The following is a 41,268-nucleotide window of genomic DNA, read 5'->3' as shown; positions in this document are numbered from 1 at the left end:
CCGTCGCGCGCCCCCGAGCCCGCGGACATGGGCAGGCGTCGAACAAACCTCAAGACGAACAGCAGTTGAAGCGATGTGGGTAGATGACCCATATCGACCCGATTGCAGTCCGTCGCCAATCGCGTCCGGGTGTCTCAAACGGGTCGCCTGCTGCCGGTCGAGGCCTCGCGAGGTTGAAGATGTGCGACCGGGGAACTGGCTCCAGCGAATAAACGTTCGCATCCGAAAGTCATATACTGGCTTGGTCTGCCTGCTGTCTATCGCGTAGCTGTGGTATGCGTTCGCATAACTATTCGAACGGTTTTGGTGCGCTCGGTGCGGGAGACTAACGGCGTTGTGCCCGCCTCGGATCGAACGCCAGGGCTGAGCCGTCTGCTTGCGCATGTTCTTTTGGCCAGGCAGGCGACGTAAAACCAAGTGGACCGAGCTTCACCTCAATTGCCTGTTTGGACGAAGCCATGCTGACAATCGACGACATCCGGGCGATTCCACTGTTCTCAACACTCCCCGACAACGAACTGGAGCATCTCGCGCACACGTGCGCAGACCTGCATCTGTGCGCGGGTGAGTTCGCGGTCCATGAAGGTGGAGAGCGCGCACTGTACGCCGTTGTGTCCGGCAAGATGGAAGTCATCAAGACGTTCGACGGTATCGAGCGCACGCTGGGCTGGCGTCTGCCCGGAACCATCTTTGGCGAAGTGCCGCTCGCGCTGAGTTCGCCGTTTCCTGGTGCCTATCGGGCCGCGGAGCCGTCGCGTGTCATGCGCGTGGACGCCCAGCGTTACTACACACTCGCTGCCGCGTCGCCGGAAATTGCGGTCAAGATGGGCGCCCTTGCGCGCGAGCGCATTGGCGGACTGCAAGGCCTCTCCGCCGAGCCGCCCAAGATCCGCGTGACCATGATTGGAAGTCGCTGGGACACCGCTTGTACCGCGTTGCGCCAGTTCCTCGCCCGCAACCAGATCAGCTACGACTGGATGACACCGGATGCGCCCGAAGTGACGGCGCGCTGGCCTGGAACCTGTCCGCCAGAGCAGGATTGCCCGGCATTGCGACTGGTCGACGGGACGGTGCTGAGCCGACCTACGACACGAGAGCTTGCGGAGTTGCTGGGTCTGCAGACACAGCCTCGCCTCGCCGAATACGACACGATGATCATTGGTGGCGGGCCGGCCGGTCTCGCTGCGGCAGTGTACGGTGCGTCGGAAGGCTTGCGTACTGTGGTGCTGGAGCGCGAAGCGCCAGGTGGGCAGGCCGGGACCTCCTCGCGTATTGAGAATTACCTCGGCTTCCCCAACGGCGTGTCGGGCGACGAACTGGCGAGCCGTGCACTGCAGCAGGCAAGGCGGCTCGGTGCAGAGATTCTGGTGACACGGTCGGTCGCTCGAATCGATGTCGCCGGCCGTAGCGTTCACCTCGACGGAGGCGACGTCATCCGGGCGCGAACGATCATTCTCGCGACTGGCGTCACGTGGCGCCGCCTCGTGATCGACGGCTTCGACCGGTTTATCGGTAAAGGCATTTACTACGGCGCGTCACGCAGCGAAGCGAACGCTACTCACGGCCTCGACGTCTATCTGATCGGTGGTGGAAACTCGGCCGGCCAGGCAGCGTTGTACTTTGCCAATCATGCGCGCATGGTTACGCTTGTCCTGCGAGGCGATTCGCTGGAGAAGAGCATGTCTCGCTACCTCGTCGAGCAGCTTCGAGGGAAATCAAACGTAGGGGTGCAACTGCGATCGGAAGTAGTCGGTGCACACGGCGATACCCATCTGACAGCGATTGACGTACGCGATGGGTTGAGCGCAGAGGTGCGTCGACACGACTGTGGCGCATTGTTCGTTTTCATTGGCGCCGATGCTGAGACGGAGTGGTTGCCGGAAGAAATCGCACGCGATGTGCGCGGATACGTTCTCACTGGCGACGACGTCGTCAAGGCGGGACGCTGGTCCCATAGCCGGGATCCCTACCTCCTCGAATCGAGTGTTCCTGGCGTGTTTGCCTGTGGGGATGTGAGATTGAGCCCGGTCAAGCGCGTCGCTTCAGCGGTCGGCGAAGGCAGCATGGCGATCGCGTTCGCCCACAAATATTTGCAGCACGACGCGAGTTAGCATTGGGTGCGACGGTGAAGCGTATGTGGTATTGACTTGGACACACGCGGAGTTTCACGCCGCCCAGCAACGAGGTTGATCCGTTGCGCCAGGGAGCCGGCCGTCACCGGTTTCGGCTGCCAAGCACGCGATTGCGGGCTGTCACGGCTCAACGATCACGCCCTCTGACGTAAGGCATTAGCGAGCAGATTGAGGGGCAGGACCCATTAGAGGCAATTCCAAAAATCGAAATTCATCCTTGCGAATAATGCGCTTAATTATCAGCGACCGCTTTCCTAAACTTCGTATCACCTGCTATGGCCCTGAGCGGCGATCTGTGGTTCGCGTCACGTGCGCCACTGCGAACGGTCGCGCGAGTTTGTTTGATCGCCACGAGCCAAGCGTACAACGACCGCGATGGAAAAATACGAATGCATCGTTTGCGTCGAAATTCCAGTCCAAACAAGGAGGAACCGGTCATGAAGAAGACAACCAGCACATTAATCGCGGCCGTCGCCGCACTCACGCTGTCGGGTGGCGCTTATGCACAGGCCAACAACACGCTGGCAACCCCGAGTGTAGTGTCGCCGGCCGCCGCGTCGCCAGCCAATACATCGAGCGGCTACGGCGCGCCTGGCGCCACCAATTCGGACAGCGGCATGAGCGCCGCGTCGCCGAACTCGGGCATGCCGAATAGCACGAGCAATAGCTCGACGTCCCTCACTAACCTTCCTGGGAGTCACAACACGCTGGCGACTCCGAGCGTAGTGTCGCCGGCCGGCCAATAGTTCGAGTCCCTCGTTCGCCACCCATCGTAAGAAAGACCGCTGCCCTCACGGACAGCGGTCTTTTGTTTTTCTCCCTGCCCTCTTCCAGGCAGCGGCTTGCGGCACACCGACGGGTTGCATGCCCCCAGCTGGCCTCGATGCGTCAGATAAGAGCGTTGCTGGCTGCAGCCGCGCGGCCGCGCAGCCAGTTAATGCTCGCGAAGAGCAGCACGGCGAACACGATCAGCATCGTCGCCACGGCAAGGATCGACGGGTCGATCGAGTCGCGAATACCGCTCCACATCTGCCGAGGCACGGTTGTTTGATCCGGGCCGCCGATGAACAGAATGACGATGACTTCGTCGAACGAGGTCGCGAAAGCGAAGACGCTGCCGGTCGCGACCGCCGGTGTGATGAGCGGCAAGGTCACGCGTCTGAATGTGATCCAAGGCGTCGCGCCGAGCCCGGAAGCGGCGCGCAACAGACTCTGATCGAACGAAAGCAGTGACGCCGTCACGGTGATCACGACGAATGGCGTGCCGAGCGCCGCATGCGCCAGCACCACGCCGGGATACGAGTTCACCAGGCCGAGCGGCGCGAAGATCAGATAGAAGCCAGCCGCGACGACGACAATCGGCACGATCATCGGCGAGATGATGATCGGCATGATCAGCGAGCGCAGCGGAAACTGCGCGCGCGAAATGCCCAGCGCGGCGAGCGTGCCGAGACACGTGGCGATCAGCGTCGACGCCGCGCCGATGCCGATGCTGTTCAGGAGCGATCGTTGCCAGGCCGCGCTCGTGAGCGCCTGCTCATACCAGCGCAGCGAAAAGCCCTGCAACGGGTAGGAGAAGTACGAGCCCGAGTTGAACGAAAGCGGGATGATCGCGAGAATCGGCGCAATCAAAAAGAACAGTACAAGCGCGGTATGCAGCCGTACCCAGCGCGCTGCGACGCGTTCCGTCAGCACCGTGTTGCGTTTATCTGGCATATCGTTCCCTCGTCGTGTCCGCGTGTGTCAACCGAGTCTCAACCGAAGCGCAAGCGGTCGATGCCGACAATGCGGTTGAACAGGAAATAGAAGATCGCCGTAAAGATCACGAGATAGGCCGAGAGCGCACCGGCAAGGCCCCAGTTGAGTTGCGTGTTGGTCTGGATCGCGATGAGCTGACTGATCATCTCGTCGCCTGCGCCGCCGAGCAGCGCGGGCGTGATGTAGTAGCCGAGCGCGAGCACGAACACGAGGAAGCAGCCCGCCCCCACGCCCGGCAGCGTCTGCGGCATGTAGATCCGCACGAACGCGACGAACGGGTGCGCGCCAAGCGATTGGGCGGCCCGCACATACACGGGCGACACGCTCTTCATCACAGAGTAGATCGCGAGAATCATGTAGGGTAAAAGCACATGCGTCATGCCGATGAGCACACCCGCGCGGTTGAAGATGAGCGGCAGTGGATGTGTAGTGAGACCGAGCCCCATCAGCAGGCTGTTGATGACACCACCCGGTTGCAGCAAAACGTACCACGCGGTTGTGCGAACGAGCACCGAGGTCCAGAACGGTACGATCACAAAGAGCATCAGGCGGTTGCTGCTTTTCGCAGGCAAATTCGCGAGCAGCCATGCGACCGGATAGCCGAGCACGAGGCACAGCAGCGTGACCGTGGCGCTGATCGAGATCGTGCGCACGAACGCTTGTCGATAAATCGAAGCGTTGTCCGGCACGAACGCGACTGAACCTTGCGGCGTCACTTGCGCATCGACGGCCGCGAGCAGATAGTCCGGGGTCGGCGACGTGGCGGCGCGCTTCAGCAAGCGCCAGATCTCCGGCGAATTCCAGCGTGGGTCAAGTTCGACGAGCGCCGGTTTCCACGCCGGCGGCGCATCAGGGGGCAACTGGCGCGCGGTGCGCATCAACAGGCTACGGAACTCGGCCTGATCGAAGTTCAGCCGCCGCGCGACAGTGCCGAGCTGTCCGCTTTGCTGCGCCTCCCTGAGCCCCGCAGCGAGCAGCGCGAACGTGCGCTCGTCCGGCACGCCCCGCCCGTCCCATGCATCGAGCGCGCGCGTGAGCGCGGGCATGCTGTCGGGCACTTCGTGGTTCTCCACGCTGCGCGCGAGCAGGAGCGCGATCGGCGCGATGAACGTCGAAAGCAGAAACACGATCAGCGGGAGCGCGAGCAAAAGCGCCTGCACCGACGCACGGCGGCGCGCCTTTTGAAACGACGCGCGGCCATCGGCTCTCGTCGGAGAGCCCGGGGCCGTGGCTCGGGCCGAAGCGGGCATGTGGGTAGTCACGTTGGGCTCTCGTCGGACGATCGTGTTACTGCGTCAGCCACACCTGGAAGCGCTTATTGATCTGGTCCGCGTTGTCGGCCCAGAAGTTCGCGTTGATCTGCAAGGCGCGCTTGAAGTTCTCGGGTGCGGTCGGCAGATCGGCGAGGCGCTGCTTGTCGACCAGCGCGATTGCATCCTTGCGCGGCGGCGCATACGCGATGTACTTCGACAAATCCGCATACGCCTTCGGCTGCGACGCGGAGACGATGAATTTCGCGGCGGCGTCGGCGTGCTTCGCACCCGTCGGAACGGCCCACCAGTCGAAGTCGTAAACTTGTGCGTCCCAGACAGTCTTGAATGGCTTGTTGTCCTTCTTCGCGGCGTCGGAAATTCGCCCGTTGTAGGCCTGCGTCATCACAACCGCACCGTCTGCGAGCAACTGTGGCGCCTGGGCACCCGACTCCCACCACACGATGTTCTGCTTGATCGTGTCGAGCTTTTTGAAGGCGCGATCCACGCCGGCGGGCGTAGCGAGCACCTTGTAGACATCCTTCGGATCGACGCCGTCCGCAATCAGCGCCCATTCCATCGTTACCTTCGGCGACTTGCGCAGGCCGCGCTTACCGGGGAATTTCTGCAGATCGAAAAAGTCGTTGACGGTGGTCGGAGCGGTCTTCAGCTTGCTCGTGTCGTACGCGTAGACCGTGGACCACACCATGCTCGCAACCGCGCAATCGCTGATCGTGCCGGGGATGAAGTCGCTCGTCTTGCCGAGCGTCTTCTTGTCGAACTTCTGCAGCAGGCCTTCGTCGCAGGCAGTGATCGCATCGTTCGTTTCGAGGTCGATCAGGTCCCACGTGGTGTTCTTTGCCTGCTCCATCGCGGAGAGCTTCGCGAGGCCCCCGTCATACGATTCGGTCGAGAAGCCGATGCCGGTGGCTTGCGTGAACGGTTCGAAATAGGCTTTCTTGGCCGCCGCTTCGTACGCGCCGCCGAAGGTCACGACGGAAAGCGTCTCCGCCGCCTGGACGGTCACGGTAGCGAATGCGAGTACGGCGAGTGCGGCGCTTTGTGCTTTGATGAGAGTGCGCATGTCAGTTGGCTCCTGCTGGTGCGGTCGTGATGATGGAAGGTGAGAGCGGTGTGGATGCGGGGATCACGGGCGCGCTGCGTGGCACGCTCATCGCGAGAATCTTGCAGTCGTCGTGGCGCCATGCGATCTCGATCGCGCTGCCGGGCGAAGGCAGCGCATGGCGCTGCGTATTGGGCACTTTCACGACGAAGGAATCGCGTGAACCGAGCGCAAGGTGCACGCGATGATGATCGCCGCAATACACCAGTTCCTCGACGCGTGCGCGCACCACGTTGCTGTGTTCGTCGACGGGCGCACCTTCGGCGCTCGGGATATGTGCGCGTTCGGGGCGCAGCGCGAGCATCGCTTCGTCGCCGGCGCGCAGGCCGGGTTCGCAGCGGCCACGAATGACGCTGCCGTCCGAGAGCGCGAGCGTGGCCCACTCCTCGCTCGTGGTGACGACGCGCCCGGTCAGCCCGTTGTTTTCGCCGACGAAGTTGGCGACGAAGGCGTTCTGCGCGTTCTCATAGAGTTCGCTGGGCGTGGCGGCTTGCTGAATACGGCCATCGGAGAACACGGCAACGCGGTCCGACATCGTCAGCGCTTCGGCCTGGTCGTGCGTCACGTAGACGATCGTGAGCGACAGCTCGCGATGCAGGCGCATGATTTCGTATTGCATGGTTTCGCGCAGGCGCTTGTCGAGCGCGCCGAGCGGCTCGTCCATCAGCACGACGCTCGGCTCGAACACGAGCGCGCGAGCGAGTGCCACGCGCTGCTGCTGTCCGCCGGAGAGCTGCGCGGGACGCCGGTTCGCCAGATGCGGCAGTTCGACCATCTCGAGCGCGCGCTTCACGCGCGTCTTCTGCTCGGCGCGGCTTACGCGCCGCACGGAAAGCGGAAACGCGACATTCTCCGCAATCGTCAGATGGGGAAAGAGCGCGTAGTTCTGAAACACCATGCCGATGTCGCGCTGATGCGGAGGCTTGTCGTCGAGCCGCCGTCCGTCGAGGCGTATCTCGCCGCGCGTGGGCGATTCGAATCCCGCAAGCATCATGAGCGTCGTCGTCTTGCCCGAACCGGACGGCCCCAGCAGCGACAGGAATTCTCCCTTGCTCACGTCGAGGTTCAAGTCATCGACGACGTATTGCCCGCCGTCATACGACTTGCTTACGCCCGAGAACGAAATGAAGGAAGGGTTTGACATCGTGATCGCGTCCTGTCGATGGTGCGTCGTAATCAATGCGTTTCGAGCTGCATCGCGACGATTTTGCTAGCGACGTAGCGTGCGAAGTCGTAGTTGGGACGTTCGAGATAGCTCAAGTGGCCGGGTTTCGCGAGCGGCGCGTGCACGCCGCGAAAGACGGCTTCCACGCCGCGTTTATCTTCCGCGTTCACGTCGTCGAGCAGCTTCTTCAACGTCGTCATGTGCGCGTTGGCCTCGGTATCCGCGACGAACTCCGGCGCAAGCCCGCCGCCGAAGCGGATATGCACGCGGTCCACCCCTTGAGGCTGCAGCACGAGATACCAGAAGTAACCCGGCGTGAGCGTGACGAGATGCGTCGGGTAGATCGCGAGCAGCGCTGTGGTCTTGCGCCAATGTCCCGTGAGGCGCGTATTGTCCGGATGCGCGTTACCGATGGGCAAGGACGCTTCCTTCGTGATCCAATGATAGTTGAAGGCTGGATAGCCCGGCGGGCATTCCATTTCATCGAGCCGCGAATGCGGTCCTACCGTTGCGCGATGCAGCATGGGCAGGTGATAGCTTTCCATGAAGTTTTCCGCGAGGATCTTCCAGTTCGTGTCCCACACGTGCTCTTCATAGAAAGTTTCGATGTAGTCCGACATGCCGTACGCACCGATGAGCTCATTCAGTTTGGCGAGCTGCGCGTGAACGGGCGGCGCGTTTTCGTCGAGTGTCACGTAGATCCAGCCTTGCCATTCTTCGCAGCGCACGGCGGGCAGTTTGTAGCTTTCCTTGCAGAAGCCCTCTTGCCGATCCATGAGCGGCGCGCCTTGCAGCGCGCCGTCCAGTGAATAGTTCCAGGCGTGATAGGGGCAAACGATGCGGCGCAAGTTGCCGCGTCCTTCGAGCAGCACCGACATGCGATGCAGGCACACGTTCGACATCGCCTTGAGCTGCATCTGCTCGTCGCGCAATACGACGATCGGTTGGGCTCCAAGTCGAGTCGTCATGTAATCGCCGGGCACTTTGAGCGCACTGGCGCGGCCGACGCATTGCCATTCGCGCTCGAAGATAGCGCGCTCTTCCAGCGTGAGGAATTCGGGCGACGTATAGACACCGGGCGGCATCGCATGCGCATCGCTGAATGGCCGTTCGCAACCCGTCTGAAGTTCGTCGACCAGCGCTTGCACTGCGATCGTCCTTGCCGGGTTGGCCATGGTGTCCCCCTTGATTCGTCACGGTGAGAGCGCGGTAACGCGAGGCTTTGCGGCGTAGCGCTCAACATGGACACCAATCTATCAAGCCAAATTGCAAGGCAAAATATTGTTTTTAGATACAAAGCAAAGCTTTTGCCTATGCAGCGCGCGCAGGCTTAAAGCCGACGATCGCGCTTTCCTGATCATGCGTCGATATGCAGGCGCCGTATATAGGTCTCGCAGAATGACGTGAAGCGATGGACGACCTGGCGCGGCTTCATTGTGCGCGATTGCGCGATGCCGAGCATCGTTGCGTTGACGTTGTCTTTGAAACGCTTAATGACGAACTCTTCGCCATCCACGGTGCGATTCGATTTGAGCGGAAAGTTCAGGAGGCTATAGCCGAGACCGTTGGCCACCATGCCGCGCACGACTTCCGGCTGCGACGAGCGGAACGCAGGCACGGGGCGGCTGCCCACCGCATCGAAGAGCGCGGCGAAATACTCGCGGCTGTGCGGCAAGTCGAGCATCACGTAGGGCTCGGGCAAGAGGTCCGCGAGCGATACCTTGCGCGCGCGTGCCAGACGATGCGTCCTCGGCAGGATTGCATAGGGCGGCAGCGAGAGCAGCGGCGTAAAAGCGATCTCCTCTGTCAAATCGAGGCTGTAGGTGAGCGCAATGTCGAGCGAGCCGTCGTGCAGGCCGCGCAAGAGGCCATCCTGATGTGCCTCGACAGTGCGAAACGAGATACCCGCGTGCTCGTCGACGAATCGGCTGATCAGCCGCGGCATGAGCGGCGGCGCAAGCGAGACGAGGCAACCGAGCGTGATGACGCCCGTCATGCCGCCGTCCATTTCCTTCGCGGTCGTCTGCAATTCTTCCGCAATCTTCAGCAGATTGCGCGCTTGTCCGAGCAGATCGCGACCGGCTTGCGTGAGCGAGAGGCCGCTCGCGTGATGCCGTATGAAGAGTTGTACACCGAACGACACTTCGAGGTCCGCGAGCGCCGTCGAGATCGACGGCTGCGAGATGTGCAGACGCTTCGCGGCGGCAGTGAAAGACAGTGCTTCCGCGGTGACCACGAAATAGCGCAACTGGCGCAACGAGTAGCGCAACGGTTGACTCTCCATCGACAACGCTCCGTTTTCAAAGTCCTCAATTGGCGGCATTGTGAAGCGGTCAAAAAGGCTTGCATAGGCAAATTCGATGCTATGCATTTTTTAAATATATTTTTCAGATTCTGAACGGACGCGTAGATTTTCAGGAAAGACGAACGGACTGGGCGGTAACGCGCTGTCGGGAAACACTACCGGGTCCGCCACGATCGCGAGCGCTCGAAGGCCGCGATGCCGTGACGCCGCGATCGAATCGAAACATTCCGCCTTTTCGGAAGGACACAGCTATGACAGTGGAAACAACGTCAATCGACACGCTCGTAGTCGGCGCCGGTCAGGCCGGCGTCGCCATGAGCGAACATTTGAGCAAGCTTGGCGTGCCGCATCTCGTGCTGGAACGCGCTCGTATCGCCGAGCGCTGGCGCACGGGACGCTGGGATTCGCTGGTTGCCAATGGCCCCGCATGGCACGATCGTTTCCCCAATCTCGAGTTCGCCGACTTTGACCCCAACGCCTTCGCGTCGAAGGAACAGGTCGCGGACTATTTCGTCGCTTATGCGGAGAAGTTTGAAGCGCCGATCCGCACCGGCGTGGAAGTGAAGAAGGTCGTACGCAATGCTGGGCGCCAGGGTTTCACCATCGAAACATCGGAGGGCACGATCGAAGCCAATCGCGTGGTGGTCGCGACGGGGCCCTTCCAGCGCCCCGTCATCCCGGCAATCGCGCCGCAAGATTCGAGTCTTACGCAGATTCATTCCGCCGACTATCGCAATCCCGCCCAATTGCCCGAAGGGGGCGTATTGGTGGTGGGGGCCGGATCGTCAGGCGTGCAAATCGCGGACGAGTTGCAACGTGCGGGCAAGCGCGTCTATCTGTCGGTCGGAGCGCATGATCGCCCACCGCGCGCCTATCGCGGCCGCGACTTCTGCTGGTGGCTCGGCGTGCTCGGCGAATGGGATGCAGAGGTCATGAAGCCCGGCAGGGAGCACGTCACCATTGCGGTGAGCGGTTCGCGTGGCGGCCACACGGTGGACTTCCGGCGTCTCGCGAATCAGGGCATTACGCTCGTGGGCCTCACGAAATCGTTCAATGACGGCGCGGTGACCTTCGAAGCAGATCTTGCGGAGAACATCGCGCGCGGCGACGAAAACTATCTGTCGCTGCTGGACGCGGCCGACGCGTACGCCAAGCGCAACGGCCTCGATCTTCCCGAAGAGCCTGAAGCCCGCGTCATTCCCGCGGATCCGGAATGCGTGACGCACCCGTTGCACGATCTCGATCTGGCGAAAGCCGGCGTGACGTCGATTGTCTGGGCGACCGGATATGCAGTCGATTTCAGTTGGTTGAACGTCAACGCCTTCGATGAAAAGGGCAAGCCGAAACATCAGCGCGGCGTATCGAAGGAGCCTGGCATCTATTTCCTCGGTCTGCCCTGGCTATCGCGCCGAGGGTCCGCATTCATCTGGGGCGTGTGGCACGACGCTAAGCACATTGCCGATCACATCGTCACGCAGCGTAAATACCTGGCCTACTACGATGACTCGCAAGGCCAGGCACCGAGCCGCCGCGAGGAAAGCGTTGAAGGCGTTGAAAACACCTCAGCCAATTCGCGCATCCACAAAGTCAGCGAGATGGGCGTGAATTGATGCGTACGCCTCTTTAATCCGCAATCCATTTCTTCCTACATTAAGGTGCATTGATGAGCCAACCTACGCATACCCGTATCCGCATGTTCAACACGAAGGATACGTATCCGAACCAGACGCTCGACAACGATCTCTGTCAGGCCGTGCGCGCCGGCAACACGGTCTATGTACGCGGCCAGGTGGGCACGGACTTCGAAGGCCGCCTGATCGGCATCGGCGATCCGCGCGCCCAGGCCGAGCAAGCGATGAAGAACGTCAAGCAGTTGCTCGAAGAAGCGGGCAGCGACCTGTCTCACATCGTCAAGACCACGACGTTCTTGACCGACATCCGCTACCGCGAACCGGTCTATCAGGAAGTCGGCAAGTGGTTGAAGGGCGTGTTTCCTATTTCGACCGGCCTGGTGGTGGTTGCGTTGGGTCAGCCGCAGTGGTTGATGGAAATCGACGTTATCGCGGTCATTCCGGATGGATGGACGCCGCCGAAAGCCTAAGGAGCGGGACATGACATTCTCTATCGTCGGACGCTGTCCGGCATCCGGGCAGCTTGGCATCGCGATCAGTTCGTCCAGCATCGCGGTGGGCGCTCGATGCCCATGGTTGCGCGCAGGCGTGGGCGCGGTGGCGACGCAGAACGTCACCCTGCCCGCGCTCGGCCCGCAGATTCTCGATCTTCTGGAGAACGGGCAATTCGATCCCGCCGCCGCATTGGACCGCGTACTCGGAGCGAGCGAGTGGAGCGAGTATCGCCAGGTGACGGTGATCGATGGCCAGGGGCGCACGGCGTTCTTCAGCGGCAAGGAAGCGCTCGGCACGTATCACGCTGTCGCCGGCAAGCAGTGCGTAGCCGCAGGCAACATGCTCACCGGCATCGAAGTGATCGAGGCAATGCTTCCGGCGTTCGAGCAGGCATCCGGCACGCTTGCCGATCGTCTCCTCGCGGCCATGCATGCCGCAATGGCCGCCGGCGGCGAAGCGGGCCCGGTGCATTCGGCGGCGCTCAAGATCGTGGGCGACGTGAGCTGGCCGATCGTCGATTTGCGCGTCGATTGGATTGATGACGATCCCATCGGTCAACTCGACACTCTATGGCAAGCATATCGGCCGCAGATGCAGGACTACTTGACCCGCGCGTTGAATCCGACTGCCGCGCCCAGCTACGGAGTGCCCGGCAATGAATGACCGATCCAGCCGTGCGCTGCTCGAACGGCTGATCGGCTTCGCCACGGTCAGCCGGGACTCCAATCTGGACATGATCGAGTTCATTCGTTTCTACCTGGAGGAACTCGGTGTCGAAAGCGAGCTGTTCTACAACGCCGAGCGCACCAAGGCGAATCTGTTCGCGAGCATCGGTCCGCGTGAGCACGGCGGCATCATGCTGTCCGGCCACACCGACGTGGTGCCTGTCGATGGTCAGGCGTGGACCGTCGATCCATTCCGTCTCACCGAACGCAACGGGCGGTTGTATGGCCGCGGCACGGCCGACATGAAGGGTTTCATCGCCTCGGTGCTGGCGGCGGTGCCCGGGTTTCTCCAGCGCGAGCTGAAGCAGCCAGTTCACCTGGCTTTTTCGTACGACGAGGAAGTCGGCTGCCTCGGCGTGCGGCCGATGCTGGCGGAACTGGAGCGGCGTGCGCACAAGCCGGCCCTGTGCCTGATCGGCGAGCCGACCGAACTTAAGCCGGTGCTGGGCCACAAGGGCAAGCTGGCGATGCGCTGTCAGGTGAAAGGCGCGCCTTGCCATTCGGCCTATGCGCCGTATGGCGTCAACGCCATTCAATACGCGGCTCGGATGATCGGCCGTCTTGAAGAGATCGGCGAGCAGTTGGCGCAGCCCGAGCATCACGACGAGCGATTCGATCCGCCCTTCTCTACCGTGCAGACGGGCGTGATCAAAGGCGGCCGTGCGCTCAACATCGTGCCGGCCGAATGCGAATTCGACTTCGAAGTGCGCGCGCTGCCAGGCTTCGACGCAAACCAGGTAGCCGACGAGTTGCTGACCTACGCCGAGGCTGAGTTGCTGCCGAAGATGCGCGCAGTGCAGTCCGACACCGACATCCGCCTTCAACCGCTCTCCGCCTATCCGGGATTGGCTACCCCGCCCGACAGCGAAGCGGCGCGTCTTTTGGCGCTGCTTAGCGGTTCCGTTGAGTTCGGCACGGTCGCATTCGGCACCGAGGGCGGGCTCTTCGATCAGGCGGGCATTCCAACGGTGGTCTGCGGACCCGGCAGCATGGACCAGGGGCATAAGCCGGACGAATTCGTCACCGTCGAACAATTGCACAAGTGCGATGCGATGCTGGCTCGTTTGGGAGATTACATTTCGGCCGCGTCGTGAGACGTTTATAGCGAGGCCACTGTCTCGCAAGGAAGCAGTGGCTGCCTGAGGCCGCCTGATCGGGCGTCGCCACGGATGGCTAGATGTCGGCGTGGCCAGTTGTCTTCGGCCTCGCCGTACTCCGTGCTTGACTACGGCAGTTTACATGCCGCCAAACGGTTTCTTCACCGTCAGCTTGTTGGTCACGGACGTCACTCCGGGAACGCCCCTGGCGATCGCCTCGGCCTTGCCGATCTGGGCAGCTTCCGTGACCGTGCCATTTAGTGTCACCGCGCCGTCTTTCGCGATGACACTGATGTCTCCGGCGCTGATTTCCTTGTCCTTCCCGATGGCGGCATAAATCTTACGGCGCAGGGCACGGTCCGCTTTCCTGCCCGCGTGAGCCACAGCGCCCGATGCCGCCATCACGGACGCACCTTGCGCACTGGCCGGTGCACTGGCTGCGTCACCGGTCTGGGACCACGCCGTCGTGGACGCTGCAACGAACCATGCGGCGACCAACAACTCGAGTGCCTTGATTGTTTTCATGGATTACTCCGGTTCATGAAGGTGACGAAATCAGAAACTATGGCGAATGCCGACCATGGCCGCAGTAGTGGAGACACCCGGCGCAACCGGAGCCCCATAGATGATCGTCTGGTTCATCGTCCCCTTGTTGTCGACATAGCCGACTTGCGCGTACGCCTTGGTCCTTGGGGACAGGTTGTATTCGGCACCCACTGCGATTTCGCTCGAGTGATTCGCTGAATGGTTCCGGTCCTTCAGGTAGTAGTAGCCGGACGTGATCTTGAAGCGCGGATTGAATTGGTAGCCGAGGCCACCCGACACCATTTCGAAGTCAACGGTGCTGCTCTTCGCCGGGTTCTTGCCGATGCCGTACGAGGCGGACATAGAAAACCCGCTGATCGTATACATCGCGCCGAAATAGTAGAAGCGGTTATTGCTCTGGCCTGTCGCAGGCGCAGCCGGCGCCGCCGGATAGGTCAGCGGGAACGGATTGGTGTCATGTCCGTTGTAGTACACAGCGGACAGGTTCAGACCGTAATTCGAATACTTGAGCACAGCCGACTCACGCGTGCCGCCCTGGAACTGCCCTGCGACGCCACCCGGTGCATACTCTAGCGCAAGCGACGCGCCATAGAATTTTGGCGAACTGTAGACCAACGCATTGCTGTCATAAAGGGCGCCGATTGGAGCATTCGTGCTGGTGCCGGGCCAGCCGGCCGCCTGATTGATGCCGAGCCACGCAGTCAGGATACTGCCGAAATACTGCGCGCCGCGTACGTCGGTTTCCGCCATCGCGTAGATCATCGGGATGATCTGCCGGCCGGCGTCGAACGTGCCAAACGGCCCGGATGCCCCGATCGTTGCATACTGGTTGAAGATTGCGGTCGTGCCCGGCGTATCGGACAGCCCGAACTTGCCGTTCGTGGTGTTGAACGTGCCTTGCAGCTTGAAGTTGATCTTGTAGCCGCCGCCAATATCTTCGCTTCCCTTCAGGCCCCAGTAGCTGGCATAGATGCCGCCGTCCTTGAGTTGATAGACATGCCCCTGGTTACGCGCAGTCGGCAGGAACGTTGCGGTCGAGGTGCTCTGATACAGGAATCCATTGTCGAGTACGCCGTAGAGCGTAACCGACGACTGGGCATGGGCTGATGCTGAAAAAACTATCAGCACTGCCAGGCTGCCTGACTTCAATTTCATTGTATCTCCTCCTGGTTTTGGGTGCGCCGGGTGGACCCGGCAGCTTATCGCTTGTTGCTCGAATGAAACTGTGTTGCTGCCACGTCGGTGTCTCAGGCCGACAGGTAGTAATCGCCGAACTGATTCCGTAACTGGTTCTTGAGCACCTTGCCCGTTGCACCGAGCGGCACCGAGTCGACGAACACCACGGCGTCCGGCTTCCACCACTTCGCAACCCGGGCGTCAAAGAACGTGAGCAGTTCGTCCGCGGCGAGCGTGCTACCCGGTTTCTTCACGATCAGGAGCAGCGGCCGCTCATCCCACTTCGGATGCCGCGCGGCGATGCATACCGCCGTCGTGACTTCGGGGTGCAGGTACGCGACGTTTTCGATATCGGTCGAACTGATCCATTCGCCGCCGGACTTGATGACGTCCTTGCTGCGATCCGTAATCTGCATGAAGCCGTCGGGATCGATCCTGGCCACATCGCCGGTCGGGAACCAGCCGTCGCGCAGCGGTGGTGTGTCGTCACTGCCGAAATACTCCCGCGCGACCCAATGACCGCGCACGAGAAGGTCGCCAGTTGCAGTACTGTCCCACGGCAGCGCCTTGCCTTCCAGGTCGACGATTTTCATGTCGATGCCGAACACCGGGCGCCCCTGCTTCGCCTGAAGCGCGTAGCGCTCTTCCACGTCCAGAGAAACCTGATGTGCCTTAAAACTGCAGACGGTGCCAACCGGGCTCAATTCCGTCATGCCCCATGCATGCACGACGTCGACGCGATGGCGCTCCTGGAACGCCGTCGTCATCGCTGTCGGGCAGGGAGCGCCGCCGATAATCGTGCGCTTCATCGACGAAAACGAACCCGTGATCGCGTCGACATGCGCAAGCAGTCCCTGCCAGACTGTCGGCACGCCGGCCGACAGCGTGACCTGTTCGCCCTCGATCAGTTCATGGAGCGACTTGCCGTCCAGCGCCGGCCCCGGAAACACCAGCTTTGCACCCACCATGCAGGCGATATACGGCAGTCCCCACGCGTTCACATGGAACATCGGCACGACCGGGAGGATCACATCGCGCGCCGAACAGTTCAGCGAATCCGGTAGCGCCGCCGCGTAAGTGTGCAACAGGGTCGAGCGGTGGCTGTATAGCACTCCCTTCGGATTGCCGGTCGTCCCGGACGTGTAGCACAGCGATGACGCGCTGTTTTCGTCCAGCAGCGGCCAGTCGAAAGCGTCGCTTTGACCGTCGACGAGATCTTCGTAGCACAGCAGCATCGCCGACAGGCCATGGTCTCGCGGCATGTGCGCGCGATCGGTCATTGCAACGAAGACCTTCGGGCTCTTGACCCGCGGCGCGACGCTCTCGATCAGCGGTAGAAACGTGAGATCAAAGAACACAACGCGATCTTCCGCATGCTCGATGATGTACGCGAGCTGGTCGACGTGGAGCCGCGGGTTGAGCGTATGCAACACGGACCCGGACCCCGATACCGCGAAGTACAGCTCCATGTGCCGGTAGCCATTCCACGCCAGCGTCCCTACCCGCTCTCCCGGCTTGATGCCGAGGCCTGCCAGGGCGTTTGCCATGCGGCGCGCGCGTTGCGCAAGATCCCGGTACCGATACCGGTGAATGTCACCTTCGACCCGTCGCGACACGATTTCCTGTTCGCCGTGATGGCGTTCAGCATGCGTGAGCAGCGAAGCGACCAGTAGCGGCTGTTGCATCATCAAACCTTGCATCCTTGTTCCCCTGAATGGCTGTATGTTCCCGCGCGGCCCGGATCACGGTGCCGAATTGCACACCGGTGCCTGCACGGAACTGGCGACCGGATCCTCAAGACTCACGACCAGCTTCCCGTCGACGACCCGAACCGGGAAAGTCGTCAGACTCAACCCGCCTGCGCCCGGCATGCAGCCGGTTCGCAGGTCGAAACGCAGACCGTGCGCCGGGCAGCGCAGCACGCACCCCTCAAGCTGACCGCCTGCGACCGAGGCCCCGTTGTGGGGACACGCGTTGTCGATTGCGTGGATCGTGCCATCAATGTTGAACAGAACAATGCTGCGGCCATCGACGAAAGCCAGCTTGCGCTGACCTGGCGCGAGTTCATCGACCACACCAACCGGTATCTGACGTGACATTGCCTGCTCCTTTATCTTCGGACTGCCAACAGCATAGCTCTGACAATCGCCTCGGCGAGAGTGGCTTCTGATCATTCAAGTTCATGGATCAGCGCCTCCGCCATCGGCCATTCACCAAACCCTGCCGCTGGATTCAGGTGACCGACTTCGCCGAGGTCGACGAGCCGACTGCCCCACTCTTTCGCCATCGCCGCGGTACGCTCGAACTGCGCGAGCGGATCGTTGCGGCTCGCACCGACAATGCTCGGAAACGGGAGCGGCTCTCGTGGAATCGGCTGCCAACCGTTCTGGGCGAGCGCATCGAAGGCCGGATAGCCTGCCGGCAGCGGCGTCTCGAGGTCGGCCGGAGCGGCGAGCAGTGCACCGTGAATCTTGCGGCTGTGCTGCTGGGCCCAATGCACCGTGATCATCACGCCCGCGCTATGCGCGACCAGGATCACCGGGCCATCGATTTTCTCGAGGGCAGCATCGAGCGCCGCGACGCGTGCCGCGCAACTGAGTTTGTCGTGCTCGAGCGGCGGCACCGAGACCGCCTTGGACAACTTTTGCTCCAGCAGCGTTTGCCAATGCTCCGCGACGTGGTCGCGTAAGCCCGGCACTATCAGGATGGTTGGTGTCATATCGAGAGTCATGAAGCGGTCTCCATCCTGATCAGTACGGCTTGTCACCGATAATTCCGGCGCGCTCCATCTTGCGGTGACACGGCGGGTAGTCCATCACCGCATAGTGCTGCGTGCTGCGGTTGTCCCAGATCGCGATGCTGTTAGGTTTCCAACGCCAGCGGACCTGGTACTCGGGAATGTAGGCCTGACTGATGAGATAGCGCAGCAGGTCACCCGCGCCCGGATTGGCATCCTGCCCGAAGCGCACGCGCGCCGGCGTGTGGTAATTGGTGAAATGGGTGGTAAAGGCGCTCACGAACAACACCTTCTCACCGGTCTCCGGGTGCGTGCGCACGACCGGATGCTCCGCGTCCGGGAATTGCGCCTTAAGAGCGAGCCGCTTTTCGATCGGCATCGCAGCACCGAAGCTCGCCTCGATGCTGTGGCGGGCGCGCAGGTCTGCGATCTGGGTCTTGATGTGGCCTGGCAAGTTCGCGTAGGCGAGGACCATGTTTGCCCACATCGTGTCGCCGCCAACCGGCGGGCACTCCACGCAGCGCAGGACAGCGCCGAACTGCGGCGCCTCGCGCCAGGTGGCATCCGCGTGCCACGCGTTTTCATACCGGTCGTTGGGCTGATCCGGGTTTTTGTAGATGCGCACGAGGCCCGGATATTCGGGATCGCTGCCGGCGACGGGATGGTCTTCCAGCGCGCCGAAACGGCGCGCGAATGCGACGTGCTCGGCGCGCGAGATATCCTGGTCGCGCAGGAACAGCACCCTGTGCTCAAGCAGCGCCGCCCGGATCCCGGCAAACAGGCTGTCATCGTGGATGGCATCGGCGAGATTCACCCCGACCAGTTCGGCACCGATGGCACACGTCAATTGTTCGACTCGCATGGCCCACTCCTCAGATGACGAAGACCGATGAGCCGGTCGTCTTGCGCGTTTCGAGGTCGCGGTGGGCCTGCGCCGCGTCCTCGAGCGCGTAACGCTGGTTGAGTTCGATCTTGATGCGGCCCGCGGCGACATGCCCGAAGAGTTCGCCGGCGAGTTCGTCCTTCTCGGCGGGGTCGGCGATATAGTCCGCCAGCGCGGGGCGCGTCAGGTAGAGCGAGCCCTTCATTGCCAGAATCTGTGGATTGAACGGCGGGATCGGCCCTGACGCCGTGCCGACGCAGACCATCAGGCCACGGCGCCTGAGCGAATCGAGCGACGCCTCGAAGGTATCCTTGCCGACGCTGTCGAACACGACGTTCACGCCCACGCCGTTGGTCAGTTCGCGCACGCGCTTCGCGACGTCCTCCCGGCTGTAGTAGACGATGTGATCGCAGCCATGCGCACGGGCCACCTCGCCCTTGGCCTCGTTCGATACCGTGCCGATCACGGTGAGACCCAGCAGCTTCGCCCATTGCGACACAATCAGGCCGACACCGCCGGCCGCGGCATGCAGCAGGATAGTGTCGCCCGCCCTGAAGTCATGAATGCGGCGCATCAGGTACGACGAGGTCAGGCCTCGCATCGTCATGCCGGCAGCCGTTTCGCAGGAGATCGCATCCGGCAGCTTGATGAGCGGCGCCGCCGGGACCAGGCGTTCAGTGCTGTAGGCGCCGAGTGTGTTGAGAAAGCCCGTGTAGGTCACCCGATCGCCGACCGTGACGTTGGTCACGTCGGAACCGATTGCCTCGACCACGCCTGCAGCCTCGACACCCATGCCCGCAGGCAGCGGCACGGGGTACAGGCCCGTGCGGAAGTAGGTGTCGGCGAAATTCAGGCCCACTGCCTCATGGCGCAAGCGAACCTGTCCGGGGCCGGGGTCGCCCACCTCAACGTTTTCGTAGCGCAAAACTTCGGGACCACCGGTTTCATGGAAACGCACTGCCTTCGCCATGTCAAATCTCCTATTCATTACTCGAACTGCAAATTTATTTGGCCTGTGATGGGGTGGCCCGTTCTGCTCTCAGGCGCACTTGCCAGGTCTAAAGCTCGCGGGTGACCGTCGGGTCAGCCCCCGGCCTGTTCACGAAGGGCACTCAAACGATCGAGGTCGACGCCATAGTTCCGCTTGCCGATGAAGAAGGCGATTGCCGCGGCGAGAGGTGCAAACGGTACGAGTTGCAACGCGCCGAGCAGCCCGATCCGGTCGGCCACGATGCCCGTCAGGACGGCAGCGGGTGCCAGCCCCAGCAGATTGTTCGCCAGCGTCAGGGTGGCAAACGCCGACGCATGGATCGACGGCGGCGTGAGGTTCGCCACCATCGCACCCGAGGGACCGGTCGCGCCTGCGCTGAAGAACATGCCGGCGCCAATCACGACGAGCTGTGCCGGACCCGCCGGCATCCGGAAACCGATCGTAAGCAACACGAAGCAGATCAGGCAGAAGGCGACGGCGGTGCTCCACTTCCTTTCCCGCTCATGCTTGCTGAGCCGGTCGGTCAGCATTCCGCACGCCACCATGCCGAACGCGGTCGCCAGCACGAACACTGCCGCGCTCATTGCTGCTTTGCCGGTGGACATGCCGTAGTAGCGGTTCAGGAAGCTGGGCATCCATGCCCATACGGCTGCTGGGACCAGCAGATGGATACCGCTGCCGACGTAGGCGCACACGACTGACTTCGTCGAAAAGAGCCCTTTCATCAGCGTGCGGAAGCTCATGCGCACACCGTGGCCCTGCGCTTGCCTGCTCACACTTGCGGGCTGCAGCCGCGCTAGCTGTTTTTCGGTGACGGCAAACCGGTAGAGAATCAGCAGCACGATCCCCAGGGCCGCCATTGCGCCAAACGCCGCACGCCAGCCCAGGTGAGCCGCGACCGTACCCCCGAGCGCCATGCCCAGCACTGAACCGAACGCCCCTCCGGCCATGAACGCGGCGGTAAGCGTGGAGCGCAGCCGCGCCGGAAAGATGCTGAGGACAACTGCGATGCCGACACTGCCATAGGCGGCTTCACCGATACCGACGAAGGCGCGCGCGAGCAGCATTTCGTTATAGTTCGTCGAGAGCGCACAGCCGAGCGTCGCGAGACTCCACATCGCCGCCATCAGGACAATGCTCTTCACGCGACCCCAGCGGTCGGCGAGCACCGACAGCGGAAAGGTGAGCACGCCGACCATCAGCGCGACCACACTGCTCAGCGAACCCAGCCGGGTGTCGGAAAGGTTCCATGCGGCCTTGAGCATCGGGAACACCGCATTCAACACCTGCCGCGACATGTAGTCGGAGAGCAGCAACCCCACCGTCAGGGCAAATACCACCCACGCATACGCGCGCACGTCTTTTTGCGTCGTCGAAACATCGGCCGTCGTGGGCTCAGCATGCGTGAACATGAGTCGTCTCCTTCGTGTCCAGCTCGTTGGCGGCCGCCTTTGCCTTGCAGCGCAAAGGGGCCTTTATGGATACCGTGCAACCCTCCCCTGCCTACCGGAGAGCCCTACCTTTGAAACCCGACCTCCGCGAAGCGTCAGCCGCGCTCCAATCTCTTACGCCGCGCGCAGCGGCAGGTTCTTAACGCCTGCCTTCCGGTTCGGTGCCATGCCGTTGGCCGCGAGTGTCTCGTCGACCGTCTCGTACTGCACGCCGATCTTGTAGATCTCGCGCGCTTCCTTGCCGCTTGCGATCTCGCGGCCCAGTTCGCGGGCCACGCGCACGCACTGCTCGATCTGCTGCACCGAGGTCATGCGGTTGCCGTGCTGGTCGATGATCGTGTCTTCGATGCCGCAGCGCGGGTGCAGGCCCATGGCCATCGCCATCATGTTGAACGGCAGGACGTTCTTCAGCAACGACTCGGCCGTGACCGTGCCACCGTCCGGCGCACGGTGGACGAAGTTGAAGAAGTTGTGCGGGTTCGGACCGTCAAAGCCGCCGCCGATGCCGATCCACGTCAGGTTCAACGGCCCCTTGTAGACGCCCTTGCGCACCAGGCGGTCGAGCGTTTCGAGCGCATGGATACCGGTGAGCTGGAAGTGCGGCTGGATGCCCGAAGCCTGCAGGCGGCGCAGGTGTTCCTCGACCCAGGCCGGACCCGCGGGCACCGTCATTTCGCTGTAGGCTGCCATGAGCGCAGGATTGGCCAGCGACGTGCCTTCCAGGTATTCCGGATAGAGCAACTCCATGATGTTCATCTGCGTGGTGTTGATCGCGACCGTCACCTGATCGGGCTTCGGGTCGAGATCGGCCAGCATGTGACGCGTGTCGTCGGACAGCCACTTCGCGGCCTGGCCGTCGTCTTCCGGTGCAAACGAGATCGAGCCGCCCACCTGGATGATCATGTCCGGCACGGCCGCGCGCACACCCGCGATGAGTTCGTTGAATTTCGACAGGCGCTTGGAGCCCTTGCCATCCAGTTCACGCACGTGCAGGTGCAGGACGGTCGCGCCGGCGTTGTAGCAATCGACGGCCTTCTGGATCTGCTCCTCCATCGTCACCGGAATGTCTTCCGGGAAGTCCTCGGGCATCCATTCCGGGCCATACGGAGCGGTCGTGATGACAACCTTGTCCTGGTTCTCGGGGTGCAGCGAATCGTCGAGGAATTGCATCGTGTTCTCCAATAGGGGGACGGTATTCCGACGCTCGCGACACGGCTGGCCGCATCAAAACTGGTCGGAACATGATGAACCATTGAGATCGCACGATACGGCAATCCTGCAGTACACTTTTGTGATTGGGCGCCATCCTTTTAGCATTTCATGCCACTGCGCGTTAACACCAGTACGTGCGCGCGGGAGGCATTTTCATTACCGGACGGTAAGGCGCTGCCCGTAAGATGCCTGCGGAGGTATCACGATGGAATCGATGCTGCGCTCGGTAGCCATGAACGGCTACTTCGATGTGACGCGGCGGGTCGGACTGAACCCGGTCGAGCTTGCGCAGCAGGTCGGGATCGATACCTCGGCGCTTGCGAATCCGGACGATCGCATTCAGGCAGCCGCCGCGTGCCGGCTGCTGGAACTTACTGCCGAAAAAGCGTCATGCCCAACTTTCGCGCTGCAAATGGCCGAGACCCGGCAGAAGTTCGGTACCGGTGTGGTCAATGTCCTGCTCGCGCACAAACGCACGCTGCGCGAGGTGTTGCTGGCCACAGCCGAATACCGGCATCTGCTAAACGAAGCCCTGGCGGTGTACGTCGAGGACGCGGGCGAAACGGTCACAATCCGGGAAGAACTGGTCGTCGAACCGGGCACCCCAACGAATCAGGCGATCGAACTCGCGGTCGGTGTCCTCTGGCGCCACTCCAGCGCCCTGCTTGGTGATCACTGGAAACCACGCTCCGTCCATTTTGTTCATCAAGGACCGAAAGACCTGACGTTTCATCGCCGGTTCTTCGGCTGTCCGTTGGAGTTCGGCAGCGATTTCAACGGCTTCGTGTGTGCAGCCGCCGATCTCGACTACCCGAATCCCGCCGCTGACCCGGAACTGGTGCGATATGCCGAGAGCCTCGCGGATTCACTCAACGTGACGGGTGTCGATTCGACCGCGCTGGAAGTGCGCAAGGCGATCTACTTGTTGCTGCCCCTCGAGCAGGCCACCGTCGAGCGGGTTGCCCGCCATTTATGTCTGAGCGTTCGCACCATGCAGCGCCAACTTGAACTGGCGCATACCAGCTTCTCGCGTCTGGTCGAGGAAGTCAGGGGCGAACTTGCCGTGCGCTATATGAGCAACCCACGCTATCCCATCGGGCGGGTCTCCGCACTGCTAGGCTATTCACAGCAGGGTTCCTTCACGAACTGGTTTAATGCACGCTTTGGCGTGACGCCGCGTGACTGGCGCAACAGCCATTTGAAATGATCGCGCTGCGCCTTGGGCCTTCGAAGGCTTCGGTCGGAAACCAGTCGTCAAATCACCGAAAGCTCGCCACCACAAATCGCCTGGACACCGGCGCAGACATCCGCCGCTCAATAGTCGACTCGTCCGGCGCAGATAGTGCGACGAGGCCTGTCGACCCAGACAGTCGTGTTCATCACCCACGAGCGTCTGGTGCGCGAGCCAAGACGGATAAACCTTCACTGGTCGCGAACGGCTAATAACTCGTCTCGAGTCCATGCAGCAGTTCGAACGTTGCGTTGAGATGGCGCGACCCGATAGCCAATGTACTGGCGATGCGTGACCAATCCTTCGGAGACGAGCACCTTCAGCGCCTCCCGCAAAGGCGTTTTCGATACGTCGAAGGTGACGCACAGTTCCTTTTCGTCGATCCTGGCACCCGACGGCAACTCGCCTTCATCGATCATCACGCGCAGGCGCGCGCCGATCTCGGCAGCCATGCCGCGAGTGCGCACAAACATTGCAACCCGCGCAAATCGAGGACTCATCTGCGACGTCGTCGGAACCGGAATTGGGAGATGGGTCCAGCGAGTCGAACGCCCAAACCCGAGCGATCGTTTAACCCGCTATCGAGCAAAGGCAAGTCATCGCAATTTTGCATTGTCATTAATTTGACTCGCTATTTAATAAGTTGAAAAAAGGCACTCCATAGACTAGAGTGGTCCGTAACTTCTATCTGCATACCTATTCTAATCTCCAACACGGGAAGCGGATAACAGGCTATCTCGTCATTGATCACGGCGACCCATGGTGGATCAGCTCTAACGTCTTGGTTGTGCCGATCAGCAATCCGAACTATCCATGGCCGCTTTCCGACGCAAGCCAGCGCAATTTATCCTGATACAGATGCGCGAACGGCATATATAGCAGATTTTTATTTGCAAAAGACTCGACTTTATTTCGATCTGCGCCTATATCGAGACGCAAGGTGTGCCCCGTTGTGCCGCATATGAATCTATCGCGATCCAGATTTTATTCCAGGAAAGGGGATCACTATGCAATCCGCATGCAAGGTGATTGGCAATGTGCGCTATGTTCGCCGCGCCCTGATTGTTTTCACTCTGATCGCGGTCGCTGCATTCCAGCCTGCCGCAGGCCAAAGTCGCATCATCAAAGATCTCGGCGCGCTCCCCGGTGGCTTTAACTACAGCAACGCTCTCGGGATCAACGAGCGCGGCCAGGTGGTCGGCTATTCGATCACCGCGGGCGGGAACACGCACGCTTGTCTGTTTGAAAAAGGGGGGGTGACAGACCTGGGCACGTTCCCCGGTGGCAGCGATAGCACAGCTTTCGCGGTCAACAATCGCGGCCAGGTGGTCGGTTCCTCTAGCACCGCACGCGGGAACTCGCACGCCTTTCTGTTCGAACACGGGGTGATGACCGACCTGGGTACGCTCCCCGGCGGCGACGTCAGCGGAGCTGCCGGGATCAACGAGCGCGGCCAGGCGGTTGGTTTAGCGTCCAACCTACGCGGGTACGTTCACGCTGCTCTGTTTGAAAACGGCGTGGTGACCGACTTGGGCACGCTCCCCGGTGGCAGCGATAGCGGAGCTTTGGGGATCAACAATCGCGGCCAGGTGGTCGGCTATTCGTCCATCGCAGGTGGGTACGCGCACGCCTTTCTGTATGAACACGGGGTGATGACTGACCTGGGCACGCTCCAGGGTAGTAACGGCAGCAGCCATGCTCAGGCGATCAACAATCGCGGCCAGGTGATCGGCATATCGTCTACCGCAAGCGGGGACGTGCACGGCTTTCTGTTTGAAAACGGGGTGATGACTGACCTGGGCACGCTTCCCGGTCGCAACGACAGTAACGCTTTTGGGATCAACAATCGTGGCCAGGTGGTCGGCGAGTCGGATCCCGGAACCAACTCGTACTTGCCGCACGCCTTTCTGTTTGAACACGGGGTGATGACCGACCTGGGCACGCTCCCCGGGGACAACTTCAGCGAAGCTGTCGGGATCACCGAGAGCGGCCAGATCGCGGGTAACTCCACGTCGCACGCTATCCTTTGGACACGAGAAAAATGATTGCCGGTCTCTAGTGGTTCACAAATCATGTTGAAATTGCGGGACGAGCATAGCGCGTGGTCTCGCAGCGCTTGCGCCCTGACGGACCAGGGCCAGAGATATTACGCCCGGACAAAACCGCTTGTTGGCGAGATGGATGAAGCCGACAGCGAACTGACAAGCAGCATGCTTAATGCCTCCGGTCTGATCCGGATCGCCGTATCCGCTACTTTCGGCCGCCGTCACATCCTTCCACTCATGCCCGAGCCGTTGTCACTCAATCCCAACCTTCAGGTCGATCTGGTTCTTTCGGACTTCGCGCGAGATATGGTGGAAGATCGGATCGATCTGGCGATCCGGGTAGGCCCCGTCAACGATCTTGATGCGGTTGTGAGGCGCGTGGCTAGCACCCCTCTCGTATGCGTCGGCTCCCGCAGTTACTTCGAGCAATACGGAATACCAAAGACCCCCGCCGAGCTCGTTGATCACAATTGCCTTTTATATGGCGGGCAAACGGAATCGTCCTGTTGGCGAGCGGTTCAGTTCATTGCCCCGGGCGCGGAACATCCCGCGCCCGGGTGCGTGACGGGAGGAGTACGAGGTTTAGCTCCCTTGCAGCCGAATGTCACGCGACGACGCCCCGACGTACACCGTCCCGCCCGGCACATACCGCCAGCCGTTGCGCGACGTGTCCCACACGCTCTGCATGCGCGGCGTGACCGTGATGCGAACGTGGCGTGCTTCACCGGAGTTCAGGCCGATCTTCTCCCAGCCGACCAAACGTCGCGGCGGCTCGTCGCGGTAAGGCACGCCGAGATACACCTGTGGTACTTCCGCGCCCGCCATGCGGCCATCGTTGCGGACCGTGAACGACACGTCGATCGCGCCGTCAGGGCGATGTTTGACGGAAAGCCCCGAGTACGAGAAATGCGTGTACGACAGCCCGTATCCAAACTCGAACATCGGGGTGATGTTTTTCGCGTCGTACCAGCGATAGCCCATGTTCAGTTTCTCTGCGTAGACAGGATCCGGCTCGAACGCACCGCTTTGCCCCCACGTCGGCGTATCCTGATCGCGCACAGGGAAGGTGACGGGCAACTTGCCGGAAGGATTGACCTTGCCGAACAATACGTTCGCGATCGCATTACCACCGCCTTCACCCGGATACCAGGCTTCCACGATTGCCGCCACGCGATCCTTCCACGGCATCAGCACAGGGTTGCCGCTTTCCACGACGACGATCGTGCGGGGATTGGCGTGCGCCACCGCGTCGACGAGCGCATCCTGGTTCGACGGATTCGCAAGGCTCAGGCTTTGCAAATCGCCGAAGTCCTCACCCGCCGGCTGCGCGACGACGACAATTGCGACATCCGAGCGAGCCGCGAGCGCCGCGGCCTGATCGATCTCCTGTTGCGTGTACGCGCGAAACGGCGTCTGCTGATCGCTGTTGCCGGAAAAGCTCACCTGTGCCGACGGCGCGAGCGCGCGAATCGCGGCAACAATGGGTGTGTTCAGCTTCAGCCACGGATTACTCCACCAACTGCACCCAGTCGATGTGCCGAACGTCAAGCCGCCGCAACCCGCGAATGCCCCCGTGACCGGATCGCGTGTATTGCCTGACCCGCCGCCCGTCAGCACGGCTGCATCAGCGTGTCCGCCAATCACTGCAATCCGTGAGAGCGAGGCTGCGGAGAGCGGCAACTGGCTGTTGTCGTTCTTGAGCAAGACCATCGACTGCTCGGAGACCGCCTGTACGAATGCGTTCGCGCCAGCGAAGTTGATCGTAGCGCCACCCTTCGGAGGATCATCCATCACGCCGATGCGAATCATCACGTACAGCTTGCGACGCACCATGTCGTCGAGGCGCGCGGTCGATACCGAGCCGCTCGCGATCGCCTGCCGGACTGCCGTGGGTGTCAGATAGACGGTGGAACCAACGTCTTCTTCCTCGTCGAGGCCGGCGTTGATCGCGTTCGCCGTGCTATGCGTCGCCCCCCAATCCGACTGGACCTGTCCTTCAAAGCGCCAATCGTTCTTTAGCACGTCGTTCAGCAGATGTGCATTCTCGCACGCATAGTCGCCATTGAGCCGGTTATAGCTGCACATCACGCTGCCTGGCTGCGCGCGCTTTGCGGCAATTTCAAACGGCAACAGATAAAGCTCGCGCAGCGTGCGCTCGTCGATCTGGCTGTTGCCGCCCCCCCGGTTATGTTCCTGCTCGTTGCCGGCGTAGTGCTTGATCGTTGCGATGACCTTCTCACTCTGTGTGCCGTCCGTGCGCTCGGCGAGCATCTCGCCGGCGAGCACCGGATCTTCGCCGAGATACTCGAACAGCCGGCCACCGCGCGGCTCACGTGCGAGATTCGTGCCGCCGCCAAGTCCCATTCCGAAGCCCTGGGCACGCAGCTCTATCGCAACCTGTCTGCCGAAATTGGAAGACAGGCGACGATCCCAGCTTGCCGCAAGCGCGATCGTCGCCGGGAAGGTCGTGCTGGCCTGCGACGTGCTGCCGGAGCCCGTCGCGGAGTCGACCATGTTCAGATCAGGAATGCCGAGGCGCGGTACCCCTTGAATGTAGCCCGCACCACCTCCCGGCACGGCAGACATTGCGTATTCCGAATGAATGAACTGCAGCTTTTCGTCGAGCGTCATCTTGCTGACGAAGGTGTCGGCGCGCCGATGCGCGGCCGCTGATCCAAACGCGTTCATCGCAGCTGAGGTGGGCGCGAAATCGAGTGAAAAGTCGGGTACATCTGCACGGGCAGCGACGCACACGGCCGCCGCTAACGCGACCGCTGGCCATAGTTTCTTCTGCATATTTGTCTCTCCGAGATTCTGCTTTTGTTGGAATGCGGAAGCGGAGCGAGTCCGACAGGTTCACACCGGACACGAAGGCTGGCGACGCAGGGTGGCTGCGCAAACGTTTGCCTGCCCGAGCGGAATCGGGACCATCGGATTGACTGTAGCGACTCTCCGTGCTGAGTAATGTAAGAATGTAGTCTGACTACAGCATCAGTAGTTTTACCAATACGATGCGTTTTTATGCTGAATGACGGTTGCCCGTTAAAACTATTGGCGATTAAACGCATTGAACGCGCAAAGCCCAATGCATTCAGCATGACGAAGAATACGTCAGAGAAGGTTACGAGAAGAGACGCCCTATTCCGTCGACATTGAGGATGCGAAATGAATGAAATCATCCAATCCGCCGCAGCGTCCGCGAACGGAGACGGCCTCTTAGATGTGAGCTCACTGAGCGCTGCGGAGCGGGGGCAATTGCGAACGGGGCTGGTCGTATGGCCGCCACTGATACAGCGCTAAAGCGCCAGACCTCCGACGGGGCGCCGGAGGCCAGGCGGCACAGATCATCGCGCAGTGCCTGCACTTTTCATAGGAATGCCGCTCGGGTGCGGATTCGCGTCACTCGTGTCCTCGGGCAGCAAGTTACCGTCAGCAAGACTTTCGTCGGCATGTGCGGTAGCCGGGTAACGCTCCGGATAGAAATGACGCTCGGCAACCTGCGCATCAAACGTATGCGACCACTTTGCAATCACGACCGTAGCAAGGCTGTTACCGATCGTGTTGCAGGTGGCAATCGCCATTGACATGAAACGGTAGACACCGAAGATCACCGCGACCCCTTCAACAGGCAGAATGCCGGTCGACGCCACCGTCGCAGCAAACACCACAAACGATCCGCCCGACACCGTGGCGGCACCCTTGGAGGTCAACAGCATCAACAGAAGTAGACCCACCTGATGCTGCAGCGTAATTGGTACGCCATACGCGTGAGCAATGAACAGCACGCCCATCGACATGAACAGGGACGTCCCGTCAAGGTTGAATGCATAACCCGTCGGCAGCACGAGCCCGACAGTCTGCTTCGCGCAGCCAAGCCGCTCGAGTTTGATCAGAAGACGCGGCAGCGCGCTCTCGGACGACGCAGTGCCCAGCACGATGAAGATCTCGTCCTTGATATAGCGCAGGAAGCGCCACAGACTAAAACCTGCCAGCTTCGCGATGATTCCCATGACCACGGCGATGAACAGGATCACGACCGCATAGAAACTGAAAACGAGCTGGGCAAGCGCAATCAGCACAGCAGTACCGTTGCTACCCACCGAATAAGCGACGGCGCCGAAGGTGCCGAGCGGCGCCAGCTTCATCACCAGGTTGATGAACGAAAACAGGACTTCGGAAACAAGATCGAGTCCCTCGTTGATCCTGACGCGGCGGCGTTCAGGAATCGCGAGTATCCCGATACCGACCATCACGGCCAGCACCACCACCTGCAGCAATTCTCCCTTCACGAAGGCGCCGATAAAGTTGTCCGGCACGATGTGCATGACAAACGCGACGAAGCCTTGTGACTCCATCTTTGCAACCACCGGCGGTGCCGCTCCGACGGCGACGGCCGTCATGCCTTTTCCGGTTTGCAGCAGGTTGCCCGCCAGCAGGCCGACTATCAAGGCAATGGTCGACACCACTTCGAAATAGACGATCGAGCGCCATCCCACGCGGCCCGCGCTCTTGACGTCACCCGCCGACGCGATGCCGTGCACGATGGTGAGAAACACCAGCGGCGCAACACCGGCCTTGATAAGCGACAGGAAGATGTCGCCCAGTACCTTAAGCTGCCCACCCACCTTCGGGAAAATCAGACCGACGGCAATCCCGAGAATCAGCCCGACCAGAACCTGCATGCCCAGCTTGCGGTACCACGGCAGCCTTCTGGGCGGCGGAACGTCCGGCGTTTCGTTTGATGCGATATCGTTGTTCATGATGTGTGCTCCTCCACGCCTTTCACTCAGATGCCGCTGGACAATTCGACGGCGCGATCAACCATGTGCGGCGCGAGGCCGAGATAGTTGGCTGGATCGGTCATGCGATCGATCGCCGGGCGGTCGAAATGCGTGGTGACTTCGGGCAGGGCCGCTAGCGCTTCGGCAAGCGTGCCGCCTTTCTCGTTCACGGTACGGCAAGCGTCGTAGACGATATCGTGTGCCTGTTGGCGGCCGGTGAACGGTGCCATTCCCATCATGACCGCCTCCGCGACGATCAACCCCCTGGTGATGCCCAGGTTATGTTTCATGCGTTCGGTGTCGACGATCAATCCCCCGAGCGCGAACTTCGCCTGATGCAGCGCACCAGCCGAAAGAATGAAGCTCTCGGGAATCGCAATCCATTCCGCGTGCCACGGGCCTGTGGCGCGCTCGAAATCCTGGATCATCGCGTCGACCATAAGACCCGCGTGCTGACGCACCGCTTTCGCCGCGGCCAGCATCAGTTCGCTGGAAATCGGATTGCGCTTTTGCGGCATGGTGCTGCTCGCTCCGCGCCCCTTGACGAATGGCTCGTACACTTCAGCGAACTCCGTCGACGCCATGATCATGATGTCGAGCGCGATCTTGCCGAGTGAGCCGGTTACGAGTGCGAGCAGGTTGACCGCTTCGGCGAAACCATCGCGCGCCACGTGCCACGTGGTTGCGGGTACGCCGAGCTTCAGTTCATCGGCGAGCGCCTTCTGAACCTCGAAACCTTTGTCGCTGAGCGAGGCCAGCGTGCCCGCGGCCCCCGCGAATTCGACAACGGCCACCCTCGGACGCAGTTCGGCGAGGCGTTGCTGATGCCGGTCGAACATCGCGAGCCAGATCGCGACCTTGTAGCCAAACGTGACGGGCAACGCCTGCTGCAAGTGCGTGCGGCCCGCCATTGGCGTATCGCGGTGTTTCTTTGCAAGATCGACCAGAATCGTGCGCAGTTCGCGTATGTCGCTGTCGATCACATCGAGCGCATCGCGCACCTGCAGCGAGACCGCCGTATCCATGATGTCTTGTGTCGTCGCGCCCCAATGGACGTAGCGCCCCGCTTCGCCGCACATGCCGACGAGCTGGTGAACGAGCGGCAGAATCGGATAACCCACAATGTCTGTCTCCTCGCGCATGTGATCGAAATCGATCCGCTCGATCGTCGATTCACGGGCGATCACTTCCGCCGCGTCGGCCGGAATCACGCCGACGCGCGCTTCAGCCTTGGCCAGCGCCACTTCCACGTCGATATAGCGCTGCACGAGCGCGTAATCGGAGAACAGCGCACGCATCTTCGCCGTGCCGAAGGCGTCACGAAACAGGATTGAATCGACCACGGTGCTGGCCATAGGGATAGTGCGACTCGTCATGACGACCTCTTGGAAGTGCAGGAAACCGGTTTAAAAGGGTCGGGACAATTCGCGAAAATCACCGATATGTCCGGACATAAACAAATTAATATGTCCGGACATGTTGAACAAGTTATGATTTACCCTGGCCTCTGATAAATCGACTGCATCGCCACCGAAAAATGAACAGACCGCACTTCGCCGATATCGCCCGCGACCTGACTCAGGGCATTGCGTCCGGCCGCTATCCGGTGGGCTCGTATCTGCCCACCGAACTTGAACTGCGCGACCACTATCAGACGAGCCGGCATACGGTTCGCGCAGCACTGCATGAATTGCAGCAGTTGGGGTTCGTGTCGCGGCGCAAGAACGCGGGAACGCGCGTCGAATCGGCGCAGCCGAAAAACGAGTTTCGGCCGTCGCTCGCATCGGTGGACGATCTCGTGCAGTTCGGCTCAGAGCACTTGCGTCTCGTGCAATCGACGGAGGAGATCATCGCAAGCGGCAAGCTCGCCAAGACGCTGAAATGTGCCGACGGTACGCGATGGCTGCGCGTGTCGAGCCTGCGCATCGACGGCGACAGAGAGAGTCCGCCAGTCGGTTGGACCGACGTATATATCGACCCGGCTTATACGGAAGTCGCAGAGGCTGCGCGAGCTCAACCGGATACGCTGATCAGTTCGTTAATCGAAGCGCGCTATGGTCGCTGCATCGCGGAGATCCAGCAGGACGTGCACGCTGCTCTGATTTCGCAGGAGATGGCGGAAAGGCTGAAAGTCAAGAAGGGGACTGCGGCACTTGAGATTGTGCGGCGCTATCTTGATTCCGCGGGGGAAACCTTCGAGGTGTCGATTAGCGTCCATCCGGCCGAACGCTTCTCGGTTTCGATGCGACTGAAGCGCTCCGACGCTTAGCTTATCGAGTCGACTGAAAACGCTATGTCCTTCTGTGCTTCGAGCACCCTTAGACGCTCAGCCAACGCAGCCCTGATCGAGTCGTAGGCACCGCCGCCAAGCGTCAGGCGTAACGGCGGATGTGCCAGGTCCGCCGCGACGATCATTGCGGTGACCGTCTTGCCGGCATCGCCCCGAATTGCAAAGCTGTTGGACGCGATTGCCCGCCTGACGTCGCCCGCCGGAGTATCGTCGTACTCGGGCATCGGCACCGCGTGATCGAGACCGGCACCGAACTGCGTGCTTGTCGGCCCCGGCTCCACGATCACGAAGTCGATGCCGAATGGCCCCACCTCCTTCGCTACTGACTCGACGAAACCTTCGATGCCCCATTTCGTAGCGTGATAGAGGCTGAAATTCGGATAAGCGATCTGTCCACCTTCGGACGAGACCTGAACGATCCGGCCGCCGCCCTGGCGGCGCAGGTGAGGCAACGCCGCACGGATGACGTGAATCGATCCTGTGAGATTGGTGGCAATCTGCCGCTCAATCTGTTCATCGGTCACTTCCTCGGCCGCGCCGAATAGCCCGTAGCCCGCGTTGTTCACGACCACATCGATGCGGCCCATCGCTTCGAATGCGGCGGAGATATTCGTGTGCACCTCGCGGATGTCGGTGACATCGAGTGTCAGTACATGCAACCGGTCGTCGTACTGTTGTTTCAGCTCATCGAGCGCCCCTTCGTGCCGCAGCGTCGCGACGACCCGATCGCCGCGTTGCAGCAGGTGCTCCGCGAGTAGCCGGCCGAGGCCTGACGACGTGCCGGTGATAAGCCAGGTCTTCATCATGGTGTGTCTCTCCCTAGAGTGGATGGAATGGCATTGCCTGATCACCAGTCTAGGTACCCGTCATTGGTCAGAGAAGTCTCTATAGTACGTATGACCCCGTGAAAATTCGCCACCAATGACCAAGCCGACACTTGCCGATCTCACCGCGTTTTCCGCTGTCGCAACGCATCGGAGTTTCCGCCGTGCCGCCGATGCACTCGGCGTTTCGCGCTCCTCGCTAAGTCACGCCATGCTCGCCTTGGAGCGCGAATTGGGCGTACGCCTGCTCAACCGCACGACGCGCAGCGTGTCGCCGACAGAAGCCGGCGAAGCATTGCTCGCTCGGCTTGCACCCGTGCTCCGCGATCTCGACGAAGCACTGGATGCCGTCGCCGATGCGCGCGGCAATCCGAGCGGCACGCTCAGGATCAATGCCAATGAGAGTGCGGCGCGACTGTTATTGAAAACGGTGGTGCCGCGTTTCCTGAAGCGCTTTCCCGGCATGGCGCTCGATCTGGTTGCAGAGGGACGGCTCGTCGATATCGTCGAGCAAGGTTTCGATGCCGGAGTACGGCTTGGCGAGTCGATTCCGCGCGATATGGTGGCAGTGCGCATCAGCGGTGATCTTCGCTTCGTAGTCGTTGCAGCGCCTTTGTATCTCGCAGGTCGAACACCACTCATCACGCCCGACGACCTTCGTAGCCACGACTGCATTCGCCAACGTCTGCCGAGCGGCAAACGCTACCGCTGGGAGTTCCGCAAGCACGGGCAGGAGGTGGCAATCGATGTTCCCGGCGTGCTCACGCTGGATCACAACGGTCTGATGGTCGAGGCCGCATCCGATGGTTTGGGCCTCGCGTATGTACCGGAGTCCACGGCCCGCGACTGGCTGGACGACGGCCGGTTGGTTGCCGTGCTGGAAGATTGGTGCCCGTTCATCCCGGGGCTCTGCCTGTACTATCCCGGGCATCGCCACGTACCTGCTGGTCTGCGGGCGTTCATAGACGTGCTGAGAGAGGTCAATCACTAGCGCGTGTGAATGTTCATCCGAAGAATTTATTGAGATGCCGCACGGTTTCTTCCGGTTGCTCATCTGGAATCCAGTGCCCGGTATTGGGTAGCTTTAACACTGTCGCGTCAGGGGCAGCCGTGCCAAGGAAAGCGGCGAGGAAGTCGTAGCTGATACCGTTGACTTCGGCGTAAGCGTTCGTGAAACCTGGCAGCGTCGCGACAAGGTCGGCGTCGTCTATCGGACCGAGTGATGAAGGAGGCATGTGATTTCCTAGAACATTGTGTTGGCGTTCCTGGAAGAGGTGGGTACCGGCTGCAATACGTCCCAATGCTCCAATATCTTGCCATCGGCATCGAAGCGGAAAATGTCGACACCCGCAGTTTCCTGACCGGCCCATTCCAGGTAGCGCACGTGCACAAAAGCAAGATCGCCATCTATCGCAATGCGTTTAACCTCGCATGGAATGCGCCCGGCCTGCTTGATGTAGCCCAAGATGCCATCGAGCCCATCTGGAAAAAGCGGATTGTGTTGAATATATGGCCCGCTCACGAAATCCGGATACAGGTTCGCCTGGCCCTTGTTGAAGATCTTCTCGTAGATAGTGTCAAGCACTTGTAGGACGTGATCCCTGTTCATGATTTCGCCTCCATGTTTTGTAGCCCTCATTGGAAACGTTCTTTGGAAGATGATCCATACCTATATGGTGCTAAAACATAGCAATTCGTCTCATTCTGCTAGGATACGGACATGAATGCGTTGAACGGTTGGTTGAAAACAGTCCGTGCCGACGGCTTGGTGCTGGTGCGCACACGCGTGGCAGGCCCATGGGGGTTCGAGGTGCAACCTCGCAACGCCGTGGTGTTCCACTTCGTGGCGGAAGGGCGTGCTTTCGTGCGCCAACCCGAGACGAAAACGATGGAATTGCAGGCTGGTGAACTAGTCTTGTTCCCGCGTGGCAGTGCGCATGAAGTGGCGCATTCTGGGCGAGGCAAAGTCATGCCGCTGGAAACGTTCCTGGCTATGCGTGATGGTGTCGTCGACCGCGACCCAAAGGCCACCACGCTGATTTGCGGCCAGTTCGACGTAGATCAGCACTTGGCGCTTCCCGCTCTGCGGGCGCTACCACAAGCCGTGTCGCTCCGCGCTGGAATGGAACCTGGATGTTCACCGCTATGCGACACGTTGCGGATGCTTCGTAACGAAGTGGAGACGCCGAACTTCGGGAATCAGATCGTGGTTCGTAACCTGCTCTCGTCCTTGTTCGTCTACTTCATGCGCGATTGGGCCGACGCTGCATCTCCGGCAACAAACGACTGGTTTTCGGCGCTGCGTTCGCCGCACATCACACGGGTTCTCGCGCGCATACACGAAGCACCCGAACGTGCGTGGACACTGGAGGATCTCGCCAAAGAAGCTGGTTTGTCGCGCGCTGCGTTCGCCCGCAACTTCAGCAATTCAGTAGGTGAACCACCGCACAGCTATCTAACGCGCTGGCGCATGGGGATTGCCGCTCAACTGCTCGAGCAGACCGATCTGCGACTTCGCGATATCGCCGCGCGCGTTGGATACGAGTCAGAATTTTCCTTCAGCCGCGCCTTCAAATCGACTCGTGGCGTCGCGCCGATTCAGTATCGGCGCGCGAGACTCGATTGTCGCTGAGGGAAGTCCTTGCAAACAGAATCGGCCGATTCCGGTCCAATGCCGAACCCGAACCCGCATATTCGCGGCGAGGAGGCCGGCTACATGATCATCATTCAACTTCGCAGGGATCGATGTGCGGTGGAAATGCGTGTCCACGACGCAATTCACGCGAAGTATCAGCGCGGGCCGTGGCGAAGCCCGATGATGGCGTCGAGCCTGGAGCTGACCTTCATCAGGCGATCGGTGACTGGCTAGCGACGAAAACCGCCAATTGAGCTGCGAAAGCACGTTTGTAGGCGGGCCGCGCTTCGCCGCGGGCGACATAGGCGGAGAGGTTCGGATATTCGTCCAGCAGACCCGATGCTTTCAACCTCAGTAGCACCGACACCATAATCAGGTCGCCCGCGCTGAACGCACCATCGAGCCAGTCGGCGTTGCCAAGGCGATCGGACAGCTCGCCCAGCCGGTCACGGATGCGATCCTCGACGATAAGCAGGCGCTCGTCGTACCAGGTCTTGTCCCGCTCCATGAATTTGGTGGTCTGGAGATCGAGGATCGGCGGCTCAACCGTGTTGAGCGCGGCAAACATCCATGCGATCGCGCGTGCCCGGGCATTCGCATCGTCAGGTAGCAGGCCTGCGTGGCGCTCTGCGATATAGAACACGATCGCCCCCGACTCGAACAGGACAAGCGTGCCTTCTTCATAGGTCGGGATTTGCCCAAAAGGATGAAGCGCTCGATGCACGGGTTCCTTCATTGCACCGAACGAAACAAGACGAACCTCGTAAGCCTGGCCGACTTCTTCAAGCGCCCAGCGAACACGCATGTCACGCGCCAGTCCTTTGCCGCGATCGGGCGACCGTTCAAAGACGGTGATAACGGGGGTCAGTGGAGGGGGCACGGTGATTTCTCCTTTGCTGGATGTCTCGTTGAGTGCCGGATACGCAACTCCAGCGCTCACCTACTCGACGTTCGAGATTGGGCTAAATCGACATCGCTGAACTAATTTTATTAGACGCCCCAATTGCCGACCTTCGTGGCCGGAGGGCGAGGGTCGACTTGTGCCTGATACAGGCCGATCTGCGGGACTGCCTCATCCATTCAGCATCGGACCGTGGCCAGCCACCAGGCGACATTCAATCAATCGCTCCAAAGCGGACATAGGGATGATTTGCAGACCATTCTCCGATATGCTGCTTTATGCATTTCAGCGAGAGGAGAATCATGAGTAAAGTATTCGTCAACATTGGACTTAGCCTCGATGGCTACATGGCACCGGAAGGAATGACCATGGAGAATTGGGACACGCCTGAGTACAAGAACTGGGGCGCCAAGTGGGGTGCGCTGATGGCCTGGATCTTCAATCAACAGTACTTCCGCCAGAACCTCAAGCTCGGACCAGGGGGAGAGACCGGCCCGGTCAATGACCTGCTTCGCAGCACCACGGAGCGCATCGGCGCCAACATTATGGGCAAGCGAATGTTCGAGCAAGGCGAGCGCGCCTGGCCGGAGGAGGCTCCGTTTCACACACCGGTATACGTTCTTACGCACGAGAAACGCGAACCCTGGGTGCGCCCGGGTGGGACGATCTTCCACTTCGTCAATGACGGGCCGGAGCGTGCCCTTGAGCTGGCTCGGGAATCCGCAGGCAGTCGTGATATTCGTATCGCGGGTGGAGCCGATGTGATCCAGCAATACCTGACCATGGGTGTCGTTGACGAGCTGGAAATCGCCTTGTCACCCGTGTTGTTCGGCGGTGGGCGGCGTCTCTTCGAGAACCTGGGCGAGCCAGGGCCGCAGTTTCGCATTGACAGGGTTCTTGATGGTCCAGCCGCCACACACTTGCGCTATGTGCGTCAGTGAGGGCTGCCTGACAATCGGTTGCGCGGACGGTCCGATTTTCCTCAAACGCGCCAGACCTCGTAGGGCACCGGCTTTCCACGTCTGGAAAGCCGGCGGGTCCAGCCCGCAGTGCCGCATTCCCCACAAACGAAGGGTCAGCATCATTCCGTCAAGCTCACGCGCCTTGTCAGTGATGCAGTAGGCGTGCCGCCTGGGTCGCTCCTGATAGACCCGACGCTCGATGAGCCCGTTGTCCTCCATTGTTTTGAGGCGCTGGGTAAGCAGGTTGGGCGACATTCCGGTCTGTGCCTGAATGCCGTCGAAGCGGTCATTCCCCATTCTCAACTCGCGCAGGATCAGGAATTCGCTGTCTTGCCTTAGCTGCGATCAAGACTGCTCAGAGCACCAAAGAATCCTCGCAGGATCGATGTTCGTTGGCGGTTCTTGTCGGGACCATTGGCCGCGACGAAACGCAATATCAGCGAAGGTAATTCCAGTATCGCGGTCTATCTCATCTGCTGCTTGTGGATTGCCGCGATGACGGGATCATAGATCTCTTACCTTTTATTTGTAGAGCCAAGGCTTATAGGCAATCTCGATGTTGTATCCGTCCGGATCGCCGATGTTCGCCGCGAAGTAGTCGGCACGCCATTCGGGCCGAAGGCTCGGTTCCTTCTTTGAAGTAGCTCCCGCGTCTATCGCCGCCTTGTAGCTGGCCCTGACAGCGTCCGCGCTCCTGGCGGTGAATGCGACGTAAAGGTCTTTGGCGACTTCGCCATTCTTCAGCCAGAAACCAGGATTGCTATTGATCGCGAAACCGTGCAGTTGATCGAACTTGTAGGGCATGTCGATGCCAAGCGGCTCAAGCAGCTTCTTGTAAAATTCGTTCGACCGTTCCAGGTCAGAGACGGGGAGATAAATATGGTCAATCATGGCTTTCCTCTTCTAGTGAAGACAACGTATGCGGACACGATCGTTCTCCTACTTTGTCAATCGATTACCGAAATTGCAATGAAAACCCTTGGGCCGTAGCCCGCGTTATTAACCAAGAAGGCGTTTTACCTGTTGCCGCCGTTCGCGAAGATGATTTCTCCCGTGAGCCAGCCCGCATCATCCGAGGCAAGAAATACGGCCACACGTGCGATGTCCTCGGGTTGCCCGACGCGGCCCAGCGGAGTACTGGCGATTATCTGCTTCTTAAACTCCGCTCCCATGACGCCTGCCGCTTGCGCACCCTCCGTTTCGGTTCCACCGGGACTGAGAGCGTTAACGCGGATTTTCCTGGGGCCGAACTCTTTTGAGAGCACGCGCGTCAAGCCATCGACAGCGCTCTTTGACGCCACGTAGATCGAAAGGGTCGGGTCGGCAGCGACACTCTCCGTCGATCCGATGTTGATAATGCTGCCGCCTTCCGCACCGAAGGCCGGCAAAGCGGCTTCGATCATGAGGAACGTGCCAAGCACATTCGTGTTGAACTGACGGTGAAACTCCTGCTCGATGAACTGCTCGAAGGGTGCAAACGAGAAGACGCCCGCGTTGTTCACGAGCACATCCAGACGGCCGAAGGTATTTTTCGCCTCCGCGACGAGGCGTTGCGCGTCGGACCTCTGCGCCACGTCGCCTTGCACGGCGATAGCTCGCCCGCCTTTGCCGGTGATCTCACGCACTACCCGTTCCGCGCCCGCTTGATCGCGCACGTAATTCACGATCACCACCGCGCCTTCCGCGCCGAAGGCTTTTGCAATGCCCGCTCCGATTCCTTTTGAAGCGCCTGTCACTATCGCAACCTTATTGTCGAGCCGTTTCATGATGCATCACCTCGTTTGAACACCTCGTTTGTCGGTGATGCAAATCTATCAATTCCACCAGGCGCGAACTAGACGTTAATTTTGGATAGCATCGATCCCATTGAGGAATAGATCAGTCGTCCATTTCGGCGAGCAGCTCAGCCAGAAAGTCAACAAACACGGCGACTTTGCTGGGCAGACTGCGGGACGCGGGTCGCACGGCACTGATCGGAATTCTGGCCGGCTCACAATCGCGCAGGATTCGCCGCACGGTTCCGGCGCGTATGTCGGCCGCAAAAAGCCAGTATGGCGCCTGGGTGATACCGAGGCCGGCAAGGACCGCGGCGCGTTGCTCTTCGCCATCATTGGTGCGAAACGATGCCGCCGCCTGATGGGATACCACCCCGGCGCGGCTGGCGAAGGTCCAGGGTCGCGGTCCATCCCGTGAGACAAAAAACACGCCGTCGTGGCGGTCGAGATCGCTCGGTCGCTTCGGCACTCCTCTGCGTTCCAGATAGTCCGCAGACGCTACGGCGACGAGGGCGAACTCGCCGATCTTGCGTGCGATAAGGCTAGAGTCCGCAAGGGCGCCATTGCGAATGGCGAGGTCGACGCCCTCGTCAACGAGATTGATCGTCCGCTCGGAGACGAGCGACTCGACAACGACCTTGGGATAGCGAACGCGGAACGCAGGGAGTTGCGGCACGACATAGAGTCGAGAGAAGGCGGGCGCGGCGCTGACACGCACCACGCCGGACGGCGAGACCTGTCCCGAACCGATGCGGGATTCCGCTGCATCGAGATCGCTGATGAGTCGTACGGCAGATTCGTAGAAGTCGCGCCCGGCCTCGGTCAGGCTCAGGCTGCGGGAGGTGCGCATAAGAAGCTGCGCACCGAGATGTTCTTCGAGCGCGGCAACCTGTTTGCTGATCGCCGGCTGCCCTGTCCCAAGCTCACGCGCAACCGCTGAAAAGCTCCCGCTTTCTACGACGCGCACGAATATCTTGATGCCTTCGAGCCGATCCATCCGATCCTCCTACGGGGAATGGGCTATCTTACCAAGGAATAGATCATGCATGATCACGGGCAAATCTATTCCGGAATTGAGGGGGCCTCTCCGGGCCGTTTTGCGGCTCTTGTGACGAAGCAGGAGGTAGTTACCTTGGGAAAGCTCGGC

The 41,268-nt window shown here is 60.8% G+C and carries 38 protein-coding genes and 3 pseudogenes; 14 read left to right on the top strand and 27 right to left on the bottom strand.

What is annotated here, in order from left to right:
- Positions 1-458: 458 nt before the first annotated feature.
- Both M0D64_RS23675 and M0D64_RS23670 read left to right on the top strand, forming a co-directional pair.
- Positions 459-2,111, top strand: coding sequence for a cyclic nucleotide-binding domain-containing thioredoxin-disulfide reductase (locus M0D64_RS23675; protein WP_266259488.1), 1,653 nt, complete (start codon positions 459-461; stop codon positions 2,109-2,111).
- A gap of 458 nt (positions 2,112-2,569) precedes the next feature.
- Entirely contained in the window at positions 2,570-2,878 is a 309-nt protein-coding gene (locus M0D64_RS23670; protein ID WP_266259487.1) for a hypothetical protein, read from the top strand.
- A 142-nt stretch (positions 2,879-3,020) separates the two neighbouring features.
- Here M0D64_RS23670 and M0D64_RS23665 read toward each other — a convergent pair whose 3' ends face one another.
- The 6 genes from M0D64_RS23665 to M0D64_RS23640 form a co-directional block, all read right to left on the bottom strand.
- A complete protein-coding gene (locus M0D64_RS23665; RefSeq protein WP_266259486.1) occupies positions 3,021-3,848 on the bottom strand; it encodes an ABC transporter permease in 828 nt (275 codons plus the stop codon).
- A 38-nt stretch (positions 3,849-3,886) separates the two neighbouring features.
- Positions 3,887-5,140, bottom strand: a complete 1,254-nt coding sequence (locus tag M0D64_RS23660) for an ABC transporter permease (RefSeq protein ID WP_266259498.1) — start codon at positions 5,138-5,140, stop codon at positions 3,887-3,889.
- A gap of 37 nt (positions 5,141-5,177) precedes the next feature.
- Positions 5,178-6,224 carry an ABC transporter substrate-binding protein gene (locus M0D64_RS23655; protein ID WP_093646128.1) on the bottom strand — a complete coding sequence of 349 codons (1,047 nt, stop codon included), beginning with the start codon at positions 6,222-6,224 and terminating at the stop codon, positions 5,178-5,180.
- 1 nt (position 6,225) lies between these two features.
- On the bottom strand, positions 6,226-7,407 hold the full coding sequence (locus tag M0D64_RS23650; RefSeq protein ID WP_266259485.1) for an ABC transporter ATP-binding protein: 1,182 nt from the start codon (positions 7,405-7,407) through the stop codon (positions 6,226-6,228).
- 32 nt (positions 7,408-7,439) lie between these two features.
- Entirely contained in the window at positions 7,440-8,603 is a 1,164-nt protein-coding gene (locus M0D64_RS23645) for an SRPBCC family protein (protein ID WP_266259484.1), read from the bottom strand.
- Positions 8,604-8,785: 182 nt separating this feature from the next.
- Positions 8,786-9,712: a LysR family transcriptional regulator gene (locus tag M0D64_RS23640; protein WP_093646132.1), complete on the bottom strand. Its 927-nt coding sequence runs from the start codon at positions 9,710-9,712 to the stop codon at positions 8,786-8,788.
- A gap of 272 nt (positions 9,713-9,984) precedes the next feature.
- Here M0D64_RS23640 and M0D64_RS23635 point away from each other — a divergent pair, with 272 nt between their 5' ends.
- The 4 genes from M0D64_RS23635 to argE are packed head-to-tail and all read left to right on the top strand — an operon-like array spanning position 9,985 to position 13,678.
- Positions 9,985-11,343 (top strand): NAD(P)/FAD-dependent oxidoreductase, encoded by a 1,359-nt coding sequence (locus tag M0D64_RS23635; RefSeq protein WP_266259483.1) that lies wholly within the window; start codon positions 9,985-9,987, stop codon positions 11,341-11,343.
- Between the two features lie 53 nt (positions 11,344-11,396).
- Complete coding sequence (locus tag M0D64_RS23630) at positions 11,397-11,834, top strand: RidA family protein (protein WP_266259482.1); 438 nt, start codon at positions 11,397-11,399, stop codon at positions 11,832-11,834.
- Positions 11,835-11,844: 10 nt separating this feature from the next.
- Positions 11,845-12,522: a DUF1028 domain-containing protein gene (locus M0D64_RS23625; protein ID WP_266259481.1), complete on the top strand. Its 678-nt coding sequence runs from the start codon at positions 11,845-11,847 to the stop codon at positions 12,520-12,522.
- Entirely contained in the window at positions 12,515-13,678 is a 1,164-nt protein-coding gene (argE, locus tag M0D64_RS23620) for an acetylornithine deacetylase (protein WP_266259480.1), read from the top strand. The genes M0D64_RS23625 and argE overlap by 8 nt, the downstream gene beginning before the upstream one ends.
- A 141-nt stretch (positions 13,679-13,819) precedes the next feature.
- Here argE and M0D64_RS23615 read toward each other — a convergent pair whose 3' ends face one another.
- From M0D64_RS23615 to M0D64_RS23575, 9 genes are all read right to left on the bottom strand, one after another.
- A complete protein-coding gene (locus tag M0D64_RS23615) occupies positions 13,820-14,206 on the bottom strand; it encodes a BON domain-containing protein (RefSeq protein WP_266259479.1) in 387 nt (128 codons plus the stop codon).
- A gap of 30 nt (positions 14,207-14,236) precedes the next feature.
- Positions 14,237-15,382 (bottom strand): porin, encoded by a 1,146-nt coding sequence (locus tag M0D64_RS23610; protein WP_266259478.1) that lies wholly within the window; start codon positions 15,380-15,382, stop codon positions 14,237-14,239.
- A 92-nt stretch (positions 15,383-15,474) separates the two neighbouring features.
- Positions 15,475-17,103 carry a 3-(methylthio)propionyl-CoA ligase gene (locus tag M0D64_RS23605; RefSeq protein WP_266259477.1) on the bottom strand — a complete coding sequence of 543 codons (1,629 nt, stop codon included), beginning with the start codon at positions 17,101-17,103 and terminating at the stop codon, positions 15,475-15,477.
- Positions 17,104-17,145: 42 nt separating this feature from the next.
- Entirely contained in the window at positions 17,146-17,502 is a 357-nt protein-coding gene (locus M0D64_RS23600) for a Rieske 2Fe-2S domain-containing protein (RefSeq protein WP_266259476.1), read from the bottom strand.
- A 71-nt stretch (positions 17,503-17,573) separates the two neighbouring features.
- Positions 17,574-18,134: an alpha/beta hydrolase gene (locus tag M0D64_RS23595; protein WP_266259475.1), complete on the bottom strand. Its 561-nt coding sequence runs from the start codon at positions 18,132-18,134 to the stop codon at positions 17,574-17,576.
- A gap of 19 nt (positions 18,135-18,153) precedes the next feature.
- The gene (locus tag M0D64_RS23590; RefSeq protein WP_266259474.1) at positions 18,154-19,002 is read right to left on the bottom strand and encodes a TauD/TfdA family dioxygenase; all 849 of its coding nucleotides are present in this window, start codon (positions 19,000-19,002) and stop codon (positions 18,154-18,156) included.
- Between the two features lie 10 nt (positions 19,003-19,012).
- Positions 19,013-19,993 carry a quinone oxidoreductase gene (locus M0D64_RS23585; protein ID WP_266259473.1) on the bottom strand — a complete coding sequence of 327 codons (981 nt, stop codon included), beginning with the start codon at positions 19,991-19,993 and terminating at the stop codon, positions 19,013-19,015.
- A gap of 113 nt (positions 19,994-20,106) precedes the next feature.
- Complete coding sequence (locus M0D64_RS23580) at positions 20,107-21,426, bottom strand: MFS transporter (protein WP_266259472.1); 1,320 nt, start codon at positions 21,424-21,426, stop codon at positions 20,107-20,109.
- A 153-nt stretch (positions 21,427-21,579) separates the two neighbouring features.
- Positions 21,580-22,635 carry a 3-keto-5-aminohexanoate cleavage protein gene (locus tag M0D64_RS23575; RefSeq protein WP_154567146.1) on the bottom strand — a complete coding sequence of 352 codons (1,056 nt, stop codon included), beginning with the start codon at positions 22,633-22,635 and terminating at the stop codon, positions 21,580-21,582.
- A 247-nt stretch (positions 22,636-22,882) separates the two neighbouring features.
- Here M0D64_RS23575 and M0D64_RS23570 point away from each other — a divergent pair, with 247 nt between their 5' ends.
- Positions 22,883-23,884 carry an AraC family transcriptional regulator gene (locus M0D64_RS23570; protein ID WP_266259471.1) on the top strand — a complete coding sequence of 334 codons (1,002 nt, stop codon included), beginning with the start codon at positions 22,883-22,885 and terminating at the stop codon, positions 23,882-23,884.
- Positions 23,885-24,128: 244 nt separating this feature from the next.
- Here the strand turns inward: M0D64_RS23570 and M0D64_RS23565 are convergent.
- Positions 24,129-24,408 (bottom strand): annotated as a pseudogene (locus M0D64_RS23565) (GntR family transcriptional regulator); the annotation flags it as partial.
- 507 nt (positions 24,409-24,915) lie between these two features.
- On the opposite strand from M0D64_RS23565, the gene M0D64_RS23560 reads away from it, so the two are divergent.
- Together M0D64_RS23560 and M0D64_RS44915 are read left to right on the top strand one after the other, a co-directional pair.
- Positions 24,916-25,953, top strand: coding sequence for an HAF repeat-containing protein (locus tag M0D64_RS23560; protein WP_266259470.1), 1,038 nt, complete (start codon positions 24,916-24,918; stop codon positions 25,951-25,953).
- A gap of 27 nt (positions 25,954-25,980) precedes the next feature.
- Positions 25,981-26,409, top strand: a pseudogene (locus tag M0D64_RS44915) (LysR substrate-binding domain-containing protein); the annotation flags it as partial.
- Between the two features lie 126 nt (positions 26,410-26,535).
- On the opposite strand, the gene M0D64_RS23550 reads toward M0D64_RS44915, so the two are convergent.
- The 3 genes from M0D64_RS23550 to M0D64_RS23540 all read right to left on the bottom strand — a co-directional run bounded on the left by M0D64_RS23550 (position 26,536) and on the right by M0D64_RS23540 (position 32,110).
- Positions 26,536-28,749, bottom strand: a complete 2,214-nt coding sequence (locus tag M0D64_RS23550) for a beta-glucosidase (protein ID WP_266259469.1) — start codon at positions 28,747-28,749, stop codon at positions 26,536-26,538.
- A gap of 548 nt (positions 28,750-29,297) precedes the next feature.
- Positions 29,298-30,713: a cation:dicarboxylase symporter family transporter gene (locus M0D64_RS23545; RefSeq protein WP_266259468.1), complete on the bottom strand. Its 1,416-nt coding sequence runs from the start codon at positions 30,711-30,713 to the stop codon at positions 29,298-29,300.
- 26 nt (positions 30,714-30,739) lie between these two features.
- Positions 30,740-32,110 carry an adenylosuccinate lyase family protein gene (locus M0D64_RS23540; RefSeq protein ID WP_266259467.1) on the bottom strand — a complete coding sequence of 457 codons (1,371 nt, stop codon included), beginning with the start codon at positions 32,108-32,110 and terminating at the stop codon, positions 30,740-30,742.
- A gap of 161 nt (positions 32,111-32,271) precedes the next feature.
- Between M0D64_RS23540 and M0D64_RS23535 the strand changes: the two genes are divergently transcribed.
- A complete protein-coding gene (locus M0D64_RS23535) occupies positions 32,272-33,003 on the top strand; it encodes a GntR family transcriptional regulator (protein ID WP_266259466.1) in 732 nt (243 codons plus the stop codon).
- On the opposite strand, the gene M0D64_RS23530 is transcribed toward M0D64_RS23535, so the two are convergent.
- A complete protein-coding gene (locus M0D64_RS23530) occupies positions 33,000-33,830 on the bottom strand; it encodes an SDR family oxidoreductase (protein ID WP_266259465.1) in 831 nt (276 codons plus the stop codon). The two genes, M0D64_RS23535 and M0D64_RS23530, sit on opposite strands and share 4 nt — an antisense overlap.
- A gap of 115 nt (positions 33,831-33,945) precedes the next feature.
- On the opposite strand from M0D64_RS23530, the gene M0D64_RS23525 reads away from it, so the two are divergent.
- Positions 33,946-34,839 (top strand): LysR family transcriptional regulator, encoded by an 894-nt coding sequence (locus M0D64_RS23525; protein ID WP_171926703.1) that lies wholly within the window; start codon positions 33,946-33,948, stop codon positions 34,837-34,839.
- A 13-nt stretch (positions 34,840-34,852) separates the two neighbouring features.
- On the opposite strand, the gene M0D64_RS23520 is transcribed toward M0D64_RS23525, so the two are convergent.
- Both M0D64_RS23520 and M0D64_RS23515 read right to left on the bottom strand, forming a co-directional pair.
- Positions 34,853-35,083 carry an alpha/beta fold hydrolase gene (locus M0D64_RS23520; protein WP_266259464.1) on the bottom strand — a complete coding sequence of 77 codons (231 nt, stop codon included), beginning with the start codon at positions 35,081-35,083 and terminating at the stop codon, positions 34,853-34,855.
- An 8-nt stretch (positions 35,084-35,091) separates the two neighbouring features.
- Positions 35,092-35,457 carry a nuclear transport factor 2 family protein gene (locus M0D64_RS23515; protein ID WP_266238667.1) on the bottom strand — a complete coding sequence of 122 codons (366 nt, stop codon included), beginning with the start codon at positions 35,455-35,457 and terminating at the stop codon, positions 35,092-35,094.
- Positions 35,458-35,568: 111 nt separating this feature from the next.
- Here M0D64_RS23515 and M0D64_RS23510 point away from each other — a divergent pair, with 111 nt between their 5' ends.
- Entirely contained in the window at positions 35,569-36,480 is a 912-nt protein-coding gene (locus M0D64_RS23510) for an AraC family transcriptional regulator (RefSeq protein WP_266259462.1), read from the top strand.
- Between the two features lie 39 nt (positions 36,481-36,519).
- Complete coding sequence (locus tag M0D64_RS23505) at positions 36,520-36,717, top strand: hypothetical protein (RefSeq protein ID WP_266259461.1); 198 nt, start codon at positions 36,520-36,522, stop codon at positions 36,715-36,717.
- Here the strand turns inward: M0D64_RS23505 and M0D64_RS23500 are convergent.
- On the bottom strand, positions 36,695-37,351 hold the full coding sequence (locus M0D64_RS23500) for a glutathione S-transferase family protein (RefSeq protein ID WP_266238798.1): 657 nt from the start codon (positions 37,349-37,351) through the stop codon (positions 36,695-36,697). The two genes, M0D64_RS23505 and M0D64_RS23500, sit on opposite strands and share 23 nt — an antisense overlap.
- A 335-nt stretch (positions 37,352-37,686) precedes the next feature.
- On the opposite strand from M0D64_RS23500, the gene M0D64_RS23495 reads away from it, so the two are divergent.
- Positions 37,687-38,325, top strand: a complete 639-nt coding sequence (locus M0D64_RS23495; RefSeq protein ID WP_266259460.1) for a dihydrofolate reductase family protein — start codon at positions 37,687-37,689, stop codon at positions 38,323-38,325.
- 117 nt (positions 38,326-38,442) lie between these two features.
- Here M0D64_RS23495 and M0D64_RS44910 read toward each other — a convergent pair.
- The 4 genes and pseudogenes from M0D64_RS44910 to M0D64_RS23480 all read right to left on the bottom strand — a co-directional run.
- Positions 38,443-38,658: pseudogene (locus M0D64_RS44910) on the bottom strand (winged helix-turn-helix transcriptional regulator); the annotation flags it as partial.
- A gap of 210 nt (positions 38,659-38,868) precedes the next feature.
- Positions 38,869-39,237, bottom strand: coding sequence for a VOC family protein (locus tag M0D64_RS23490; RefSeq protein ID WP_266259459.1), 369 nt, complete (start codon positions 39,235-39,237; stop codon positions 38,869-38,871).
- 125 nt (positions 39,238-39,362) lie between these two features.
- Positions 39,363-40,112 (bottom strand): SDR family NAD(P)-dependent oxidoreductase, encoded by a 750-nt coding sequence (locus tag M0D64_RS23485; RefSeq protein ID WP_266259458.1) that lies wholly within the window; start codon positions 40,110-40,112, stop codon positions 39,363-39,365.
- 112 nt (positions 40,113-40,224) lie between these two features.
- Positions 40,225-41,118 (bottom strand): LysR family transcriptional regulator, encoded by an 894-nt coding sequence (locus M0D64_RS23480; protein ID WP_266259457.1) that lies wholly within the window; start codon positions 41,116-41,118, stop codon positions 40,225-40,227.
- Between the last annotated feature and the right edge of the window lie 150 nt (positions 41,119-41,268).

The sequence above is a fragment of the Paraburkholderia sp. WS6 genome (genome assembly GCF_030464835.1).
GTDB classification, from domain to species: Bacteria; Pseudomonadota; Gammaproteobacteria; order Burkholderiales; family Burkholderiaceae; genus Paraburkholderia; species Paraburkholderia madseniana.
Note: the sequence above shows the minus strand (reverse complement) of the source record. Positions and strands in the feature narration are given on the sequence as shown.

Excerpts from the sequence above, each read along its gene's own strand:
- M0D64_RS23505 (WP_266259461.1), top strand. The coding sequence starts at position 36,520 with ATGCCGAACCCGAACCCGCATATTCGCGGCGAGGAGGCCGGCTACATG.
- M0D64_RS23510 (WP_266259462.1), top strand. The coding sequence starts at position 35,569 with ATGAATGCGTTGAACGGTTGGTTGAAAACAGTCCGTGCCGACGGCTTG.
- M0D64_RS23515 (WP_266238667.1), bottom strand. The coding sequence starts at position 35,457 with ATGAACAGGGATCACGTCCTACAAGTGCTTGACACTATCTACGAGAAG.
- M0D64_RS23630 (WP_266259482.1), top strand. The coding sequence starts at position 11,397 with ATGAGCCAACCTACGCATACCCGTATCCGCATGTTCAACACGAAGGAT.
- M0D64_RS23550 (WP_266259469.1), bottom strand. The coding sequence starts at position 28,749 with ATGCAGAAGAAACTATGGCCAGCGGTCGCGTTAGCGGCGGCCGTGTGC.
- M0D64_RS23660 (WP_266259498.1), bottom strand. The coding sequence starts at position 5,140 with ATGCCCGCTTCGGCCCGAGCCACGGCCCCGGGCTCTCCGACGAGAGCC.
- M0D64_RS23670 (WP_266259487.1), top strand. The coding sequence starts at position 2,570 with ATGAAGAAGACAACCAGCACATTAATCGCGGCCGTCGCCGCACTCACG.
- M0D64_RS23490 (WP_266259459.1), bottom strand. The coding sequence starts at position 39,237 with ATGATTGACCATATTTATCTCCCCGTCTCTGACCTGGAACGGTCGAAC.
- M0D64_RS23615 (WP_266259479.1), bottom strand. The coding sequence starts at position 14,206 with ATGAAAACAATCAAGGCACTCGAGTTGTTGGTCGCCGCATGGTTCGTT.
- M0D64_RS23625 (WP_266259481.1), top strand. The coding sequence starts at position 11,845 with ATGACATTCTCTATCGTCGGACGCTGTCCGGCATCCGGGCAGCTTGGC.
- M0D64_RS23610 (WP_266259478.1), bottom strand. The coding sequence starts at position 15,382 with ATGAAATTGAAGTCAGGCAGCCTGGCAGTGCTGATAGTTTTTTCAGCA.
- M0D64_RS23640 (WP_093646132.1), bottom strand. The coding sequence starts at position 9,712 with ATGGAGAGTCAACCGTTGCGCTACTCGTTGCGCCAGTTGCGCTATTTC.
- M0D64_RS23535 (WP_266259466.1), top strand. The coding sequence starts at position 32,272 with ATGAACAGACCGCACTTCGCCGATATCGCCCGCGACCTGACTCAGGGC.
- M0D64_RS23525 (WP_171926703.1), top strand. The coding sequence starts at position 33,946 with ATGACCAAGCCGACACTTGCCGATCTCACCGCGTTTTCCGCTGTCGCA.
- M0D64_RS23665 (WP_266259486.1), bottom strand. The coding sequence starts at position 3,848 with ATGCCAGATAAACGCAACACGGTGCTGACGGAACGCGTCGCAGCGCGC.
- M0D64_RS23485 (WP_266259458.1), bottom strand. The coding sequence starts at position 40,112 with ATGAAACGGCTCGACAATAAGGTTGCGATAGTGACAGGCGCTTCAAAA.
- M0D64_RS23480 (WP_266259457.1), bottom strand. The coding sequence starts at position 41,118 with ATGGATCGGCTCGAAGGCATCAAGATATTCGTGCGCGTCGTAGAAAGC.
- M0D64_RS23600 (WP_266259476.1), bottom strand. The coding sequence starts at position 17,502 with ATGTCACGTCAGATACCGGTTGGTGTGGTCGATGAACTCGCGCCAGGT.
- M0D64_RS23650 (WP_266259485.1), bottom strand. The coding sequence starts at position 7,407 with ATGTCAAACCCTTCCTTCATTTCGTTCTCGGGCGTAAGCAAGTCGTAT.
- argE (WP_266259480.1), top strand. The coding sequence starts at position 12,515 with ATGAATGACCGATCCAGCCGTGCGCTGCTCGAACGGCTGATCGGCTTC.
- M0D64_RS23595 (WP_266259475.1), bottom strand. The coding sequence starts at position 18,134 with ATGACTCTCGATATGACACCAACCATCCTGATAGTGCCGGGCTTACGC.
- M0D64_RS23675 (WP_266259488.1), top strand. The coding sequence starts at position 459 with ATGCTGACAATCGACGACATCCGGGCGATTCCACTGTTCTCAACACTC.
- M0D64_RS23585 (WP_266259473.1), bottom strand. The coding sequence starts at position 19,993 with ATGGCGAAGGCAGTGCGTTTCCATGAAACCGGTGGTCCCGAAGTTTTG.
- M0D64_RS23580 (WP_266259472.1), bottom strand. The coding sequence starts at position 21,426 with ATGTTCACGCATGCTGAGCCCACGACGGCCGATGTTTCGACGACGCAA.
- M0D64_RS23655 (WP_093646128.1), bottom strand. The coding sequence starts at position 6,224 with ATGCGCACTCTCATCAAAGCACAAAGCGCCGCACTCGCCGTACTCGCA.
- M0D64_RS23495 (WP_266259460.1), top strand. The coding sequence starts at position 37,687 with ATGAGTAAAGTATTCGTCAACATTGGACTTAGCCTCGATGGCTACATG.
- M0D64_RS23570 (WP_266259471.1), top strand. The coding sequence starts at position 22,883 with ATGGAATCGATGCTGCGCTCGGTAGCCATGAACGGCTACTTCGATGTG.
- M0D64_RS23545 (WP_266259468.1), bottom strand. The coding sequence starts at position 30,713 with ATGAACAACGATATCGCATCAAACGAAACGCCGGACGTTCCGCCGCCC.
- M0D64_RS23635 (WP_266259483.1), top strand. The coding sequence starts at position 9,985 with ATGACAGTGGAAACAACGTCAATCGACACGCTCGTAGTCGGCGCCGGT.
- M0D64_RS23520 (WP_266259464.1), bottom strand. The coding sequence starts at position 35,083 with ATGCCTCCTTCATCACTCGGTCCGATAGACGACGCCGACCTTGTCGCG.
- M0D64_RS23645 (WP_266259484.1), bottom strand. The coding sequence starts at position 8,603 with ATGGCCAACCCGGCAAGGACGATCGCAGTGCAAGCGCTGGTCGACGAA.
- M0D64_RS23605 (WP_266259477.1), bottom strand. The coding sequence starts at position 17,103 with ATGCAAGGTTTGATGATGCAACAGCCGCTACTGGTCGCTTCGCTGCTC.
- M0D64_RS23530 (WP_266259465.1), bottom strand. The coding sequence starts at position 33,830 with ATGATGAAGACCTGGCTTATCACCGGCACGTCGTCAGGCCTCGGCCGG.
- M0D64_RS23575 (WP_154567146.1), bottom strand. The coding sequence starts at position 22,635 with ATGCAATTCCTCGACGATTCGCTGCACCCCGAGAACCAGGACAAGGTT.
- M0D64_RS23590 (WP_266259474.1), bottom strand. The coding sequence starts at position 19,002 with ATGCGAGTCGAACAATTGACGTGTGCCATCGGTGCCGAACTGGTCGGG.
- M0D64_RS23560 (WP_266259470.1), top strand. The coding sequence starts at position 24,916 with ATGCAATCCGCATGCAAGGTGATTGGCAATGTGCGCTATGTTCGCCGC.
- M0D64_RS23540 (WP_266259467.1), bottom strand. The coding sequence starts at position 32,110 with ATGACGAGTCGCACTATCCCTATGGCCAGCACCGTGGTCGATTCAATC.